Consider the following 57671-nt stretch of genomic DNA (forward strand, 5'->3'; position numbering starts at 1 on the left):
CGGCTCCAGCTCCTGGAGAGCCTGCAGGTCCTCAACGTCGAAGGACATGGTCTTCACCTCCTGTGGTCGGCGGAACCGCCTCTGATACGGCCCGCTCTTCTTTCGTCGCCGTCCCGTCGCGAACGGCGAGCCTGGGGGCGTCGTCGGGCATCCACAGCCGGGGATGCCCGTGACGCAGCCGGAGGAGGAAGGCGACGACGCCCGCCGTACCTCCGAGGAAGGTGGGTGAGAAGCCCGCCTGGGCGTCGGGCACGAGCAGCCGGCCGGAACGGCCGACCGCCCTGAACTCCAGGCAGGCGGCCAGGTCCCGGGCCCACCGGTGGTAGCGGTCGTCGCCGGTGAGGCCGGCCATGTCGAGCAGGAACTCGCCGTCGCCGGGGAGCCCGTGGCACGGCACCGGCCCCGACTGCCATCGGGTGCGGTGCACGGCCGCCGCCGCCCCGCGCGCGAGGTCCAGTGCCTTCGGGTCGCCGGTGGCGTGCCAGTACCTCACCAGGAAGGAGCCGATTCCGGAGGATCCGCTGCACCAGTACGGCCTGCGGGGACGCACCGTCCCCGGGTCGCCGCGGAGGGTCGGCCACCAGGCGGTGTCCCCGTCGACGTCCGCGTGCGCGTAGAGGGCGCGGGCGACCTCGTGCACGGTCGCCGTCCAGTCCGGCCGGTCGAGGACCCGGCCCGCGTGGAGCAGCGCGGTCCCGATCCCGGCGATGCCGTGCGCGAAGCCGAAGTGGTTGGCTCCGGCGAGGCCGGAGTCGAACGTCCGCGGTGTCGGCCACTGCGGGTGGCCGTCCAGGTACGACCGCGCGTCGTGCAGGTTCTGGAACGCCGTGGCGGCGCGTTCCCGAAGCGCCGGATCGCCCGACCGCAGCGCGACGCGCAGGACCGCCATGCCGCATCCGGCCAGCCCGTGCGTCACGTCCGGGCTGGGGTGATCCGTCGGCAGCAGGCTCGCCGCCCGCACCGCGTACCGAGCCAGCCCGGCGTCGTCCAGGGCCGTCGCCGCGTCGTACAGCGCCCACACCGCTCCGGAGCGGCCGAAGTGGAGGCCGGGCCGCCAGGCGTCCTCCTCCGCCAGCCGCAGCCGCAGCCGGTGGGAGAGCGCGGCGACCGCGCCGGCCGCCTCCGGTGCGGGCATGGCCAGCGTCAGGACGCCGAGGACGCCCGCCGCACCGGCGTGCACCGAGCACGGATCCGCTTCGGGCCCGCCGGAGGCGTCGGACCACGCAGCCAGGCCGCCGTCGCCCGGATCCGCCGCCTCCACCAGGTGCGCGATCCCGCCGTCGATCAGCCGATCGATCCGGTGGGAAAGCCGGGCCTCGCCGCCGGACCGCCCGGTCCCGGACCCGCCGGCGGCCGGCTCGGGTGTGAGCCCGGCGGCACTCCGGCGGGTGGGTTCCGCGGCGCCCGGCCCGGAGGCGACCTCGCCGGAGGTGAACCCGACGACATTCGGCCTGGGGGTGAGTTCGGCGAGGAAGCGCTCGCATCGCTCCAGGGGCCAGCGGCGTTCCGGCTCCGCCGCCAGCAGGCCCTCCGCCAGTGGCCGCAGCAGGGCCAGCGTGGGGTTGGCGGTGGCCACCGCCGCGACCCGGCCGGAGCCCGGCAGGTCCAGGTCGGGGTCCGGCGGGTCCAAGTGGGCGCCGACGGCGAGGAAGTACGCCATCGCGCCGAGGCTGTAGAGGTCGGCGCCGCCGTCCGGGGCGGGCCGGGGCTCCCCGACGTGCTCCACCAGCTCCGGCGCCAGGTAGCCCGGGGTCCCGCCCACCATGACGGTGTCACCCGGTACGGCCGCGTGCTCCAGGTCGATGAGCCGGAGCTCGCCGCCGGGGAGCAGCATCACGTTGTTCGGCGAGAGGTCGCCGAACACGTGTCCCCGGCCGTGCACCGCCTTAAGCAGCCCGACCAGCCGGCCGAGGACGGGCAGGACCTCCGCCGCCCCGTTGCCGAAACCGGTCTCGCCCAGCGGACCGGCGTTCCCGTCCGACCAGCGTTGCAGCGTGATCCCCGGCACGCGCTCCTCGACGAGGAAGGCGTGCCCGCCCTGCTCGAAGAAGTCCACCACGGCCGGCACCGCCCCGGTCGCCGCGAGATCCTCAAGGCGGGAGCGCTCCGTCGCCACCCGGTCCCGCGCGTCCCTGCCGCTCAGATCGGCGCACGCGTGCGGGCGGCCCTCCTTGACGACCACCTCGCGCCCCGTCCTGGTGTCCTCGGCGAGATACACCCCGCCCCGGTTCGCGTGCCGTACGGCTTCGCGGACGACGAACCGGCCGTTCAGCATGACCGCGGCCGCTCCGGGCCGGCGGCCCGCCGCCGGAGCCTCGAACGGGCAGACCGCGAACGGCGGCGGGGAGAAGCGCGGCTCCCGCGCGTCGTGGACGAGGTGGCCCTCCGGTGAGCGCAGCCGGATCTCGTAGAACCCGTCGTTGCCGAGCGTCCGGTGGCCGCGGAAGGCGCCGTAGCGGTAGTGCACGATCCCGCCCGCTCGGTAGGGGCGGTCGGAGAGGATCACGGGTCCGGGAAGGCCCCGGGTGACCTCGTCCAGCAGGGCGGCCAGGCGGACCGACTCCGCGTCGTCGCGCGGGTAGACGGTGATGAACTTCCCGGCCTGCGCGCGGCTGCAGTGCGGTTCGAGGAATTTCCAGTAGTCGTCCAGCCGGGCGGGGAACTTGAAGGCGCACCCGGCTCCGGCCAGCACCCGTGAGACGCGGGAGAGCACCACGGGAGCGGAGAGCATCGTCGCGGAGACGTGCAGCTTCCACCCCTGGTCGGGGATCGCGTACGTGTCCGGAGCGACCTTGCACCAGAGTCCGTCGTCAGTGATCGACCACTTCCGGGCGCTCGCGCGCCCGAGCTCGGCGGTCACGATGTCGCAGAGGATGGCGGGATCTCCCGAACGCGTCCTCACGTGGACCCCTCCCGGTCGCCGGGGTTGTTTCTCGCAGGACCCGAGATTGACGGAGAACACTTGCCAATGACTGGAATTTCAATTGCCTGCGAGGTGAGAGGGGGTTTATCCGGTGAGAAAAAAATCTTCACCGAATTGGTCACGCCACTATTCGCATTTATGGCCACGCCTGCTTCGGGCGCCAGCGGAAACGGCTGTACGCGGCACGGCCGACCGAGGAAGAAAATTATCATTCACTTATAAAGTAATGTCAATTATTTACATTTGTCATGAATTCACCTTACTGTGCGGCCATAACCGATATCAGGTGAGACAGGGATGTCCAGGCCCCCGAGGAGGCCCCGTGCAGAACACCCGGGCGCACACGCCACACCGATTAGCCGTGGTCCTGACCGCGACCATGACCATCCTTCTGGGGGTGCTCGCCCAGGGGGCGAGCGCCGCTCCGGCCGCCCCCCTGGCCCGGGCCTTCGCCCGCGCGGCCACCGCCCACGACGTCCCCCGCGACCTGCTCGTCGCCCTCGCCTACGCCGAGACCCACCTCGACGGGCACAACGGCGCGCCGAGCGCGAGTGGCGGGTACGGGATCATGCACCTGGTCGCCAACCCCACCACCCACACCCTGGAGAAAGCCGCCGAGCTCACCGGACTGCCGGTCGCGACCCTGCAGAAGGACGACGCGGCCAACATCATCGGTGGCGCCGCCCTCCTGCGCTCCCACGCCGACGCGCTCGGACTCGACGCCGCCGCCAGGAAGGACGCCGGCCGCTGGTATCCGGCCGTGGCCGCCTACGCCAACGCCTCCACCCCCGAGGTGGCCCGGCTGTACGCCGACACCGTCTACGAGCTGCTCGGCAGGGGCCTGCGGGCCCCCGCGCGCGACGGTGAGACCATCACCGTCGCCCCCCGGGAGGTCGAGGCCGAGCGCGGCGCCTACGCCCGCGCCCGCGACCTCAACGCCCAGTTCGCCGCCCCCGACTACCCCAACGCCGGCTGGGTGGCCGCCAGCTCCGCCAACTACACCGCCTCCAGTCGCCCCTCCGCCTACGCCATCGACCGCATCGTCATCCACGTCACCCAGGGCTCCTACGCCGGCACCATCTCCTGGTTCCAGAACCCCAGCGCGAGCGTGTCGGCCCACTACGTCGTGCGCTCCTCCGACGGCGCCGTCACCCAGATGGTCCGCGACAAGGACGTCGCCTGGCACGCCGGCAACTGGAGCTACAACACCCGCTCCGTCGGCATCGAGCACGAGGGCTACGTCAGCGACGCCTCCTGGTTCACCGACGCGATGTACCGCGCCTCGGCCGCGCTGACCCGCCACATCGCCGACCGCTACGGCATCCCCAAGGACCGCGCCCACATCATCGGGCACAACCAGGTGCCGGGCGCCACGCACACCGACCCGGGCCCGAACTGGGACTGGACCAGGTACATGCAGTACGTCACCGGCGGGAGCGGCCCCGCCCCCGGCAAGTACTGGGTCGACACGCATTCCGCGGCGCCGGGCCACTCCTCTCCGGGAGGGACGCGTACGGGGAGCCTGAACCAGGGGACCAACTACGTCTACTGCCGCACCTGGGGCCCGAACGTCCAGGTCGGCGGCGACTACAACCACTGGTGGCTGAAGACCGACCTCGACTCGGGCAGCCCGTGGCAGAACCAGTGGGTGTCGGCGTACTACCTCGCGCGGTGGGGCAACGACGTGGCCAAGGACAACAGCGGCAACGACATCCCCAACTGCTGACGGACCGTACCCGCGCGCACGGACCGCCGACGGCGGCGGTCCGTGCGCGCGTCCGCCGCCAGGGGCGCCGCCCGCGATGCCGCCAGGCCACCGGGCGACAAAGCCACCGAGTCGTCGGACCACCAAGCCACCGGGTCGCCGGGTCGCCGGGTCGCCGGGAATAATCCTCTCACCACGACGTTAGGGGTAGTTGAAAGTTCAATGGTATTGAGGAAGGTGAGCACGATGCAGTTCGGGATCTTCACCGTGGGCGACGTCACCACAGACCCCACCACGGGCAGGACACCGAGTGAGCACGAGCGGATCAAGGCGATGGTCGCCATCGCGCTCAAGGCGGAAGAGGTCGGCCTCGACGTCTTCGCCACCGGCGAGCACCACAACCCGCCCTTCGTGCCATCGTCGCCGACGACCATGCTCGGCTACATCGCCGCGCGGACCGAGCGGCTCATCCTCTCCACCTCCACGACCCTGATCACCACCAACGACCCGGTCAAGATCGCCGAGGACTTCGCGATGCTGCAGCACCTGGCCGGCGGGCGCGTCGACCTGATGCTGGGCCGCGGCAACACCGGGCCGGTCTACCCCTGGTTCGGCAAGGACATCCGGCAGGGCATCCCGCTGGCCATCGAGAACTACGCGCTGCTGCACGAGCTGTGGCGCAAGGACGTGGTGGACTGGGAGGGCCGCTTCCGCACTCCCCTGCAGTCCTTCACCTCGACGCCGCGGCCGCTCGACGGCGTGCCGCCGTTCGTCTGGCACGGCTCGATCCGCAGCCCGGAGATCGCCGAGCAGGCCGCCTACTACGGCGACGGCTTCTTCGCCAACAACATCTTCTGGCCCAAGGAGCACTTCGTCCGCCTGATCGAGCTGTACCGGCAGCGCTTCGCCCACTATGGGCACGGCACTCCGGAACAGGCCGTCGTCGGGCTCGGCGGTCAGGTGTTCATGCGGAAGAACTCGCAGGACGCCGTGCGGGAGTTCCGCCCCTACTTCGACAACGCGCCCGTGTACGGCCACGGCCCGTCGCTGGAGGAGTTCACCGATCAGACGCCGCTCACCGTGGGCAGCCCACAGGAGGTCATCGACAAGACCCTGACCTTCCGGGACTCCTTCGGCGACTACCAGCGCCAGCTGTTCCTGATGGACCACGCCGGCCTGCCGCTGAAGACCGTGCTGGAGCAGCTCGACATCCTCGGCGAGGAGGTCGTTCCCGTGCTCCGCAGGGAGTTCGCCGCCGGACGGCCGAGCGAGGTGCCGGACGGGCCCACTCACGGAGCCCTGGTCGCCCGCCGCGACGCCGAGGCGGGCGAGGGATCCCCCGTCCCCGCCGGCTCCCCGGCCTGACCGCTCCGCGCCCGCACCCCGGAGCGCTTCCCCGAAGCGCCCCGTCACCCCTGAGGCGCTCCCCCAGAAGCGCCCGCTCACCCGTGAAAGAGGAAAGATGAAGCCCCTGAAGCTCGTGGCCGTCTCGGCGGGCCTCAGCCAGCCCTCGTCGACCCGGCTGCTGGCCGACCGCCTGGCCGAGGCGGCCAGGCGGCACCTGGCGGAGGAGCGCGCGACCGAGGTGCGCGTGGTCGAACTGCGCGACCTGGCCACCGACATCGCCAACACCATGGTGACCGGCTTCCCCGGCGCCGCGCTACGTGAGGCGATCGAGGCGGTGACGGAGGCGGACGGAGTCATCGCCGTGACGCCGATCTTCACCGCCTCCTACAGCGGCCTGTTCAAGTCGTTCTTCGATGTGATCGACAACACCGCGCTCGCCGGAAAGCCCGTGCTCATCGCGGCGACCGGCGGCACGGCCCGGCACTCGCTCGCCCTTGAGCACGCCCTGCGCCCGCTGTTCGCCTACCTGCGCGCGATCGTCGTGCCCACCGCCGTCTACGCCGCGTCCGAGGACTGGGGCACGGGCGGGGACGACCGTACCGAGGGCCTCGCCGTCCGCATCTCCCGCGCGGCGGAGGAGCTGGCCGATCTGGTGCTGCGCAGGCCGGCCGCCGCCGAGCCGATCGACGCCGTCATCCCGTTCGCGCAGCAGCTCGCGGCGCTGCGCCCCTGACCGGGGAGGGGACGGGTGCGAGCCGGGCACCCGGACTGTCACAGCCGCCCGCTAGTGTCCTGCGGTGAGATGCCGCACATGATCCCGGGGAGCGTACGGTGACCGTGCTCGCGAAGCCGTACCTGACGGACGTGGACGCCTCCGTCGAGCAGCTGGTGTACGTCCGCGAAGACGAATACACCGTCGCGCGGATGAGCTCCGAGGGCCTGGCCGGGTTCGTCGCCTCGGGCCGCGCGCTGGCCGGGGTTCAGCCCGGGGAGACGCTGCGGCTGGCCGGGGAGTGGGAGGAGCACCCGCGCCACGGCAGCCGTCTGGTGGTCCGGCGGTGCGAGCGGGTGGTCCCCTCCACGGTGCGCGCGATCACGCTCTACCTCGGCTCGGGCCTGATCCGCGGGATCGGGCCGCGGCTCGCCCACGCCATCGTCAGCCACTTCGGCGAGCGGACGCTCACGGTCATCGACACCGAGCCGGGGCGCCTCACCGAAGTCGTCAACATCGGCGCCGCGCGGCAGGCCCAGATCGTCCAGGCGTGGGCGGAGCAGAAAGAGGTCGCCGCACTGATGGTCGTCCTGCAGGGCTTCGGGATCAGCCCGCTGCTCGCGACCAAGATCTACCAGGTGTACGGCAACGACTCGCGCGACGTCCTCACCCGCGACCCGTACCGGCTGATCGGCCAGGTCAGGGGGATCGCCTTCCACACCGCCGACCGGATCGCACTGCGTTCGGGGGTGCCGGAGCACAGCCCGCAGCGGATCAAGGCGGCGGTCCTGGACAGGCTGGAGACGGCGGCCGCCCGCGACGGGCACTGCTTCCTGCCGCTGCCCGCCCTGCTCGCGGCGGCGGCCGGCCTGGTCGAGCAGGAGGAGGAGCTGATCCGCCGGGCGGTCGACGCGCTGCTCGCCGAGCGCCGGGTGGTCGTCGAGACGGCGCCGGCCGGCCCTGGCCAGGTGGTGTACGCCAAGGAGCAGCACGGCCGCGAGGTGGCGCTGGCGGCGCACCTGGCCAGGCTCCTGCGGGCCCGCTCGACACTGCCGCTGCGCGCGTTCGAGGAGCACGAGGGGCTGGACGAGGACCAGCGGGCGGCCGTGAACCTGGCGCTGACCAGCACCGTGTCCGTCCTGACCGGTGGTCCCGGCTGCGGCAAGAGCCACACGGTGCGGGTCATCGCGGCGACCGTGCGGGCGATGGGCGGCACGGTGACCCTGACCGCGCCGACGGGCAAGGCGGCCAAGCGCCTGTCGGAGCTCACCCGCCTGCCCGCCATGACCGTGCACCGGCTGCTCGCCCGGCAGCCGGAGCGGGAGGAGGGCACGCTGTTCCAGCAGTCCCCCGCGGAGGCGGACCTGATCGTGGTGGACGAGGCGTCGATGCTGGATTTGCAGCTGGCCACCCGGCTGACGGCGGCGATCCCGGCGGGCAGCCATCTTCTGCTGGTCGGCGACAGCGACCAGCTTCCCAGCATCGGGCCCGGCAGCGTGCTGGCCGACCTGCTGCGTGTGGAGGAGGTCCCGCGCATCCGGCTGACCCGCGTCTTCCGGCAGGCGCAGGACAGCGGGATCGTCCGGGCCGCCCACCGGATCCGGGCGGGCGAGCTGCCCGAGCTGCCCGGCAGGGGCGGTTTCTGGTTCGAGGAGCTCGACGATCCGGACCAGGTGGCCGACCGGGTGGTCCACCTGGCGACGGAGGCGATCCCCCGCAAGCAGGACGTCGGCCGGGACCAGGTCCAGGTGCTGTGCCCGATGCGCAAGGGCGCGACGGGCACGGCGGAGCTCGGCCGCAGGCTGCAGGAGCGGCTGAACCCGGCGCGCGAGGGCGCGGCCGAGCACTGGTCGGGCCCGTCGGTCTTCAGGGTGGGCGACCGTGTCATGCCGATCCGCAACAACTACGACAAGGGTGTGTTCAACGGGGAGACCGCCACGGTCACGGCGGTGAACCCGCAGGACCGGCTGGTGGAGATCCGCACCGACGACGGCGAGAGCGTGGCCTACACCTTCGACGAGCTGGATGAGCTGACCCACTCCTACGCGATCAGCGTGCACCGCTCCCAGGGCAGCGAATACCCGTTCGTGGTGGCGCCGATCGTCGCCGAGGCCGGGGGCGTGATGCTGCGCCGCAGGCTGCTGTACACCCTGGTCACCAGGGCGAAGGCGTGGGTGGTCCTCGTCGGCCAGCGCGAGGCGCTGGAACTGGCCGTGCACCGGCTCGGCTACCGCAGGAACACCGGCCTGGCCCTCCGGCTCGCCCTGAGCCTGGAGAGCTGACGACACCTCCCGGAGCGCCTCACCGCCTCATGCGACGCCGAGGCGTTCCTCCTCCCCGGCGCCGTATGCCTCCCCGGCTCCCCTGCCCCAGCACCATGCGCCTCCACGGCTCCCCGCGTCCGCTCCCCTGCCCCAGCGCCGTGCGCCTCGGCGGCTACCCGCGTCCGGTCCTCCGCGCTACAGCGCCTTCAGGAACCTCGCGGCGATCGGCGCCGCCACCGCGCCGCCGGCGCCGCCGTTCTGGACGAAGACCGCGAAGGCCAGCGGGCCCCGGTAGCCGATGAACCAGGCATGGGACTTCGCGCCGCCGACCTCGGCGGTGCCGGTCTTGCCGGCGGTGTCCGGGGGGAGACCGGCCTGGGCGGCCGTCCCCTGGGTGACCACGGCGCTCATCATCGTGCGCAGGCCGGCGGCCACGCCGTCGTCCAGCGGCACCGGGGGCGGTGAGTCGGCGGGGGGTTCGGCGGTCATGATCGCGGGTTTCCAGACGCCGCTCGCGACCGCCGCGGCGACCTCGGCCATGCAGAGCGGGCTGGCCTGCGCCGAGTTCTGGCCGATGGCGTCGGAGCCCAGCTCGTTCAGGTCCGCGGACGGCCGGATCCGGCAGGAGCTCAGGCCGGGCTTCTCCCGGAACCCGAACCGGTCGGCGGCCTCGGCGCGCAGCCGGTCGTCGCGCAGCCGCTCATAGGCGTGCTGGACGAAGGTGGTGTTGCAGGAGAGTGCGAAAGCCGTGGTGAGGGTGACGGTGCCGTGGTCGGCGCCGTCGGCGTCGGTGAAGCTCCGGGCGTTCGGGATGGTGTAGGCCGCCGGGCACGCGACCGGCGACTCCGGGGTCAGGCCGGTGCGGAGCAGCGCGGCGGCGGTCACCACCTTGAACGTCGAGCCGGGCGGGTAGAGGCCGTTGAACGCCTGCTTGGCGCCCAGCGTGTCGGCCACCGCGCGCACCTGGCGGGTCTCGACGTCGACGGCCACGATCGCGGCGGGCTGCCCGAGACCGTCCAGTGCCCGGGCCGCGGCGGCCTGCACGGACCGGGAGATCGTGGTGCGCGTCCCCGTCCCCGTGGCCGGCGGGGGCGGGGAGGTCAGCAGCACCCGGCCCGAAGACGCTTCCTCCAGCGACAGGAGCACCGCCGTCCCGCCCAGCCCGGTGAGATAGTCGCCCGCCCTGCTGTCACGGGGGAAGGGAAGTCCCTCGCGGGTGAGCGTGGTCGGCCTGCGGACCTGGGTCTCCCTGAGCCGCAGGCTCCCGCCGTCCTTGAGCGAGGGGTGCAGCGTCTCGGGCGCCCAGAGCACCTTCCAGGCGCCGGCCCGCAGCCCCAGGCGCAGGACGGAGGAGAACGTCCACCGCCCCAGCCCCGTCACCTCCCGCACCCCCTGGAAGGAGACCTCGGCCGTCTCCTCGCCCTGACGGCGCAGCTCGCCGGGGTTGAGGGACAGCGACGAGACCCGCAGCTCGGCGTCGAACCGCCGGTGCCGCTCGGCGAAATCAGCCGGCGGATCGGCGACGAGGCCGTTCATGGCGGAGAGGTCACCGCTCTGCCAGGCGGCGAAGTATCTCGAAGTGGTGAGTTCCGGGCCGGCCGTCGGGGTCGGCTCGGAAGTGGGCTCCGAAGTGGGCTCGAACGTCAGGGTGAGCGGCGCTTTCCCGGTCGTCTCGCCGGAGGCACCCGGCCGCGGTGACGGCGAGGTCATCACGGCGCCCGGGGCGGTCGCCAGCCCGTACACGCCGACGGCGACGATCGCGACCGCCGTGGCGATCAACGCGAGGAGCCATCGACTGCGCATACCGTTCCCCCCTGAGTCCCCACGGGTGTATATCACCGGCAGGCCGGAGCGGGCCAGGCCCGGATCCGATCAGGAGGCCACGGACCGCCGTGTCTCCGTCGTGGGAGCGGTCCGGCCCATCCGGCCGTCGAGATGTGGTGACGGCGGGCGTCCCGAGGGGGGTGGGTGCCCCAGCGGGCCGTGCGGTCATCGGGAAGGCTTGTGCCAGACGAAGACCTCGGTGCTCGGCTGACGCTCGGAGAACCGGCCCGAAGGCGCGACCTCCCGCAGCAGCCGTCCGAGGTCCGCCTCGAAGTCACCGCGTCGCGTGCCGAAAAGGTGCGGCGTGGAGGAGGACAGTGACAGCACCCATGCGAGGACGTCACCACAGGTGCGTTCCAGCGCCTGTCCCCCGGGCACGACATACCGCCTCGGTCCCGAGAAGCCCGCCCGGCTGAGCACGGTGGCCTCACCGCCCGGCGTTCCGTGCGGCAGCACCCCGCGGCCGGCCCGCCGGACCGGCCCCAGGTATCGCCCGACCAGATCGTTGACGGCCGCGTAGGGCACCCCCGGATGCGGAAGACCGTCGACGGATCGCGTCTCCGTCTTCAGGTCCGAGATGTGCACCAGTGCGCCGTCCGGCCGGAGCATGTCCTTGACGGTCGCCGCCACCAGATCGCGATCCATCCAGTGGAAGGACTGGCCGAAGGTCGCGACGGTGAACGTCCCGAGACCCGCGGGCAGCTCCTCGGCGCGGGCCTGGACCCATCGCGCCTTGCCGGTTACGCCTGCCTCGGCGGCCCGGCGCCCGGCCTCCGCGATCATCCCGCTGTCCGGGTCCACGCCGACGATCTCACCGAACAGGTGCGCGAAGCTCAGCGCGAGGGTGCCGGGCCCGCAGCCCACATCGACGAGACGTCCCCGGCCGTCGAGCGTCAGAGCCTCGGCGAGCGTGTCCGCGAGCCCGGGGGCATACGGGAGCCGCCCGCGCTGGTAGTGGGGAGCCGCTCCCAGGAACAGCGTGTCGTCCCACTCCCAACCCTCAGGCATGTCCGCCCCTTGCTTTCCGCTCGCAGTTCTCCGCCACCGCAGGATGTGATCATGCCATTTCTCCGGTACGGCCGGAGCCCGCTCTCCGGACAGGGTCACCGGCACCCCCTCCGGCTCGGGGCCGCGTCCCGGAGGCCGGAAACTGTCGGTGCCGGGCGCGATGATGGGATCATGACCGAAGCACCCCCCAGCACCCTTTTCGCCGACCAGAGCGCCTATGCCGAAGCCGTTCAGCTCGCCCTGGACGCCGCCGCGGCATATTACGGAGACGGCACGTCCACGCTGGACGACGACGCCTACGACCGGTTGGTCCGGGGCATCCAGGCGTATGAGACCGAGCATCCCGGCGAGGTGCTGCCGGCCTCGCCGACGGGCAAGGTGGCCGGTGGCGCGGTGGTCGGCGACGTGCCGCACACGGTGCCGATGCTGAGCCTGGACAACGTCTTCGGCGCCGGGCAGCTGACCGACTGGGCCGCGTCGCTGGAGCGCAGGCTGGGCCGGCCGGTCACGGAGTGGAGCGTGGAGCCGAAGCTCGACGGGCTGGCGATCGCCGCGCGTTACCGCGGCGGACGGCTGGCGCAGCTGGTCACCCGGGGCGACGGCACCGCGGGTGAGGACGTGAGCCACGCGATCGGCACCATCGTGGGGCTGCCCACCAGGCTGGCCGAGCCCGTCACGGTGGAGCTGCGCGGTGAGGTGATGATGACCGCGTCGCAGTTCGAGGACGCGTGCGCCAAGCGCCAGGCGCACGACGGCACCACGTTCGCCAACCCGCGCAGCGCCGCCGCCGGCACGCTGCGCGCCCAGGACCGGCCCTACGTGTGCGAGCTGACGTTCTTCGGCTACGGCGCGCTGCCATACCCCGACGACACCTCCGAGCTCGCCGTACGGCTGCGCGAGCTGCCGCACAGCGAGGTCATGACGTGGGTCGCCGGCCAGGGCGTGCAGACCCCCGCGGTCACCGACGTCGGCGGGATCGTCGCCACCACCCTGGAGCAGATCCAGGAGCGGGTCGAGCAGATCGCCGCCAAGCGGGCCGAGCTGCCCTTCGGCATCGACGGCATCGTGATCAAGTGCGATCTCGCCGCCGACCAGGCGCAGGCCGGCTTCAGCTCGCGCGCGCCCCGCTGGGCGATCGCCTACAAGCTGCCCGCCACCGAGAAGATCACCAAGCTTGTCGGCGTCGAGTGGAACACCGGCCGCAGCGGCATCATCGCCCCGCGCGCCGTGCTGGAGCCGGTCGAGCTCGACGGCAGCATCGTCACCTACGCCACCTTGCACAATGTCGCCGACATCACCCGCAGGGGCCTGATGCTCGGCGACAGCGTCGTCGTCTACAAGGCCGGCGACGTGATCCCCCGCGTCGAGGCCCCGGTCGTGCACCTGCGCACCGGCGACGAGCGGCCGATCGCGATCCCGCAGGTCTGCCCGACCTGCGGCGACGCGATCGACGCCTCCCAGGAGCGGTGGCGGTGCGTCCGCGGGCGCGCCTGCCGGGTGATCGCCTCCATCGGCTACGCCGCCGGCCGCGACCAGCTCGACATCGAGGGCCTGGCCGAGAGCCGCATCCAGCAGATGCTGGACGCCGGGCTGATCGCCGACTTCGCCGACCTGTTCTATCTGACCCGCGAGCAGGTGCTGGGCCTGGAGCGGATGGGCGAGACCAGCACCGACAACCTGCTGGCCGCCATCGAGCGGGCCAAGGCGCAGCCGCTCAGCAGGGTGTTCTGCGCGCTGGGCGTGCGCGGCACCGGCCGTTCCATGAGCCGCCGCATCGCCCGGCACTTCGGCAGCATGGACGCCATCCGCGCGGCCGACGCCGAGGCCATCGAGGCGGTGGAGGGTATCGGCCCGAAGAAGGCGCCGGGGGTGGTGGCCGAGCTGGTCGAGCTCGCCGACCTCATCGACAAGCTGGTCAAGGCCGGGGTGACCATGACCGAGCCGGGCTGGACGCCACCCGCCGAGCCCGGCGCCGACGCGCAGGCGGACCCGGAGGCGGGCGGCACGTCCGGGCTGCCGCTGGCCGGGATGTCCGTCGTGGTGACCGGCGCGATGAGCGGAGCGCTGGAGGCGCTGACCCGCAACGAGATGAACGAGCTGATCGAGCGCGCCGGAGGCAAGGCGTCCTCCAGCGTCTCGGCGAAGACGTCGCTGCTGGTGGCCGGGGAGAAGGCGGGTTCCAAGCGGGCCAAGGCCGAGACCCTGGGCGTGCGGATCGTCGGCCCGGAGGAGTTCGCCGACCTCGTCGGCCCGTTCATCTGATCAGGGCCGGAGTCATCTCATCTGATCGACGAGCTCGAATCAGCCATGTAGCAATCACCTCGTAGAGACCTGTACGAGGTGATTGAACCGATCACCGCATCGGCCTGGACGCGGCGACGGTTCGACAGCCATCACCGGCCCGCCCATCACCGGCCGGATCCACCTCTGACAGGAACCATCGGCATGCACCTCTCCCCCCTCGCGCAGCGCCTGCACAATTTGATCACTGGGACCGCGAATGACCCCACATACTGGCCCGAGGCCTCCCAGTTGAGCGCCGGGCTGGGCGCGGCGGTCCGGACCGTCGACGGCAGCTTGATATCGGCGCCGTACGCGGTCGACGGGCAGCGGCTGGCCGTGGCGGCCCGCGAGCTGGTCGGATACCTGCTGGACGAACACCAACTGTACGAACCCTTCTCCGTGCTGGCGGCGGCGGGGCTGGCGGGCATGGACGCCGAAGTGAGCGCCCAGTTCGCGGAGAAGCGTGGGCCGATCGCGGTCGCCGAGATGGAGGTGGTGTTCGGCTGGGACGTGGAGCTGCGGGCGCTGCTCGCCGAGGCGATGGCCAAGGCGATGCGAGAACGGCCGGACCACGCCGCCCCGCTGCCCGCCGTCATCGAATGGCTCAGCAGTCAACCCGGCTACCTGGACTTCGCCCGGACGGCTCTGGAGGCGGCCGAGGCCCGCGTCACGGCGATCCACGCCGGCGAGATTCCCTACCGAGCGGAGAAGGCGTTCGACGACGGAGAGAAGAGGACCATCGGCCGGGCCGTACGGCTGGCGCTCCTGCGGGACGAGCCCTGGCTGCCCGAGCTGCTGGACAGGCTGCTGCGCGGGATCGCGGTGGCTCCGACCCAGGCCAAGACCCTGCCGTCGCAGGGGCTGCTGTTCGAGATCGCCCGCGCGGTGGAAGAGCACCCGACGCCCGAGGCGATCTCCGCGCTGCGCGCCGCCCGCCAGGCCACCCGGCATGCCGGGGTGCCCAAGCAACTGGACCGCATGTTCAAGCGCATCGAGGCCGCCCTGGCCAACCGGCTGGAGGTGGCGTTCCGGATACCCGACGGGCGGCTGCGGCAGGCCGTCGGCGAGCACACGGCGGTGATCTCGACCGACGGCAAGGTCGAGCTGTCGTGGTGGCACGGGGACAAGAAGCTGAAGGCGGTCCCGGCGGCGGTCAGACGGGAGCACCCCGAGGAGGTCAAGCGGCTGCGCGAGCTGGCCAAGCAGACCGCGCAGCAGCAGGCCACCCTGGTCAGGGCGCTGGAGGCCGGATGCGCCGGCGAGACGGCTCCGCCGTACCGGCAGTTGGAGGGTCACCCGGTCACCGATCGGCTGATCTGGGAGTTCGAGGTCTCGCCCGGTGTGTGGCGCGCCGAGCTGGGGTTGACGGTGCCGGACGTGCCGGTGCGGCTGTGGCATCCGGCCCGCGCGTCCCTGGAGGAGGTGCGCGCCTGGCGGGAGGTGGTGCAGGGCAAGGAGCTGCGCCAGCCGTACAAGCAGGCCTTCCGCGAGGTCTACCTGCTCACCCCCGCCGAGGAGGAGACGCGCGACCACTCGCGTCGGTTCTCCGACCACATGCTCCGGTACGGCCAGGCCAAGGCGCTGCTCACCGATCGCGGCTGGACGGGCATGTCGCTGGGCCACTGGGATCCGGCCGGAGGGTCCGACGAGTGCACCGCCGCCAAAAAGCTGCCCGGCGGCCTGACCGCCACCTGGGACTTCCACCTGGACGAGCACTCCTACGAACGCGACGGCTACGGCATCACCGCCTCCATCTGCGTCAGCGGCGACATCCGTTTCCTCGCCGGCGTCTCGCCGATCCCGCTGGCCGAGGTTCCTCCGCTCATCCTGTCGGAGGCACTGCGAGACGCCGACCTGGCCGTCGGCGTCACCTCCACCGGTCTGGACCCCAACGGCCAGGGGGACTACTGGCAGTCCTACGGCTTCGGCGCCCTGGCCGAGAGCGCCCAGGTCCGGCGTGACGCCCTGTCCCGATTGATCGGGCGTACGACCATCGCGGACCGATGCACCATGACCGACCGCTTCCTGGTGGTTCGGGGCGATCTACGCACCTACAAGATCCACCTGGGGTCGGCGAACATCTTGATGGAACCCAACGACGCCTACCTGTGCATCGTCTCCGGACGCGACCCCCATGCCGGACTGTTCCTTCCCTTCGAGGAGGACGGCCGGTTGGCGCTCATCCTCAGCAAGGCTTTCCTGCTGGCGAACGACACCGCCATCACCGACCCCTCCATCACCCGCCAGATCCGGGCTTGATCCACGTCCTCACCCCCGGCCCTTTCGACGGATCTTGATGTCGCGCATGTCCGTCACCGCGGTGCGAAGGATCCGGTACCGCTGGCCGTACGCGTCCAGTGCCGCGATCGCCCGTCCCGTGGCCTCGTTCTCGCCGTCGCCGGGGCTCGCGGGGAGCTGGCAGCGGAAGGTGAACGCCGAGAGGCTCCCGTCATGGGTGAACGTGCCCGCCTCGGTGAACGCGGCGCCGCCCGCCGCGAGGATCGCGTCGCGGCCGGAGTCGGTCAGCGCGTCGAACTTGCCGGAGATGATCACTCTGAACACTGCTGGTCCTTTCGTACGGCATAGGTGAGGACGCGTTCGCCGAGCAGGCTCTCGACGGCGTCGAGGAGCTCCAGCACCGCCTCGGCGATCACGTCGGGGCTCTCCCCCGCCGCGGTGCGCCTGCCGATCTCGGCGTACACCAGCGAGTGCACGCAGCCGAGCTGCCAGGCCACCACGCGGGGAAGCGGATCGTCCGGCGCCGCCCCGGTCTCCTCGGCGAGCGCGTCGGCGAGCGCGTCGGTCATCTGCCCGCCGAGGTCAGCCAGCCGGGCGGTGAGCGTGGGTGCGGCCTGCATCATCTCCAGAACCCGGCCGAACCCCTCGGTCAGCCCCACCTTGCGGTCGCGGCGCCGTACCTCGTCACGTAGCCGGGCCAGCACGGCCTGTACGGCGGACTCACCGGGAGCCCGGCCCCGCACGATATCGGCGAGCCGCTGCGGCGACGCCTCCTCCGGCGGCAGGACGAGGTCCTCCTTGGTCGCGAAGTAGTTGTAGACGGTGTTCACCGACACCTCCGCCGCCGCGGCGACCTCGGCGATCGTGACGTGCTCGAAGCCCCGCTCCACGAACAGGCCGGTGGCCACCCGGGAGATGCGCTGCCGCGTCTGCCGCTTCTTCCGCTCTCGCAGCCCTTCGGTCATGGCCGGAAGCCTAACTCAACCCCAAATATGAAGTCGACTCCATTTTTAGAGCGCAGTACGCTTTTATCCGCGGCATGCCCCCACCAGCCATCCGCCTCATTGCCGCACTAGCCGTATCCGCCGCCATGACCTCCGCCTGCGGCACCGGAGGATCCCCGCAGGCGTCGGCCGCGATCAACACTCGGACGGCCAGGTCAGTGCAGGGCATGGACACGTCAGTGCTCCGGACAGCGCAATTCGACTACGACCACAAGGGAGCCGCCCGTCACTGAGGAAGGCGGGCGGCGGCGACGAAGTCCCTGATGAGCCCGGCGTCCTTCACCCCGGGAGCGACCTCCACGCCGCTGGACACGTCGACCCCCCACGGCCGGGCGGCGGTGATCGCCTCGGCCACGTTCGACGGGTCCAGGCCTCCCGCCAGCATCCAGCGGCCCGCCGGGCGTCCTCGCACCGCCGCCCAGTCCCACGGCTCCCCCGAACCGGGTCTGGGCGCGTCGACGATGAGCAGGTCCTCGTCGAAGGCGCCGCAACGCAGGTCGGCGTCCGCGGCTCCGGCGCGGACCAGCGTGACGCCGAGGTCCTTCAGCGCGGTGAAGTCCCCGTGCGGGTGGTCGCCGTGCAGCTGGACGGCGCGCACCCCGGCCTCCAGGGCGGCCGTCCGGACCTCCTCGGTGCTCTCGCCGGCGAACACCGCCACGGTCAGCACGTGCGGGGGCACCGCCGCGGCCAGCTCCCGCGCCCGCGCGGGGGTGACCCGCCGGGGGCTCCTGGTGAGGACGTAGCCGATCGCGTCGGCGCCCGCCTCGACGGCGGCCGCCACATGCTCGGGCTCACGCAGCCCGCAGATCTTCACATACACCCCTCGCACACTAGCGGCGGAGGGGCGGAGGGGCATACGCCGTCCGGCTACGGGTGGGACAGCCGGTGCGCGGAGACCGGGAGCAGGCGGGCGGCCGGATCCCCTTCGGAGACCCGGCCGGGTTCAGGCCGGCCGGCGGCTCATGGCCGGTCCGCCTCGGTCATCCGGCGGCGTCCCGGCGCAGCCCGTCGAAGAGGTCGTCCTCGCGGTCGGCGGCGGTGACGCGGCTGAGGTGGCGGGTGAAGGCCTCGTGGGCGAGCGCCCGGTGCTGCGCTTCGGCGGGCATGCGCAGCAGGAAGATGTTCTCCCCCTGGCTCGCGTGCGCCTCCAGCGCCTTGAGCTTGCGCTCGACGTAGGGGGCCACGTCGACCACGGCGGTGATCTGCTCGTCCGGGGTGCCGAAGTCCGGGGGGAGCTCCAGGTCCTCGGGGGCGGCGCCGGTCGAGCGGAGGTAGGCGAACAGCTCGGCGACCCGCTCGCGGGGCACCGCGGTGTAGTAGAGCTTGCTGGGGACGCCGCAGGCCTCGACCGCGGCGAGGGTGATCCGGTGCGCCTGGATGTGGTCGGGGTGGCCGTAGCCGCCGTTCTCGTCATAGGTGACGACGACCTGCGGCCGGTAGCGCTCCATCAACGCGGCGAGCCGCCCGGCGGCCTGGTCGACGGGGACGTTGGCGAAGGCCCCCGGCGCCTCGTTGGCCGCCCAGCCGACCATGCCGGAGTCGCGGTAGCCGAGCAGCTCCAGGTGGTCGATCCCGAGATGGGCCACGGATTCGCGGAGCTCCTCCAGCCGCTGCGCGCTCACCGCGTCCTCGTCGTGGCCCGGCTCCCCCGGCTTCACCCCACCGGGACCGTCACCCTGCTCGCCGTTCGTGCAGGTGACCAGGACGGTGCGGATGCCCTCGTCGGCGCACCGGGCGAAGAGACCGCCCGTCCCGAGCACCTCGTCGTCGGGGTGGGCGTGGACGGCCATCAGCGTCAGCTCGTCGTTCATGGATATAGCGACCCCTCCGTAGCAGAGGGCCATACGGCCCCGCTCACTCTACGGCGACCGGAGGGCGGCCGGAATCGGCGGGTGCGGCACCTGCCGGGCCCGCGCACGACCACCGTTCCGGACCCGCGCACGACCACCGCCCCGAGGCGGCGGCCGCGCTCCGGTGCCGGTCGCGACCGGCGGGGCGGACGGCCCGGCACGGGTAGAATGCCGCCGTGAGCAGGCCGTTGTACCAACTGAAGGCCGAGTTCTTCAAGACACTCGGGCATCCGTCGCGCATCCGGGTGCTGGAGCTGCTCAGCGAACGGGAGCGCTCGGTCGCGCAGATGCTTCCCGAGGTGGGCATCGAGCCGGCGCACCTGTCGCAGCAGCTCGCTGTGCTACGGCGGGCCAACCTGGTGGTCTCCCGCAAGGAGGGCTCCAGCGTCTACTACTCGCTCGCCAGTCCCGACATAGCCGAGCTGCTGACCACGGCCCGGTCGATCCTCACCGGCGTGCTCTCGGGGCAGGCCGAACTCCTGGAGGACCTCAGGGGCTCGGCCCGCAACGGCGGGTGACCCCCGGCCCGAGGCGGCCGTACGGCGGGCGCCGGCACCCGGGCGTGTCCGGCGGGGGCCGGATCCCGAAGCCGGCGTCGAGGCCGCCGCCGCGGGGCCGGAGCCCCTCGGGAGCGCGTTCGTGAAGCGGGACGCGTTCGTGAAGCGGGACGCGTTCGGCCCGGCCGGGGAACGGCCGGGCCGAACGCGCCGCGGGCTGGTCAGCGCGGGTTGTCGAAGGCCATCCGGTAGGACTGGCCGCCGAACGTCACGGTGAAGTTGGACGGGCCGGCGATGGGCAGGTCGTAGCGGAGCTGGACCTCCTTGGACTGCCCGGGGGCGATGCTCTCCCAGGTCGGGACCGTCAGCCGGACCCGGTGGAAGTCGCCCTTGAGGCCGCCGGCGTTCGGCCCGGTATGGCCGGTGGACACGGTGGAGAGCGTCCAGCCGGTCTGCTGGGTCATGGTCGCCGGCGCGGAGGTGCCGTAGTCGAACTCGATCGTGGCGCCGCCGGGGACGGTGGTCGTGGAGTTGTTGGTGAACTTGAGCTTGGGCGAGATCGGATAGTTGGCGTCTCCGACCGCGAAGCCGTACAGCTCGGCCTGGACGTTCAGGGTCTGGGCGGGCATCGTCCTGGTGCCGGCCTTCAGGTTCCCGTACGGCGCGGCCGTCCTGAAGGTGTTGTAGATCTTCGTGGTGAGCGTGTCGCCGATGAAGTACTCGCCCCTGCCGCCGTCACGCTCGGGACGGTAGGCGTAGTCGCCGGCCAGCTCCCAGATCATGATGCCGCCGAGGCCCTTGGCGGCCACGTAGTCGGCCTTGGCCTGGACGGACTGGTCGTCCTCGGTGGACAGGTAGACCTTCTTGTCGTTGTTCCACAGCCAGGGGGCGACCATGGAGGAGGAGTACTTGCGGGCGTAGGTGCCGGAGAGGCGGTCGGCCGGGTCGGTGTCGGGGGTGAGCCCGTACTGGGTGATGTAGCTGCCCTGCCTGCCCTCCTGCAGGTTCTTGAAGTGCCAGACCGGGTTGACGCCCGCCGGCACCTCCTTGCCTGTCTTGTCCAGGTCGTGCCAGAGGTTGTCGATGCCGATCGCGCCGTCGCCGCACGGCACCGTGGAGCCGATCTTGCCTCCGGTGCCCTCCGGGCAGTCGTTCTGGTTGGGCAGCGCCGAGGTCCCCCAGAGCCCGTCGGTACCGCCGGTGACGCCCTTCCAGCCGCGGCTGTAGTAGCCGAGGCCCAGGTTGATCCGGCCGGACTGGATCGCGCCGCGCAGGTGGTGGTAGGCCCAGTCGCCGTTCAGGTAGCCGATGCCGCTGTAGGTGCCGTACACGTTCCAGTGCTTCATCTCGGCGTCGGTGCCGTCGTCGTACAGCGCCTGCAGCGGGCCGACGAACTGGTTCCACGCCCCGTGCAGGTCGTAGGTCATCATGTTGGCGTAGTCGAGGTAGGGGGTGACCTGGTAGCTCTCGCTGCCGCGCAGGATCCAGCCGGACGCGCTGGTGGCGGCGGTCAGCAGGTAGTACTTGCCGTCGGCCGCGGCGGCCGCGTCCAGCTTCTGGCGCAGCGTCCTCATCAGGTTGACGTAGCCGGCCATCAGCGTGGCGCGGCGCGGGTTGGAGAAGGCGAAGTCGTCCGGGTTGCCGGCGCTCGGGGCGGACGTCGCGTACTCGTAGTCGATGTCCACGCCGTCGAAGCCGTAGTCCTTGATGAACTTCACGGCCGAGTCGGCGAAGGTGTTGATGCCCGCCTGCGAGCTCGCCATCGTGTAGAAGCCGCCGGTGGCCTGCCGGACTCCGTTGTCGTCGAGGTAGCCGCCGGTCTCGGCCCAGCCGCCGATCGACAGGATCGTCTTGACACCGGGGTGCTGCTTCTTGAACTTGTTGAGCAGGTTGAAGTGGCCCTTGTAGGAGTACGACGGGTCCATCTCGGCTCCGGCGACGCCCGGCCACTGCATGCCGAGGGCGGGGTTGTCCGGTCCCGGGGTGCCGACGGAGACCTTGCCCTGGCCGTCGATGTGCGCGAAGGCGTAGTTGATGTGGGTGATCTTGTCCCACGGGATGTCGTTCGCCAGGTAGGCCGGGGCGCCGTTCCGGCCGGTCCGCCAGCTCGTGAAGTATCCGATCACCCGGCGCGGGTGGTCGGCGCCCATCTTCTCGCGCCCGTCGGTGTCGTAGACGGAGCAGTAGGGGACCCCGGTCACGCCGGGCGACCGGTAGAGCCCGTCGGGCCGGCAGGCCGACTGGTCCGTGGGCTGCCTGTCGGTCCGGACGGTGACCGTCCCGGAGAAGGCCGACCGGTTGCCCGCTCCGTCCCCGGCGCGGACCTTGAAGGTGTACTCGGTGTCCTCGGTGAGGCCGCCGACCGTCGTGGTGGTGCCCGGCGGGGTCCCGGTCACCGTGGCGGCGAGCGTGTCGCCGTTGTACACCTCGTAGGAGGTGACGGCCCGGTTGTCGGTCGAGGCGCCCCACTGCAGCGTCACGCCGGTGGCCGTCTTGCCGGTGGCGGTCGGCGTGCCCGGCGTGGTCGGCGCCTCGGTGTCCGGGGTCGGGTCCTTGAGCGTGCGCACGGTCGTCGCCGGGGAGGGCGCCGACTCCTGGTTCGCGCTGTCCCTCGCCTTCACGGTGAAGGTGTACTCGGTGTCGGCCGCGAGGCCGTCCACCGTGGCGGAGTTGGTCGTGACCGACCTGACCTTGGCGCTGCCCTGGTAGACGTCGTACCCGGTGACCTGCTTGTCGTCGGTGGAGGCGGTCCAGGTCAGGGCCACGCTGGTGGTGTCCGGGGTCGCGACGGGCCTGCCCGGCGCGGTCGGCGGGCTGTCCGGCGGAGGCCCGCCCTCGCAGGGGTTACCGTTGATCTTGCAGTTGGCGGGCGGGGTGCTCGGCCCCGTCCCGACGAACCCGAAGCTGTTGCCGCCGGTGGTGCCGCCCGCGGGCACGTTGGCGTTGGTGCTCGACGGCCGCACGGTCACGTGAGCGCCGCTCACGGTCGGCGTGCCGTTCCACCAGTTGCCGATGGACTGGCCGGTGTTGAGGTCGAATTCGAGGGTCCAGGTGGTGGCGGCGGTGTCGCCCGCGTTCTTCACCTCGTAACCGCCCTGCCACCACGTGCCGCGGTCGGCGGCGGTGAACTTGGCGGACAGCGACGCCGCGGCATGCGCGACCGGCGCGCCGACCGCGGCCATGCCCGCTGTGGCGACCGGCGTGCCGACCGCGGCCATGCCCACCGTGGCGGCCGCGTAGACGACCGCCACGGCGACTGCTCTCCACGAACGGAGACGGGACATCGTGTTTCCTCTCTCTAGAGGATCAAATGAGGCGTGGGGTCCCCCGGTGATCTGTACGGGTGCGCGACCTTCCTCGGAAACGGTCAAAGCCGCCCGTCAAGGAAGCAACAAACAAGAAACTTTCTTATTTAATTCGGGAAGTTACGCCCGCCGACATGGGTCGTCAACCCTTGGTTTCCGATTTGTTTCGCCGCTCCGCCCGGAGCCCGCGGTGACCGGCACGCCGAAGGCGGCTCAGCGCGTCATCCGCACACCTCGAAGCGCTGGATCTCGGGGAGGTGCAGCCGCCATTCCCGCGGGGTCATGGTCCGGCCCGTTCTGGCGCAGACGGCCACCATGACCCGCCCCTCGTCAAGGAGGTGCCGTCGCATGACGCCCTCCGCTGTCACGCTGTACAACGTCCCGCCGTCCGCGCTGAACGCCATCGAGGCGCTCCTTGGGAAGCCGGGCTCCGCCAGGCCGTCGAACACGACGCCGAGGAGTTGCCTGCTCGGCACGTCCCACAGCCGGATCCGGTCACCGGACTCGTACGAGGCGAGCGTGCGCCCGTCGGGCGACCAGGCGAGGAAGGTGCTTTCGCCCACGGCGGGAAGGTCCCCGACGGCGGACGTGAGAGCGGGGTTCCACAGGGAGATCCGGCCGGATCCGCTGAAGGCGACGAGCCCGCCGTCGGGGCGGAAGGCGTAGGGGCCCGAGAGGCTGCCGAGGCCTTCCGGCCGCGGGCGCCGGGAGCCGTCGGCCGGGTCGACGAGTTCGGGGACGGAGCCGGCCACGAGGAGCCCGCCGTCGGGGCGGAAGGCCATGGAACCGCCGGCGGCCACGTCGGTGCGGGTGACCGCACCGGTCTTCAGGTTCCGCAGTTCCAAGGGAAGGATGCCGTCCCGCCCGCTGACCGCGACCGCCAGCGTGCCGCCGTCCGGGCTGAACGCCAGGCCGTCGACGCCTGTGGCCCGCCTGGTCGCGACCTCGAAGACGGTGAGCGGCCTGCCCGAGCTCATCTCGACGACCCGCACCCGCCTGCCCGTCCTGTCGCCGATCGCCACACGCCCGCCGTCGGGACTGAAGGCGAACACATTGGCCCGCCCGGCGAGGGGCGCTCCGACCTGCCGGGCGTCACGGACGTCCCACAGCCGCGTCTCGTCGCCCGTGCCGATCGCGAGGGTCCGCCCACCCGGTCCCAGGAGTGCGCCGCCGTAGGACGACACCCCCGCGGCCACGGGGCTGTCGAACATCGGTGAGATGTCGAGCGTGTCGATCCTCCCTCTTCCCGTCGCCACGCGCAGCACCCGGTCGGCTTCGTCGATGCGGAGGGGGTCCGGCGCCTCGGGCAGCCGTCGCTCCATGACGATGTGCCTGTCGCCGCTCCGGTGTACGGCCAGCTCTCCGAGCAGGCTCCAGTGCGCCGTGAACCGGGCGCTGGACGCGATCCGCCTTCCGGCGACTCCAGCGAGGTAGTCCGTCACGAGGTCGCCCGACGGGAGGCGCCTCACCTGCACCTTTCTCTCCGACGGACGGTTCACGACGAACGCGAGGGTGCGGCCGTCCTCGCCGAACTCGACGTCGTCGAGACGGTGTTTCAAAGGCAGCCAGGGGGCGGGGACGCGCCTGCCCTTGCGCAGGTCCCACAGCTCGGCCCGGCCTCCGCCGGTGGAGGACACCACGCCGAGGCTGCGGTCGGCGTTCACGGCGTCCAGGGGCGCCCCCGATCCCGCGCGGAGCCGTGTGCGGCCGGTCACGTCCCACCATCGGGCCGCGTAGTCGCCTTCGGGCACGGCCAGCAGCCGCCCGGTGCGGTCGAAGGTCATCTCGCCCGGCTGGAACTCCCCGACCCCCGCCGCGAATCCGCCGCCGGCGGGCCTGCCCGTGGTGACGTCCCACAGCCGCACGTTCCGATCGTCCTGGAGGGCGAGCGTCCTGCCGTCGGGGCTGAGCGCGGCCTTCCTGATCGTCGTCCCCACGCCGGAGAAGGCGCGGGTCTGGCGGTGTTCCCGCACGTCCCAAAGTCGCACCTGGCCGCCGAGGACGGCTGCGAGCGCGCGGCCGTCGCGGGTGAGGGCGTAGACCGTGTCGGGGCTCGCGTGCGGGTCGGTGAAGGAATCGATCATGAGCTGGGACAGCGACTCGTAGAGCGCTCCGCGTGACTCGGGCCGTGCGGGAGCCAGCCGCCAGGCCGCCACGCTCAGCAGCATCGCGAGCCCGGGGTCGCTCTCCCGCAGGCCGGCGGCGCGCAGCGCGAGCGATCTGGCCGTCGCCTCGTCCCGTTGCCGGTCGGAGACGCCCCGGCGGTACTCGGCCAGGCCGAGCCCGCCGAGCGCGGCCACCAGCAGGACGGCGAGCGTGGCCGCGAGCAGGCCGCGGCGCCTGGACTGCCGCCTGGACTGTCCCGCCGCGGCGTCGAGGAACTCGCGCTCCAGCTCCAGCAGCGTGATGTCCCTGCGCTCGGTGGCCGCCCACCGCAGGGTCCTGTCGAGGTTGGAGCCGTGCAGCAGGTCGCCGGGCTTGCGGCCGTGGCCGTCCCAGAACCGGGCGGCTTCGGTCAGCCGCCGGTGGACGGGCAGGCCCTCGCGGTTGTCGGCCACCCACTGCCGCAGCCGCGGCCACGCCTGGATCAGGGCGGGTCTGGCCAGCGTGTAGGCGGACGCCACTGCGGCCTCCGCTTCGGAATCCGCTTCGGAATCCGCTTCGGAATCCGCTTCGGAATCCGCTTCGGCGATCAGCCCGGCGGCGCCGTAGAGGGCCAGCAGCGCGTCGACGTCGGCGGAGTCCAGGAGCTCCGAACGGGAGACCCGCCTGATCGTGCCGTCGCCGTCGACCATCCGCAGGAAGACCTCGGGCGCGACGGCCCTCTCGCGTTCGGAGAGCTCATCGAAGAGCTCCTCGGCGATCGTGCCCAGGTCCGGATCCGCCGGGCCCTTCAGCGAGGCGGCCTCGGCGCCGCCCTCGGTCAGCAGGTCATCGCCGTCCGGGCCGCCGAGCAGGCCGAGCAGGCCGAGCAGGATGCCCCTGGCCGAGGGCCGCCGGGCGGGATCACGTGAGAGCGCCGCGGCCACCAGCCCGCTGAGAGGTTCCGCCAGGCCGTGCAGATCGGGCCGGAAGCCGAGCACGCCGCCGATGGCCGTCATCGGGTCCTGGCTCTGTACGGCGTCGCGCCCCGACGCGGAGAAGAGCACCACCAGCGCCCAGGCCCAGACATCAGCGGCGGCCGTGGCGCCGCGCCCCGTCAGGACCTCCGGCGCCATGTAGCCGGGTGTGCCCATGATCGGACCCGTCGTGGTCGGCCCCACCTGCCGGGCCACGCCGAAGTCGATCACTCGCGGCCCGTCGGGGCCCAGGATGATGTTGTCGGGTTTAAGGTCGCGGTGGACCACCCCGGCCTGGTGGATGGCGGCCAGCGCGGTGGCGACGCCGACGGCCAGACGCCGCAGCGCGTCCCCCTCGTACGGGCCCGTCGCCCCGATCACCTGGCGCAGGTTGGGGCCGGGGACGAACTCGCTGACGATGTAGGGCTCGGCCACGTCGAGGCGGGCCTCGACGACCCGGGCGGTGCAGAACGAGGCCACCCGCTGCGCGGCCGCGGCTTCGGCGGCCAGCCGGGACCGGGAGGCCGGGTCGTCGACCCTGGGCACCTTGACCGCGACCCGCTCGCCGCCCTCGCCGTAGGCCTCGTAGACCACTCCCTGCCCGCCGGCCCCCAGCCGCCCCGCCAGCCAGTAGCGGCCCAGCCGCTGCGGGTCGGAAGGAGCGAGAGGAACCATCAATATGGAATTCTGAGCACTAATTGATCATCTGTCCGTCGCATTGAGGAAATTCATATGGAATTTCGCATCATGGGTGCGCTGGAGGTGCGTGACGGCGCGGAGGACCGGACCCCGACCGCCCCCAAACACAGGGATCTGCTGGCGATGTTCGTGCTGAACGCGCGACGGCCGCTGACGGTCGGGCGGTTGCGCGCGCTGCTGTGGCCCCGCGAGGACGGGGAGCGCTCGGACTCGCTCGTACGGGGGTACGTCGGCCAGCTCCGGCGGCTGATCGGCAAAGACGTGATCACCACTGTGTCGGGAACCTACACGCTGGCCATCGAGGAGGACCAGCTCGACGTCGACCGCTTCAGGCGGCTCGTGGCGCGGGGGTCGCGCGAGGATCTCCAGGAGGCGCTCGCCCTGTGGCGGGGGCCGGTGCTGGAGGACGTCGACCCCGACGCCGCGCGCTGGGTGGAGACCGGGCTGCTACGTGAGGAGCTGCAGGAGCTCCGCCTGCTGGCGCTCGAACGCCGCGTCGGCTACGAACTCGACGCGGGCGGCCACCGTGAGGTCCTCGCGGAGCTGCGGCGGCTGGTCGCGCGGCATCCCCTCTGGCAGGGTTTCCGCGGCCAGTACATGCTCGCGCTCTATCGCAGTGGCCGCCGCGTGGACGCGCTGAACGCCTACTCCGCACTGCGCGACGAGCTCGACGACGGGCACGCCATCGAGCCCGACGCGGAGCTTCAGCTGCTCTACCACCGGATGCTCCACGACGATGTCTCACTGCACGTCTCGGCCGGCCCGCCCGTGCTCCTGCCGCGCGACGTGGCCGACTTCACCGGCAGGCGGGATCTGGTCGACCGGGTGATCGGCGACCTGGTCGTCGTGCACGGCCAGGCGGGCGTGGGCAAGTCCGCGCTGGCCGTGCACGCCGCGTGGCGGCACAGGGAGCGCTTCCCCGAGGGGATCCTCTACGCCGACCTGCGCGAGACGACCGCTCCCGCCGCGGTGCTAGAGGACTTCCTGCGCTGGCTGGGCTGCCCCGCCCAGGCGGTCCCCGCCACCCTTGAGCGGCGCGAGCGTCTGCTCCGCACGTACGCGGCCAACCGGCGGCTGCTCGTGCTGCTCGACAACGCCGCCGACGAGAGCCAGGTCCGGCCGTTGCTGACGTCGTGCCCGACTGTCGTCACCAGCCGCTCCACGCTCGGCGGGCTCACCGACGCGACCCGCGTGCCCGTCGGCGTGCTCGGGGATGACGACGCCTGCGACCTCGTCTCCAGGCTCATCGGGCCGCGGCGGGCGGACCGGGCCGCGACGGCACGGCTCGTGCGCCTGTGCGGCGGCCTGCCCATCGCGCTGCGCGTCGCCGGGTCCCAGCTCGCCGCCCGCCCCGCCTGGACGGTCGACCACCTGGTGGGCCTGCTGGAGGACGAACACGGGCGGCTCGACCGGCTGCGTGTGGGTGACCAGGCCGTCCGAGGGGTGTTCCGCCTCGGTTATGACGGCCTTCCCGAGCCGGCCAGACGCGCGCTGCGCCGGCTCGGCGCGCCGTCGGCGCCCGACTTCGCCGACTGGGTGGCCGTGGTCCTCGGCGACCACGCGGAGGCGCTGGTGGAGGCGGGCCTGCTGGAGACGCACATGATCGATGTCGCCGGCCAGGTCCGTTACCGGCTGCACGACCTCACCCGGCTCTTCGCGCGGGAACAGCTGGACGCCGAGGCCGTCCGGGAGGCGCTGTCGGACCTCGTGACGGTCGCGATGGCCAGGGTTCAGGCCTCGCGATTCACCCTGGTCTCCGGCGAGCCGGCCTCCTCGCCCACCGCGACGACGGACATCAGGCAGTCGGTGGAGTGGCTCCACGCCGAGCGGGTGTTCCTGGTGAACCTCGTCGGCGACCTGCACGACGCCGGGCTGTGGGACGGCGGCTGGCGGCTGGCGCACCTGCTCGCCCCCTTCCTCGAACGGCAGCGCTTCCTGCACGACTGGCGGCGGATCTGCGAAACCGGTCTCGAAGCCGCCCGCCGCGCGGGCAGCGCCCGCGGCGTCGCCCTGATCCTGCGCGACCAGGGCGACCTGCACCGCGCCGAACGGCAGTGGGATCTGGCGCATGATCGGCTCAGACTGGCGCTGGGGGCCTTCCTGCGCGAGGGCGCCGCGCGGGATGCGGCCCGCACCCGGCGCAGGCTGGGCCAGGTCTATCTGGAGCAGGGCAAACTCGACGAGGCCGAGCGCAGCCTCGTCAAGTGCCTGGCTGTGGCCGAGAACACGAAGGACACCGCGGAGGCGATCTGCGCGCTGGGCTCGGTGGCACACCGGGCGGGCCGCCTCACGGAGGCGGCCGAACGGCTCGCGGACGCGGCCTCGCGCCTGGCCGATCTGGGCGACCGCCACCGGCACGCGGACGCGCTGCTGGAGCTGACCTCGGTACGGCTGGCGCAGGGCCTGGTCGCCGACGCCAGGCAGGCGGCGCAGCGGGCGAGGGGCATCGCCGTACGCCTCGGCGACCGGCTGCTCGACGCGCACGGGCTGCTGATGCTGGCGCGCGTCAACCTCGCGGAGGGCGCCGCGAGCCGCGCGCGCGACCTGGCCGAGGAAGCGCTGAAGATCTTCGACGGAGCCGGCGACGACCAAGGCAGGGGTGAGGCGCTCGACGTGCTCCACCGGACCTGACAGATCCTCGACATCTCCCCAGCACGCCCCGGCCTGCCTTCCTCTTCACCCCGCACGACTTCCACAGCCCGTGACGCCCCCTTCCGGATGCGGGGATCGGGGCGTCAGCCGATTCATCCCGGCCGATCGGGTCAGCCCCTGACCGTACGGCGCAGCTGGGCCGACAGCACGGCGGGGGCCTCGACGAGCGAGGGGCCGTACCACGTCAGGAAGCGCCCGTCGAGCAGGGCCGCGTCGACGCCGGGAAAGCTCTCGGGGCCGTCCTCCGCGGTGAAGCGGTACGGCTCGTCCGGCAGCACCACGAGCTCCGGCCCGGCCTCCCTCAGGCGGTCGATCGGGATCTTCGGGTACCGCTCGGGATGGCCGGCGTAGAGGTTCTCGACGCCCAGCCGGGCCAGCACGTCACCGGTGAAGGTCTCCCCGCCGACGACCATCCACGGCCGGCGCCACACCGGGACGACCGCCCGGCACCACCGCTCGCGGGTCTCCTGCCGCCACGCGGCCTCCGCCTCGTCCAGCCAGACCGGACGGGGCAGGCGGCAGGCCCCGGTGAGAACGCGGTCCAGCGACACCAGCGCTTCCCGCACGGTACGGATCACCGTCACCCAGACCGGGAGGCCGCGGGCCCGGAGCGCGTCGAGGTCGGCGGCGCGGTTCTCCTCGAAGTTGGCCAGCACGACGTCGGGGCGGAGCGATCCGATCCGCTCCAGGTCCGGGTTCTTGGTGCCCCGGACCCTGGTGACGTCGAGGCCGGCGGGACGGCTGCACCAGTCGGTGGCTCCCACCAGCAGCCCGGGTGAGGTCGCCGCGACGGTCTCGGTGAGCGAGGGGACGAGGGAGACGACGCGGCGCACCCTCGCGGGGACCGGCACCGTGGCGCCGGTGTCGTCCCTCATACGTTGCGGCGGTACTGGCCGCCGGCCTCGAACAGCGCCTCGGTGATCTGGCCGAGGGAGCAGACGCGGGCGGCGTCCATCAGCACCGCGAAGGCGTTCTCGTCCGACATCGCCGCCCGGCGGAGCCGCTGCAGCGCCTGCGGGGCCTGCTCCGCGTGCGTCTCCTGGAAGCCGCGCAGCCGGTCGAGCTGGGACCGCTTCTCCTCCTCGGTGCCGCGGGCCAGCTCCAGCGGGCCGTGCTGGGAGTCGCCGCGCGGGTTGCGGAAGGTGTTGACGCCGATGATCGGCAGGGAGCCGTCGTGCTTGCGGGTCTCGTACAGCATCGACTCGTCCTGGATGCGCCCGCGCTGGTAGCCGGTCTCCATCGCGCCCAGCACGCCGCCCCGGTCGGAGATGCGCTCGAACTCCCTGAGCACGGCCTCCTCGACCAGGTCGGTGAGCTCGTCGACGATGAACGAGCCCTGCAGCGGGTTCTCGTTCACGGCCAGGCCCCACTCGCGGTTGATGATGAGCTGGATGGCCATCGCCCGCCGTACCGAGTCGGGGGACGGGGTGGTGACGGCCTCATCGAAGGCGTTGGTGTGCAGGCTGTTGCAGTTGTCGTAGATCGCGGTCAGCGCCTGCAGCGTGGTGCGGATGTCGTTGAAGTCCATCTCCTGGGCGTGCAGCGACCGGCCGGAGGTCTGGATGTGGTACTTCAGCTTCTGCGCCCGCTCGGCGGCGCCGTACCGCTCCTTCAGCGCCACCGCCCAGATGCGGCGGGCCACCCGGCCGAGCACGCTGTACTCGGGGTCCATGCCGTTGGAGAAGAAGAACGACAGGTTCGGCGCGAAGTCGTCGATCTTCATGCCGCGGGCCAGGTATGCCTCGACGTAGGTGAAGCCGTTGGCCAGGGTGAAGGCGAGCTGGCTGATCGGGTTGGCCCCGGCCTCGGCGATGTGGTAGCCGGAGATCGACACCGAGTAGAAGTTGCGCACCCCGTTGGCGATGAACCACTCCTGGATGTCGGCCATCATCCGCAGCGAGAACTCGGTGGAGAAGATGCAGGTGTTCTGGCCCTGGTCCTCCTTGAGGATGTCGGCCTGCACGGTGCCGCGCACGGTGGCCAGGGTCCGGGCGCGCAGCAGCGCGGCCTCGTCGGGCGCGGGCTCGCGGCCGTGCTCGTCGCGGAACCGGACGAGCGCCTGGTCGAGGGCGGCGTTGAGGAAGAAGGCCAGGATGGTGGGCGCGGGGCCGTTGATGGTCATGGAGACCGAGGTGTTCGGCGCGGAGAGGTCGAACCCGTCGTACAGCGTCTTCATGTCGTCGAGCGTCGCGATCGACACTCCTGAGGTGCCGACCTTGCCGTAGATGTCGGGCCGGAGCGCGGGGTCGTTGCCGTAGAGCGTGACCGAGTCGAACGCGGTGGACAGCCGGGTCGCCGGCTGGCCCTCCGACAGCAGCTTGAAGCGCCGGTTGGTGCGGAACGGGTCGCCCTCTCCGGCGAACATCCTGGTCGGGTCCTCGTCGTCCCGCTTGAAGGGGAACACCCCCGCGGTGAACGGGTAGGAGCCCGGCAGGTTCTCCGCGCGCAGGAAGCGCAGCAGGTCGCCGTGGTCGGACAGGCGCGGCAGCGCGACGCGCGGAATCCGGTTGCCCGACAGCGTCCGGCGCCACAGCGGGGTCCGCAGTTCCCTGTCGCGGACCTTCACCACCAGCTCGTCGGCCTGGTAGGCGTCCGCGGTGGCGCTCCACCCCTCCAGAAGCGCCCGGCTGTCCGGATCGACCTCGGCGTCGGCGCGGTCGAGGAGCAGGTCCACGGCAGCGGTGTCCGCGCCTTCGGCGGCGAGGAGCTCGCGGACGGCGGCCAGTCTCTGGCGGCGGCGCGCCGCCTCCGCCTGCGCGCCGGTGTGGGCGTGGTAGCCGCGTACGGTGTCGGCGATCTCGGCCAGGTAGCGGGACCGGGCCGGCGGCACGATGCCGGCGGTGACCTCCGAGGTGCTGCCGTGCACCTCGGGGAGCAGGCGCGGGGTCGCGGGCAGCCCGTGCTCGCCGAGCAGGTCCCTGAGCCGCTGGTAGAGCGCGGTCACGCCCGCGTCGTTGAACCGCGAGGCGATCGTGCCGTAGACGGGCATCTCCTCGGGCGGGACCCCGAACGCCTCCCGGTTGCGCACCATCTGGCGGCGCACGTCGCGCAGCGCGTCCTCCGCGCCCCGGCGCTCGTACTTGTTGATCGCCACCACGTCCGCGAAGTCGAGCATGTCGATCTTCTCAAGCTGGGACGCCGCGCCGAACTCCGGCGTCATGACGTACAGCGACACGTCGGCGAACGGCACGATCGCCGCGTCGCCCTGCCCGATGCCCGGGGTCTCCACGATCACCAGGTCGTGGCCCGCCACCTGGCAGGCCGCGATCACGTCACCGAGGTGCGCGGGCAGCTCCTGCGCCCCCCGGGTGGCCAGGGACCGGAAATAGACGCCGCCTCCGGCCAGGCTGTTCATCCTGATCCGGTCGCCCAGCAGCGCGCCCCCTCCCCTGCGCCGGGTCGGGTCGACCGCGACGACGGCCACGCGCAGCTTGTCCTCGGAGTCGATCCTGATCCGGCGCAGCAGCTCGTCGGTGAGCGAGGACTTGCCCGAGCCGCCCGTGCCGGTGATGCCCAGCACCGGGACCGCGCGCCCGGCCGCCGCGCTCCGCAGCGCCTGCAGCCACGCGGCGTCCGCGGCGCCGGACTCCACCGTCGTGATCGCGCGGGACAGCGCCCGGTGCTCTCCCGTGACCACCTCGGCGAGCGGGGGCGGCCCGCCCGCGGCCAGGTCCACGTCGCACGCCTCGACGACCTTGTTGATCATCCCGGCCAGCCCGAGCCGCTGCCCGTCCTCCGGGGAGAAGACCCCGGCGACGCCGTGGGCGTGCAGGGCGTCGATCTCCTCCCGCACGATCACCCCGCCGCCCCCGCCGTAGACCTTGACGTGACCGGCGCCGCGTTCGCGCAGCAGGTCCACCAGGTAGGTGAAGAACTCGACGTGGCCGCCCTGGTAGGAGCTGATCGCCACGCCCTGCACGTCCTCCTGGATCGCGGCGGTGACGATCTCCTCGACGGAGCGGTTGTGGCCCAGGTGGATGACCTCGGCCCCCTGGGCCTGCAGGATCCGCCGCATGATGTTGATGGCCGCGTCGTGTCCGTCGAACAGCGCCGCCGCCGTGACGACGCGGACCGGATGGGCGGGAACGTGCACGGGGACTCCTTCGACCGACAGCCGAGTACGCCTCGCAAAATTACTAGGAAGCCCTAACAAATACTAGGACATCCTACTATTTTCCCGCCGGCGGCCCCGGCGGCGCGTTCACTTGAGGTCCAGCGCCATGACGATGGCCAGGCCGACAAGGTGGATCAGCACGACGGTCACGATGAGGAAGACGAACACGAACTTCGCCGGTCCGTGCTCGAACTGCCTGCCCTCCTTCAGCGCGGGCCGCTCCGCCTGACGGTCGGCGATCCGTTCCTCAAGGGTCTTCCTCCTCCGAGGGGCCGCGGCGGCCTCCAGGTCGGACGTACGGCCGGCCTCGTCCCGGTGCGGCACGCCGCCGGTGGCCGCGCTCACCCGCGGGCCTCCGCCCGCAGCTCGGCCAGCAACTCGCCCTGACCGGCCAGCAGCTCGGCCAGGATCCGGCGAGCGGCGACCATCAGATCGGCCACGTCGGCGGTGGACAGGGCGTAAACGACGGTGGGGCCCTCCCGGGTGGCGGTCACGATCCCCGTGCGGCGCAGCACCGCCAGCTGCTGGGACAGGCTGGACGCCTCGACGTCGATCGCGGACAGAAGGTCGCGGACGGGCAGGGGGCCGTCCTGCAGCAGTTCGAGCACCCGGATGCGGACCGGATGGCCGAGCGTGCGGAAGAACTCGGCCTTGGCCTGGTACAGGGGCACCGTCACCGTCACCCTGTTCCGCCGGCGGGCCCGCCGCCCGCGTACCGCACGTCGATGCCGTGCCGGTCGGCGATCCGCAGCAGGTTCTCCAGCCGACCGCCCAGAACCTCGACGGCGTGGTGGTCGAAGGCCTGCCGCATGACCCGCAGCTCGGCGTCGACCTCGTCGACGCGCGCCCGTAGCTCCGCCGCGAACTCGCTCATGCCCCCACTCCCGGTAGATCAGACCAATCCCGGCACCTGGACAGTGAGCGCATGACACTCATGATGTGGCAAGTTGCATAATTGTTCAAATCATAAGGTTTCTAGGTACGATGCGGGCAGTGATATCTTCTCGGACGTCACCCGGCCGACTCGGATCCCGGGCCAGACCAGGCCGGCGCGGAGCGGGGATGCGCCGGGTGCGACGAGCAAGAGCTGGCCTAGGATGTCAAGCTGCGTCAGTCGGTAATGCGACAGTGACGAAAGGTCGAGCGCGACCTGCGTGCGTAGAGGGAGTACAGCCATGGGGCGGGGTCGAGCCAAGGCGAAGCAGACGAAGGTGGCTCGCGAGCTGAAGTACGGCACTCACGACATCGATCTTGAGCGGCTGCGTCGGGAGCTCGGCTCCGGTGATGAGCCCGCGCCGGAGGTCGAGGCCGACGACCCCGCCGACGGCCCGGCCGGCCGGTAGGCCCGGAAACCGGCGGGCACGGCCCGCCGGCACGGGCCACGATCACTCCTCCACGGCGTGATCACGCCGGAGCAGACCGGCACAGCTCACCACCCGGGGCCGCGGCCCGGCCCGGCTACCCGTGGTGTCTCGTCGGCGCCGGCTGGGCCTGGGCGGCCGGTGCGGCCCCGCCGGCCGACGCGGCCGCGTGGCAGGCGCCGCGGCCGTCGGCTCGGGCGACGATCCGGCCCGCCTCGACGCGGACGGCGACCTCGGTCCCGTCGCTGACGGCGGGCACACCGGCCGCCGCGGCGAGGGTGCCGGACTCGTCGTACACCACCTGCAGGCGCGGCCAGGCCGACGGCGGGAAGGCCTGGCGCAGGCAGTTGCAGAGGTCGGCGACGGCCAGCCGCGCCAGCGGCGCCAGCTCGCCGGGGTCACCGGTGACCAGGACGGCGGTGACCGTGGCCCCGGGCGCCGCGGCCCGTACCGCCTCCTCGGCGGCCTCAAGCCGGTGCAGCCCGAGGATCGCCACCACGCCGTCGCCCGCGAGCCGCGCCGGGCCGCCACGGACGACGTCCACGGCGGGCGGCGGGGACCACGGCTCGTCGGCGGGCCGGGCCTGCGGGATGTACGGGATGTGCGGGGGCTGCCACACGTCGCCCAGATCGAGGTCCGCGAGCCGCTCGCAGACGCCGACGACGTTGAAGGGCTCGATGAAGCCGGGGGCGGCGGCGGCCATCTGGCTCGCGCCGTGCAGGGTCGTGAGCGCGGCCTCGGCCACGCACACCATGCGGCCGGCGGACGTCGCCGGCGGGCGCAGCCGCTCCAGGGCCAGTCCGAGCAGGATCGCGTCGAGCTTCATCAGCTGCGTGAACGGCCGCCGGGTCCGTTCGTCCACGATGACCTCGGACATCAGGTCCATGCCGAGCCAGGCCGGGCCGGGCCGCTCGTCGGTGGCGAGGGGGAGCCGGGCGACCCAGGCGCGGGCGAACGCGCTGAGCGCCTCGCGGGCGGTACGGCCCGGCTCCGGGTGCGGCGGCTCGGGTGCGCGCTCGGCGAGGTCGGCCAGGACGGCGAAGTAGAGAGCCCGCTTGCCGGGGAAGTTGGAGTAGACCGCGCCGCGGGTGAGCTCGGCGCGCTCGGCGATGCCGTCGATCTTGGCGTCGCGGAAGCCGCGTTCGGTGAACTCCTCCCTGGCCGCGGCGAGCACCTTGGCGCGGTTGCGTTCCTGCAGCTCCGCCCGGTTGAGCCGGTTCATCGTCCTCCTCGTCGCGGCATTGCCCGTCCGTCCGATCCACGATACTCGGACCGGTACATATGATGAGACCATCTGATTAGATCATTCGAAATCTGGAGCATTCATGACCGCCGTCAGAGCGGATGCGAGCGGCGTTCCCGAGATCGACCGCCCGCGCCGGCGGGAGTACGGCGCCGCCGTAGCGGTCGGCTGGGGCCAGGTGTTCGCCGCCGCCATCGTCTCCGCCAACCGCGACCCGCGCGTGTTCGCCGCCCCCGAACGGCTGGACATCAGCCGCGAGGCAGGAGCGCCGGGACATCTCGGATATGCTCACGGGCCACACTTCTGTCTCGGGGCCGCGCCGGCCCGGGTGCAGACCGAGGTCGCGCTCGCCGCACTGCTGCGCCGCTTCCCCGGCCTGGCGCTCGCCGGCGCCCCGGGGCGCGTCCCCGACCCGGGCACGTGGCGCCTGGCGGCACTGCCCGTCACCCTCTGACCCGGGCCTGACCCGGCCCTTCCGCGTTCCGGTCCGCACAACCGTTGAGAAGAGGTTTCCGAGTGGCACGCATCGGTAAAGGCGACCCGCTGACGTGTTCTTTCTGCGGGAAGAGCCAGAAGCAGGTCCGCAAGCTCATCGCGGGCCCAGCCGGCGTCTACATCTGCGATGAGTGCGTGGAGCTCTGCAACGAGCTCATCGAGGAGGAGCTCAACGGAACCCTTGAGGACGGACCGCGGGATCTGCCGAAGCCGCGGGAGATCCACGCGTTCCTGGAGCAGTACGTCGTCGGGCAGGAAAGCGCCAAGAAGACACTCTCGGTGGCGGTCTACAACCACTACAAACGCATTCGGCCGGGAGCCGCCGGGAACGGCCGCCACCCCGCGGAGAAAGAGCCGGTCGAGCTCGGCAAGTCCAACATCCTGCTGATCGGCCCGACCGGCTGCGGCAAGACCTACCTCGCCCAGACGCTCGCCCGGATGCTCGACGTCCCGTTCGCGATCGCCGACGCCACCGCGCTCACCGAGGCCGGCTACGTCGGGGAGGACGTCGAGAACATCCTGCTCAAGCTGCTCCAGGCCGCGGACTACGACGTCAAGAAGGCCGAGACCGGCATCGTCTACATCGACGAGATCGACAAGGTGGCCCGCAAGAGCGAGAACCCGTCGATCACCCGCGACGTCTCCGGTGAGGGCGTCCAGCAGGCGCTGCTGAAGATGTTGGAGGGCACGGTCGCGAGCGTGCCGCCGCAGGGCGGCCGCAAGCACCCGCAGCAGGATTTCATCCAGATCGACACGGGCAACGTGCTGTTCATCGTCGGCGGCGCGTTCGCCGGTCTGGAGCAGATCATCGAGCAGCGGGTCGGCCGCAGGGGCGCCGGGTTCGGCGCCGCGATCCCCGCCCGGGAGGAGCAGGAGAACCGGGACGCCTTCGCCGAGGTCATGCCCGAGGACCTGCTGAAGTTCGGACTGATCCCGGAACTGGTCGGCCGGCTCCCGGTGCTGTCGACCTTCCAGCCGCTGGACCGGACGGCGCTGATGCGGATCCTCACCGAGCCGCGCAACGCGCTGATCAAGCAGTACCAGAAGCTCTTCGAGATCGACGGCGTCGAGCTGGAGTTCGCCGAGGGCGCCGTCGGCGCGATCGCCGAACAGGCGCTGCTCCGCCGTACCGGCGCCCGAGCGACCCGCGCGGTCCTCGAGGAGGTCCTGCTCAACGTGATGTACGAGGTGCCGAGCCGGGACGACGTGGCCCGCGTGGTGGTCAGCCGCGACACCGTGCTCGACAACGTCAACCCGACCCTGGTCCCGCGCGAGCAGCCCAACCGCGGATGGGAGCGCCCCGAGAAGTCCGCCTGAGGCGTCCCTCGGCCGGCGTCGCGGGATCGTCGGCCCCGGCACCTCGGCCGCCAGGCCCTCCATGGTGATGCCCGGCTTCACGGGGGAGCCGCCGCGACCGGGCAGGTCGTGTCCCGCCGCCCGGCCGGAGTCCGCATGGGATGAGCATCCCCGGCGCGCACGGCGCAGGTGTAGCCTTCGCTCCCACTGGGTGGAAGGAGTGAGCGGATGGCCGGCGGCTCGCGCGATCCGGGACGGTCGGTGACCTCCCGCGTCCTGGCCATCCTCGGCGCCTTCGACACCGGGCACCCGCGCCTCACCCTGACCGACATCGCCCGGCGCAGCGGGCTGGCTCTGAGCACCGTCCACCGGCTGGTCGCCGAGCTCGAGGACTGGCAGGCGCTCAGCCGCACCCCGGACGGCCGCTTCCACGTCGGCCTGCGGCTGTGGGAGCTCGGCCAGCTCGCCGCCAACCGGCTGCAGGAGGTGGCCCATCCCTGGCTGCAGGAGCTGTTCGCCGGCACCGGCGAGAACGTCCATCTGGCCATCCGCGACGGCCTCGAGGTCCTCTACGTCGACAAGGTGTACGGCCGGCGGGCCGTGCCCATCCTCTCCCGCACCGGCAGCCGACTGCCCATGCACCCCACCGGCGTCGGCAAGGCGCTCCTCGCCTCCGAGGCCGACTGGTTCATCACCTCCTACCTGTCCCGCACCCTGGAGCGGCCCACCCCGCACACCATCACCGAGCCCGGCAGGCTGGCCCGCGAGCTCAGGCAGGTCCACGCCCGGGGGTATGCGACCACCCACGAGGAGATGACGCTGGGCTCCTGCTCGGCGGCCGCGCCCGTCGTCGTGGACGGCCGCGCCGTCGCGGCGCTGGGGATCGTCGTCTCCTCCCACCGCGTCCGGGAGCTGCGACACCTGGTCGACCCGCTCATGGCCGTGGCCGCCCAGATCTCCCACGCGTACAAGGCCGAGACCGTCCGGGATTGACCCGGCCGCCGAGGAGTGACGGCGGCCAGGCGGTGAGGGCCACCCGTCCATGGCGTACGGCATAGCGCAACAAACTTCCGTATCACTCCCTATATGGCTTAAGTTAGGGACTGATGAGGGAAGAAATGTACTCGGTCGAGCAGGTGGCCGACCGGCTCGGCCTGCATGTGCGCACCGTGCGCGGCTACATCCGCGCCGGCCGCCTCAAGGCGGTACGGATCGGCAAGCAGTACCGGATCGCCCATGCCGACCTTGAGGCGCTGACCGGACGGCCGCAGCCCGCACCGGCCCGATCCGGTGTCGCGCGGGTGGAGGTGTCGAGCATCGTGCAGATCGACGGCATCGACCGGGCCTCGGCCGACCGGCTGGGCACGCTCGTCATGGCCGGGGCGAACACCTCCCACGACCCCGCGCACCCGATGCGCGTCCAGACCGTCCACGACGAGGACCGTGACCGCATGAAGATCGTGATATTGGGCGGCGCCGCCGCCACCGCCGAGGTGCTGCGTCTTCTCGAAGCCATACTCGACGGCGGCAACGGCCTGCTCACCCGGGAGGCCGGCGGTGCCTGACGTGGAAGCGGGCCGGGGTGCCGGTGCCGAGGTGCGGCCCGGCCGCCGCGCAGGACGCGATGGACCTGAACCGGCGCCTCGGACGATCGCCGAACGCATGATCGGGATCCCCGCCGGGGAGATCGTCCTGCGGGACGAGGGCACGGCGACGGACTGGAAGGTCGAGGTCGGGGCCTTCCGGCTGGCGCCGTATCCCGTGACCCGCGAGCTGTACCGCGCCGTTCTGGGCGAGGCGCCCGCGAGCCCGGCGGGGCCGCGGACGCCGGTGACCGAGATCTCCTGGAAGGAGGCCGTCCGGTTCTGCAACCTGATCTCGCAGGCGGCGGGGCTCGAACCCTGCTACTCGACGGGCGAGGACCCCGACGGGCAGGACGTGGCCTGCGACTGGGGGGCCGACGGCTATCGTCTCCCGTCCGAGGCGGAGTGGGAGTACGCGTGCAGGGCCGGGACCTCCGGCGTCCGCTACGGAGAGCTGGACGAGATCGCCTGGTACCGCGGGAACTCCGGTGGCGAGGTGCACGACGTCGCGACCAGGGCGCCGAACGCGTGGGGCCTCCACGACATGATCGGCAACGTGTGGGAGTGGTGCTGGGATGTCTATGACCCCGGGGTCTACGGCCCGTACCGCGTGTTCCGCGGCGGTGGCGCGTACGATCACCCCCGCGGATGCCGGGCGTCGTGCCGCCGCAAGAGCCATCCGACTTTTCGCGTCGACGACCTCGGGTTCCGGCTCGCCCGGTCGCGGTGAGCCTGATGGCCGGCGAGCCGAGCCGTAAGGGCGTCGTGGACCGGCACGACGACGCCGACCGCCGCCGCACCATCGTGAGCATCGCCGAGGCCAACCGGGCCTCGGCCGACGCCTGGCTCGCCCGAGGGGCCCAGGCGTGGCGGACGGCCCTCGAACCGCTGACCCACGAGCAGCGGGAGACGTCCGTCGAGACCCTCCGGGCGTACGAACGCGAGGCCGCCGCCGAGCACGGCGACGCCTGAGCGGCGCGACCCGGTCCGCGCCCGGTGGCAGGAAGCTGCCACCGGAGGGGAACTTGCTGACTCCGATCCGCCTGTTCCACGGACCCCGGAAGGCGCAGAGTTGGTTGTACCGGAAGAGAACAACCACTCAGGAAAAGAGAAAAGAAATGAAGAACTCCACCGCCTCCCCCGCCAATTTAAACGTCGCCGCCAAGATCTCGGCCGCGATTGTCTCGACCGCCATCGGATTCACCGCCCTCATCGGCGGCCAGGCCGTCTCGACCGTGGCCGGCACCACCTGGGACTCGGCCTCGTCGGTCGTGGCGGGCACCACCTGGGACTCCACCGACGGCACCACCTGGGACTCGGCCTCGCTGCTCGCGGAGGGCACCACCTGGGACTCCGCGAGCACCGACGGCACCACCTGGGACTCCACGGACGGCACCACCTGGGACTCCGCGGCCGCCACCACGTCGCTCTGAGAAACCCCGGAGAACCGGCCCGGAAGCAAATAAGATAATCAACGTAATACGGCCGAAGAAACAGAGCGGAAAACCTCACAGGAACCGCCCGGACCACCGGCCCGAAGATTCACCGACAATCCCCCTCCCGCCGGACGACGGCGAAGAAAGCTCGGAGCGACCGACGGACACCTCGGCACCCGGGCGACCGCCGGCAAGGACACGACCGGCACCCCGAACCGCGTGAAGACGACCGCGGCTCCCCCTCCGGAGACCAGCCGCCGAACCGGCGCTGCACGGCACCGCGGCCGACGGCAACCGGCGCTCCCACGACACCACCGACGGCAACCGGCGCCCCGCGCCGCCACCGGCCGGACAGCGGGCGGATCGCCGTCGAGCTCCCCCTGAACCCCGCGCGAGCGGTCCAGCCGCCACGCCGCCGGAGCCGCCGGGGGACGGCGAGTCCTTCGTCCGGAAGACGCGGATCCAGTTGCCTCCCGGGTCGACGACGGTGAACCCCATGGCATCGCCGGTGTTCTTCCGCTTCCGCGGCCGTGTGATCCGCGGGACGCCGGAGAGCACGGCCCGGATGAGCACTGGCCGGCGTGCGCGGTGCCGGGCCTGGCGGCGGCCCCGTCGGCGGCGGAGTGGCCCGAGCCACCCGGCCGGGAGGCGATCCCGGACCTCCTCGGCGGCGGTCCCGCCAGGTGATCTTTCCGGCCATCGTGGACGGCCCCTGAAGTGCGAAAGACCTTTTTTTGGGAAAAGGGTGATGAATCCGGACGAAACAACAGGCTTCTGAGGTGGTCAAATGGCGGGTCTCGCGGGACCGATCGCGGTAGGCGTCGAAGAGGAGTTCCACGTCGTCGACGTCGACACCCGGCGCCTCGTCCCCCGGGCCGGCGTGCTGCTGGACCAGTTACCGGCGGATCGGTTCACCCACGAGCTGCAGCGTTCGGTGGTGGAGGCCAACAGCAGGCCCTTCATCCGGCTGGAGGACCTCGGGCACGACCTGACCGCGCTGCGGCGCACGGTGATCCAGGCGGCGGACGGGCTGGGCCTGGGGATCGTGGCGGCCGGAAGCGTGCCGCTGGTGGACCTGGAGGCGCTGAAGATCTCCCCGGACCCGCGCTACGAGCAGATGCTCGCCGACTATCAGCTGCTCACCCGCGAGCAGCTGATCTGCGGGACCCAGGTGCACGCCGAGGTCGACAACCGCGACCTGGCCGTCGCCGTCGCCCACCGCCTGGCTCCCTGGCTGCCTCCGCTGCTCGCCCTGAGCTCCAGCTCGCCGTACTGGCTGGGGTCCGACACCGGATACGCCAGCTACCGCCCGCTCATCTGGCAGCGCTGGCCGACCGCCGGGCCCGTCGCGAGGTTCGAGTCGGCCGCGGAGTACGACCAGGTGGTCGGCGATCTCGTGCGGTCGGGCGTGATCACCGACCCCGGCATGATCTACTTCGACATCCGGCCCTCGGCGCACGTCCCCACCGTCGAGCTGCGGATCTGCGACGCCTGCCCCCGCGTGAGCGACATCGTGCTGATAGCCGGGCTGTTCCGGGCCCTGGTGGCCCGGGAGCTGGAAGCGGTCCAGCGCGGGCCCGACCGCTCGGTCCGGCTGGAGATGGTACGCGCCGCGACCTGGCGGGCGGCGCGTTCCGGGCTGGAGGGCGACCTCGTCGACCCGGTCGAGGGCGTGCCGGGCCCGGCCGCCGAGGTGATCGGGCGGATGGTGGACGGCCTGCGGCCGCAGCTGGAGGAGTCCGGCGACTGGGAGCTCGTCACCTCCCTGGCCCGGCAGGCACTGGGACGGGGAAGCTCCTCGGCCCGCCAGCGGAGGGCGTTCGTCCGCGGCGGCCGGCTGGCGGACGTGGTCGACCTCGTCATCGCCGAGACGCGCTCCGAGGAGTGGGAGGCCGCCTTCGGCGGGCCGACGCCGCGGATGCGCACCAGCCTGCTCGACGGCTACGACGCCCCCGGCGACGAGGCGATCATCGAGGGCACGGTGCGTGAGCCCTACCAGCCGGTCCTGCGGACCCTCGACCGCCTGGGCCCCGACGGCCTGCGCGACAGGGAGCAGCGGCGCGACCGCTACCAGCGCCGCAACGACATGACCTTCCAGGTGGAGGGCGAGGACGAGAGCCGGATCTTCCCCTTCGACCTGGTCCCGCGGCTGGTCCCGCCCGGCGAGTGGGCCGAGATCCAGCGGGCGCTGCCCCAGCGGGTACGCGCGCTGGAGGCGTTCCTGCACGATGTGTACGGCGGGCGCCAGATCATCGAGGACGGCGTGCTCCCCGCCTGGGTGGTCGACGAGTCGCCCGGCTACCGGGGGTCCGGGCGGCGGATACCGCCCGGCACCGTACGCTGCGCCGTGGCCGGGCTGGACCTGGTCCGCGACGACGTCGGCCGGTGGGCGGTGCTGGAGGACAACCTCCGGGTGCCCTCCGGCATCGGGTACGCCGTGGCCAACCGGCGCCTGATGGCCGAGGTGCTGCCCGAGCTCGTCCCCGGCCCGGGGTTCGCCGACCCGCAGGAGGGCCTGCGGGTGCTGCGGGAGGCCCTGCTGGCGGCGGCGGGTACGGGCGACCCGCGGACCATCGCCGTGGTCTCCGGGGGGCCGGACGACTCCGCCCACTACGAGCACCGGATGCTCGCCGAGGAGATGGGGGCGGTCCTGGCCGGTCCGGCCGACCTGACCGTCAGGAACGGGCACGTCGAGGCCGCCGGCCGCCGGATCGACGTGATCTACCGCCGGATCGACGAGAACGACCTGCTCGCGGGCCCGGCCGGGCAGGAGATCCTGGAGGCCGCCGAACGCTCCGCGGTCGTCCTGGCCAACGCGCCGGGCAACGGGGTCGCCGACGACAAATGCCTGTACCGGTACGTGCCCCGCCTCATCGAGTACTACCTGGGCGAGCGGCCGCTCATCGACAACGTCACCACCTACCTGTGCCGGGACGACGGCGACCGCGAGCAGGTGCTGGACCGGCTGGCCGAGCTGGTCGTCAAGCCGGTGGACGGATTCGGCGGGCAGGGGGTGGTCGTCGGCCCCGACGCCTCCCCCGGGGAGCTCCGCGAGGCCCGGGACAGGATCCTCGCCTCGCCCGACCGGTGGGTCGCCCAGGAGACGGTCCGGCTGTCGACCCATCCGGCCTTCGACGGGCGGCGGCTGAGCCCGCGCGTCGTCGACCTGCGGGCATTCGTCTGCCTGGGAGAGACGGCGGTGGTGCCCGCCGCGGCGCTGACCCGCGTCGCGCCGGCCGACAGCATGATCGTCAATTCCTCCCAGGGTGGGGGTTCCAAGGACACGTGGCTTCCGAGGGGATAACCGATGTGCGGACTGAGTGGTGAGATCCGGTTCGACGGGCGCGCGGCCGACGTCGGCGCCGTGGGCCGGATGACCGACGCGATGCACGACCGAGGTCCGGACGGATCGGGCCTGTGGTCGCTGGGGCCGGTCGCCCTGGGCCACCGGCGCCTGAAGATCATCGACCTGTCCGACAGGGCCGCCCAGCCGATGGTGGACAGCGCCCTCGGCCTGACGGGGGTGTTCAACGGCTGCCTGTACAACTACCGGGAGCTGCGCGAGGAACTGCGGGGCGAGGGGTACCGCTTCTTCTCCACCTCCGACACCGAGGTGCTGGTGAAGGCCTTCCACCGCTGGGGGCCGGAGTGCGTCGAGCACTTCACGGGCATGTTCGCCTTCGCGGTCTTCGAGCGGGACACCGGCCGGTTGACGCTCGGCCGGGACCGGCTGGGCATCAAGCCGATGTACGTCGCCCAGGACGCCGCGCGGCTCCGTTTCGCCTCGTCACTGCCCGCGCTGCTCGCGGGCGGAGGGGTGGGCACCGACATCGACCGGGTGGCCCTGCACCACTACATGACCTTCCACTCGGTGGTGCCGGCCGAACGGACGATCCTCACCGGCGTGCGGAAGCTCCCCCCGGCGACCGTACGCACCGTCGAGGCCGGCGGCACGGTCACCGACCACTGCTACTGGCGGCCGCCCCACACCCGGTCGGCCCTGCCCGAGTACGCCGGGCTGACCTCCGACGAGTGGAACGAGGCCGTGCTCGACCGGCTGCGCGTGGCCGTACGCAGGCGCATGGTCGCGGACGTGCCGGTGGGCGTGCTGCTCTCCGGCGGCCTGGACTCCAGCATGATCGTCGCGTTGCTGGCCGAGGAGGGACAGGAGGGGCTGTCGACCTTCAGCATCGGCTTCCACGCCGCGGGCGGCGAGTCGGGGGACGAGTTCGCCTACTCCGACCTGGTCGCCAGGCATTTCGGCACCGACCACCACCGCATCCTCGTCGACGACACGCGCCTGCTGCCCGCCCTGGAGCGGGCGGTGGGGGCGATGAGCGAGCCGATGGTGAGCCATGACTGCGTCGCCTTCCACCTGCTGTCGGAGGAGGTCTCCCGGCACGTCAAGGTCGTGCAGTCCGGCCAGGGCGCCGACGAGGTGTTCGCCGGCTACAGCTGGTACCCGCCGATGGCCGGCCTGCCGCGCGAGGAGGCCGCCGGCACGTACGCCAGGGAGTTCTTCGACCGGCCGCACGGGGCGCTGGCCGAGGTCCTGGCGCCGGACTACCTGACGGACGAGGACGTCAGCGGCGAGTTCGTCCGGCGCCACCTCGCGATGCCCGGCGCCGACACCGCGCTCGACGCGGTGCTCCGCCTGGACACCTCCGTCATGCTCGTCGACGATCCGGTCAAGCGCGTGGACAACATGACGATGGCCTACGGGCTGGAGGCCCGGACCCCGTTCCTCGACCACGAGCTGGTCGAGCTGGCGGCCGCCTGCCCTCCCGAGCTCAAGCTCGCCTCGGGCGGCAAGGGCGTGCTGAAGGACGCCTCCCGCAAGCTGCTGCCCGCCGAGGTCATCGACCGGCCCAAGGGCTACTTCCCGGTCCCCGCCATCCGGCACATCCACGGGCCGTTCCTGGAGCTCGTCCGCGACGCGCTGACCGGACAGGCAGCGCGGTCCCGCGGCCTGTTCAACCGGCCGTACGTGGACAGGCTCCTCGCCGCGCCCGACGAGCACCGGACGACCCTGGGGGCCAACGCGCTGTGGCAGCTCGGACTCCTGGAGCTGTGGCTGCAGGCCCAGGGAGTCCGATGACGGAGATCCTCGGCGCCCGTCCCCACCCCGCGGTCGATCCGGGCCTCGCCGCCTGGAGTTGCTGGACGCCCGCCCTGGCGCCCGACGCGGGCGCCGTCGCCTTCGTCTGCGACCGGGACGGCTCGCCGCGCGTCTGGATCCAGCCCCTCGGGCGGGAGGCGGAGGCGTGGCCGGTCGACACCGGCCCGGAGCCCGTCGCCGACGTGAGCTGGTCTCCCGACGCCGGGCGGCTGGCCGTACTCCTCGTGCCGGGCGGCGGAGAGCACACGCAGGTCTGGACGGTCCGGCCCGACGGCGGCGACCTGCGCCCGCTGGCCTCCCCCGCGGGCGGGTCGGCCTCGTTCGTGCGCTGGACCGGGCGGGGCGCGGTCCTCCTGGTCGCCGAGGTCTCCGCGGCGGGCCGGACGGAGGCGGTGCTGATCGACGCGGACACCGGCGGCCGGGAGGTCGTGGCGGCGGGGTCGCTGACGCACCCGGTGGCGATGAGCCGCGACCAGGGACGGCTGCTGCTGCGGCGCGGCCCGCGCGGCGTCCGGCGGATGTACGTGGCGGACCTCCCCACGGGCCCTCCCGCCGGTCTTCGAGGCGGGGCCGGGAACGGCCTGCCGGGCGGCGGGGAGCGGCCGCTGCTGGCGGGGCTGCCCGGCTCCACCGACCACGGCGCGCTCTCCCCCGACGGGATGACCGCCTATTTGCTGTCCGACGCCGGCCGCGACCGGGCCGCGCTGATCGCGGTGGGCATGGACGGCGAGGCGGTCGTGCTGGCCGAGCGCCCGGACGCCGAGCTGGACCGGTTCGCGCTGAGCGCCGACGGCCGCCGCGCCGTCCTGCTCTGGAACGTCCGCGGCCGCTCCGAGCTGGAGGTGCTGGAGACCGGCACCGGCGCGGTGCGCCCGCTCCCCCCTCCTCCGGCCGAGGTGGTGTCCTCGATCAGGATGTCCCTGGACGGCGGCCGGGCCGTGCTGGCGGCCGAGGGGCCCGGCCACCCCTCCCACGTGCTGCTGTGCGATCTGGCGACCGGCGGCTACCGGCGGGTCGCGGGGGCCGGCCCGCTCGGCGCGCCGGCCGGGGCGGAGCCGGTGCGCTTGCGGGCGCGTGACGGCCTGGAGCTGACCGGCTGGCTCTACCGGGTCCCGGGCGTCCAGGCCCCGGCGCCCTTCGTCGTCTACCTGCACGGCGGGCCGGAGAGCCAGGCGCGTCCCACCTTCACCCCGCTGTTCCAGGACCTGCTGGCCGCCGGGATCGGGGTGTTCGCACCGAACGTGCGCGGGTCGAGCGGGTTCGGGCGGGCCTTCCGCGACGCCGACAACCACGCGCTCCGCTTCCGCGCGATCGACGACGTCGCCGACTGCGCCTCGGAGCTGGTGCGGCTGGGGGCCGCCGATCCGGCCCGGATCGCCTGCATGGGACGGTCGTACGGCGGTTACCTGACACTCGCCGCCCTCGTCACCCACCCGGACCTCTTCCGGGCCGGGGTGGACGTCTGCGGGATGGCCGACTTCGCGACCTTCTACGCGCGGACCGAGCCGTGGATCGCCGCGGCGGCCGTCAGCGAGTACGGCCATCCCACCGCCGACCGGGACCTGCTGCGGGCCCTGTCGCCCCTGCACTCCTTCGACCGGCTGACCGCGCCGCTGCTGGTCGTGCACGGCGCCCAGGACACCAACGTGCCGGTATACGAGGCCGAACAGGTGCTCCAGGCGGCGCGGGCCCGCGAGGTGCCCTGCGACTTCCTGCTGTTCGACGACGAGGGGCACGAGATCCGGCGGAGCGCCAACCGGGTGTCCTTCGTCAGGAACGTCGTCGGGTGGCTCGGACGGCACCTGACCGCCCCCGCCCCGCCGCGTCGATCCGCCTGACCGGCGGGAACGGTGCGGCCTCCGTGCTCACACCGCCGTTTCCGAATCGGTGAGGTCAATGGTTTTCCCGGCTGAACGCGCTCCCGGCTTTTCCCTGGAGAAGAAACCGGGGAAACACCCTGTCAGGTATGCGCATCGATATTCGGACACCGGGCAACCGGCTCCGCCTTTTGAACGGCAAGAAACAGGCCGAAATATCGAATACGACATGTTCCGCCGGACGGCGCCGGCACTTCGAATTACGGAGCCATCCCATTCGGAACCCCTGGACCTTGATATGTTGACGAAATCATAAAAGGCCTGGAAGCTTGAACGACGGACACGTCAGACCACCCGTTCGGGAAAAACGCGATGCCGCCGTTCCGCTCCTACGCCGGCGCGACCTCACCGGAGGTGACATGCGGGCGTCGGAGCTGACGGTGGGCGTGGAGGAGGAGTTCCTCCTGGCCGACGTCACCACCCGGCACGCGGTCCTGCGGGCGGAGACGGTGCTGGAGGGCACGGCACCCGTCTCCGGAGGCGGGCGGATGGAGCCGGAGCTGGCACGCGCGCAGGTCGAGAGCGTGAGCGCGGTGTGCCGGGACATCGGGTCGCTGCGCGAGGAGCTGCTGCGGCTGCGACGGAGCGTGGCCGCCTCGGCCGAGTCGAACGGCTGCCGCCTGGTGGCGAGCGGCACGGTGCCGCTGGGCGACCCCGGGCCTCCGCCGGTCTCCGACCGCCCTCGCTACCACCGGATCGCCGAGCGGTTCGGGCCGCTGCTGGACCAGCAGAGCGCGTGCGCCTGCCATGTCCACGTGGGCGTCCCCGACCCCGAGGAGGCGGTTCAGGTGGTCAACCACCTGCGGGTATGGCTGCCTGTCCTGCTGGTGCTCTCGTCCAACTCCCCTTTCTGGCGGGGGCGGGACACCGGATACGCCAGCTGGCGCACCCCCCTGTTCGCCCGATGGCCCACGGCGGGGCCGCCGCCGTACCTGTCCAGCCGGGAGGAGTACGAGGAAACCGTCGAGGGCCTGCGCGAGACCGGGGCGATCCTGGACGGGGGCATGCTGTTCTGGTACGCGCGCCCGTCCCGTCACGTGCCGACGGTGGAGGTGCGCGTCGCGGACGTGATGCCGACCGTGGACGACACCGTGCTCTTCGCGGCCCTGGTCCGGGCCCTGGTCGCGACCGTGCTGACCGACCTGCGCAGGGGCCGCGCCGCCCCCGCGGTCGGCGACCACCTGCTGCGCGCCGCCTGCTGGCGGGCGGCGCGGTACGGCCTGCGCGGCGACGGCGTCGACGTGAGCGGCCGCGTCGACGAGCGGCTGATCCCGGCGAGCGGGCAGATCAAACAGCTCATGGAGTACGTGTCACCCGCGCTGGAGTCCTCCGGCGAGGACGGCGCCGTCCGCGCGGGCCTGCGGGCTCTGCGGCTGCGCGGCACGGGCGCCGACCGGCAGCGTGCCGCCTACCGGCGCCGCAACCGCTTCGAGGACGTCGTGGACCTCCTGGCCGACCGGGCCCTCACCTGAGCGGCGCCCGCCGGATCCCCGTCATCGTGATCGTTCTTTCAGCAGTTCGGTGACCGGCCGCCGGACGCCCTCGCTGTCGTCGGAGGTGTAGCCCAGACGCATGATCATCTGAGGGTACCGGCCCGACAGCAGTTCCTGCCGCAGGAACTCCCGCAGGTGGACCATCTCCAGCGCCTGGGTGTGGAAGGCCGCGTGGACGTCGTAGGCGGAAGCGTGCAGCAGGACCCGCTGCAGCGCCTGACCCGCCGTGATCCAGTCCTCACGGGTGTCGGCCGGCGTGGTCAGCACCGCCACCGTCCCGGTGGAGGCGGAGAAGAACTGATCGGTGTCACTGCCCCACGGGTGGCCGTGGGCGTAGTCGCGCTGGGCGAAGTGCGGATGGGTCCGCCGGGGCTCGCGGGGGTAGCCCCCCGCCGGGACCCCGTCCCCGCGGGAGCTGCCCGGCGGCTGGCCCCAACTGATCATCTCCAGGGTCAGCAGCCGGTCCTGGGACTGCACGTCCTGGGCGGCGCAGGTGAGCGCGGCGAGCACCCGGACGGCGGCCTCGGAGCGGACCGGCGTCAGCCGTGCCCCCTCGGCCTCCGCCTGGGCCACCAGCGCCTCGATCAGACGGTCCGGCACGGGCAGGTCGGTGAATCCGGCACGGTGGGTGCGGCGGCGTTCGATCTCGGCGTGCAGCAGCCGGGTGTGCTCGTCGGCGGCGACGGCCTCCCCCGCCCGTACGGTCGCCAGCAGGGCGGGGCGGTCGGGGTCGGGCAGCACGCGCACCCGCGGCTCGCAGCCGAGCGCGCTCAGCGTGAGCCGCAGGTTCATCAGGGCGGCGCCGCAGCTGATCAGCATCTCCCGGCCCATGGCGTCGCTGAGCCGCAGTTTCCTGTCGCTGTCGGCCCGCAGCGCGATCTCCTCGCCGTCGACGGCGAAGGACCAGGGCTGGGTGTTGTGCACCGACGGCGCCCACCCGGCGGCCTGGACCGCCGCGCGGATCGCCGAGGTGATCTCCTCTGTGGTGCGAGCGCTCATGACTTCAACTCCGTCACAGTCGCAGGTGGATCCGTCGCAGTCACGGGTGGACGGACGGACGCGCGTCACTCCTCCTGATCCCGGGGCAGGACCGGGACCAGGCGGAACATCCCCGTCATCAGCTCCGGAGAGTCCTGCCTCCCGGTGATCCGGCCGGCCACGGCCCGCAGCACGTCGGTGGCCGTCACCATCCCCACCAGCCTGTTCGACTCCCCCAGCACCGGGATCGCGTCGACCCCGGCACCGATCATGGACTCCGCGGCGTCGGCCAGCCGCGCGTCGAGCGTGGTGTGCGGGCAGCGGCGCTCGGCCAGCAGCGGGTGGACCCGCGCGCGCGACTGCTCGGCCGGGCCACCGGACCAGCGGCCGGTGAGGTCCTCCCGGGTCAGCACGCCCCGCAGGCAGCCGCGCCTGTCGACGACCGGCAGGTGGTGGACACCGGCGCGGCGCATGATCTCCCACGCCATCAGCGGGGACTCGTCGGGTTCGACGGCGACCAGCGTCCTGCTCATCACCTGCGCCACCGTGAGCTCGCGTACGTCCATCACGCCTCCTCCCGGGCCCGCACGACCGCGACGGGGCAGCGGGCGTAATGCAGGACCCCGTGGCCGACCGACCCCAGTACGGCCGAGCCGACCCGGCCCAGTCCCCGCGAGCCGACGACGGCCAGGTCCGCGGCCTCCGCGGCCTCGCAGACGGCGGCGACGGGGTGCCCGCAGACGGCCGTCTCCTCGACCTCCACCTGCGGGTACTTCTCCCGCCAGGGACCGAGCGTGTCCGCCGCGACCCGCTCCTCGTTGGCGAAGATCTCCTCCACCAGCGGCGCGTAAAGGGTGGCCCCCTGCCCCAGGACGGGCATCTGCCAGGCGTGGATCGCGTGCAGCCGGGCGCCGCGCCGGGCGGCCTCCTCGAAGGCGTACTCCAGGGCCGCCGCCGCGTGGGCCGAGCCGTCGAACCCGACCACGACCACGCCGTGGGTGCGCTCCTGCGATCCTCTGACGACCACGACCGGCGCGGCCACGTGCCCGGCCAGGGCCAGGGAGACCGAGCCGAGCAGCAGCCCGGTGAATCCGCCCCGGCCCCGGCTGCCCAGCACGACCTGTTCGGCGTCCACGGCCTCACGCCGCAGGATCTCGACCGGGTGGCCCGTCTCCAGCGCGGCGTCCACCTCGATCCCCGGAGCGCGCTCGCGCGCCAGGCGGGCCGCGCTCTCCAGCACGCCCTGGCAGGACTCGATCACCGAGTCGCGAAAACCCGGTGGGGTCTGCAGCGGAATGTCGTATACCCACGGCTCGCACACATGGACGATCCGCAGAGCACATCCACGCCGCACGGCGTCGTCGGCGGCCCACTCCACCGCGGCCCGCGAAGAAGGTGAGCCGTCCACGCCCACCACTACATGCGCTGTCATGTCGTCCTCCTCGGGTTCTCCCTTACATTTCCATCCGACCGTCCCCCGGCGTTTTCCACAGCGGCCGAAAGACCCGGCCGTCAGGGACTTCCGACCCCTGTCACCCACCGGGGACCCCCGGGCGAGGCCGCGGGGACCTTGGTCCCTACCTTCGACGCCGCGGGGGCACTAGCGTTCAGACTATGATTCGCGTGTTCTTGCTGGACGATCATGAAGTGGTACGGCGGGGCGTGGCCGCGCTGCTGGAGTCCGAGGGCGACATCGAGGTCATCGGCGAGGCCGGGACCGCGGCGTCGGCGGTGGCCCGCATCCCGGCGCTCCGGCCGGACGTCGCGGTCCTGGACGTGCGCCTGCCCGACGGCAGTGGCGTGGACGTGTGCCGGGAGGTGCGCTCGGCCATGCCGGAGCTGGCCTGCCTGATGCTGACCTCCTTCGCCGACGACGACGCCCTGTTCAACGCGGTGATGGCGGGTGCGTCCGGTTACGTGCTCAAGCAGATCCACGGCTCGGACCTGGTCGGCGCCGTGCGGACGGTGGCCGCCGGCCAGTCGCTGCTGGACCCGCAGACCACCGCCTCCATGCTGGCGCGCCTGCGTGAGCAGGCCGTCCGGAAGGACCCGCTGGCCGCCCTGTCGGATCAGGAACGCCACATCCTGGAGCTGATCGGCGAGGGGATGACCAACCGGCAGATCGGCGAACGGCTCTACCTGGCCGAGAAGACCGTCAAGAACTACGTCTCGAACCTGCTGGCCAAGCTGAGCATGCAGCGCCGTACCCAGGCGGCCGCCCTGGCGGCACGGCTGAAGGCCGACCGCCCGGGGGGATAGCACCCTCCCGCCGTGACGTGAGCCGGGCTGCCCCCGGGCCGCCGTGACACGGACCGGGCGGTTTCCCGGCCGCCGTGACACGGACCGGGCGGGACCCGGGCCGTCGCGACGCGTACCGGGCGGGACCGGGGCCGTCGCGTCCGGCGTCACCCTAGGGGAACACTCCACACCAGCCGGGTGCCGCCCCCCTCCGGCGACTCGGCCGTGAAGGAGCCGCCGAGCCGTTCGGCGCGCTCCTGGAGGTTGCGCAGCCCGCTGCGCCGGCCGTCCTCGGCCATGCCGACCCCGTCGTCGGACACGACGAGGACGAGCCGGCCGTCGGCCACCTCGACGCTCACCTCGGCCCTGGCGGCCCTGGCATGTCGCACGATGTTGGACAGCGCCTCCCGGACCACGGCCAGCAGATGCTCGGCCACCGGCCCCGGCACCCTGCCGTCCAGCTGCCCCTCCATGCTCAGACCCGGCATGAAGCCCAGATGCGCGCGGGCCCCCTCCACCAGCTCCACGATCTGCGAGCGCACCCCGAAGTCGGCGCCCCGCTCGGAGGTCTGCAGAGCGAAGATCGTCGAGCGGATCTGCCGGATGGTGCCGTCCAGCTCGTCGATGGAGTTCTGCAGCCGCCCCGAGGCCTCCGGTCTGTCGACCAGCCGCACCGTGCTCATCAGCGTCATCGCCACGGCGAACAACCGCTGGATCACCACATCGTGCAGGTCCCTGGCGATCCGGTCACGCTCCTCCAGCAGCCCCAGCCGCTCGGCGTCCATCCGGCTCTCCGCCAGCTCCAGCGCGACCGCGGCCTGCCCGGCGAAGGCGTGCAGGGTGCGCAGCTCGGTCTGGCTGAAGGGGGCGCGGCCCAAGCGCTTGCCCAGCGACAGCACCCCGCGCGTGCCTCCCGCCGCGCCGATCGGCACGGCGGCCACCGGGCCGAGCGAGGCGTAGCCGGCGATCGCGATCGGGCTGTGCGCCTCGGCGGGATCGGCGACCATGAGCGGCTCGCCGCTGGTGAACGCCCGGCCCGCCAGGGAGTCCGCGACGGGTGCCTCCCCGTGGGCCACCTGGTCGCCGGCCGGCCCCTCCGCGAGGATCACCCGCAGCACCTGCCCGGTCTCGTCCGGCAGCAGCACCGCCACGATGTCGGCGCCGGCCATCTGCCGCGCCCGGCGCGCGATCAGAGTGAGCACCTCCTGCGGTTCGGCTCCCGACAGCAGGCTGGTGGTCACCTCCGCCGAAGCCTGCAACCACACCTCGCGCCGCCGGCTGTCCTCATACAGCCGGGCGTTCTCGATGGCCACTCCGGCGGCGGTGGCCAGGGCGTTGACGATCGCCTCGTCCTCGGCGTCGAACGCCCCTCCGCCGCGCTTCTCGGTGAGGTAGAGGTTGCCGAACACCTCCTCGCGCACCCGGATCGGCACGCCCAGGAACGACCCCATCGGCGGATGGCCCGGCGGGAACCCGTAGGACTCCGGATGGTCGGAGATGTGGGCCAGCCGCAGCGGGCGCGGTTCCTTGATCAGCAGGCCCAGCAGTCCCAGCCCGTGCGGCCAGTGCTCGATCCTGGCGATCTCCTCCTCGGTCAGCCCCACCGGGATGAACTGCACCAGGGTGTTCTGATCGCCGATCGCGCCCAGCGCGCCGTAGGTGGCGTCGACCAGGGTGGTGGCGGTCTCCACGATCCTGCGCAGCACGGTCTCCAGGTCCAGGTCGCTGCCCACGGACACGACCGCGTTCAGCAGCGCGTGCACCCGGTCACGGGTGGCCAGCACCGCCTCCAGCCGGACATGCAGCTCCGAGAGCAGCTCGTCCAATCGCATGTGGGGTATCAACGCACCGGGCTCGATCTCTGCCATGCCTATGAGTCTGGCATCAGAAAGAAGGGACGCCCGCCCCGGTGCGGGGTGGGCGTCCGTGTCCGCGGCCGTCATCGTCTACTTCAGGATCGGGTGGCGGCGCACCAGCGGGGTCCGTCCCCACCAGGCTCCGGCGCCGAGGGTGTCGCCGGCACCCGCCAGCGCCAGGCCGGCCAGCACGACGGCGTAGACGAGGTGGTCGTCCATGAACGGGTTGGTGTCCAGCGGGAGCGCGGCGGCCCACATGAGCACCAGCAGCAGGCCCCCGGTGACGGCGGCGACGCGCATGCCCACACCCAGCATGAGCGCCGCGCCGATGCCGAGCAGGCCGAGCATGAACAGCCAGTCGACCCAGACCTGCCCCGCCAGGCTGCTGAAGAGACCGCCGAGCGCGTTCTCGCCGGTCCCCTTGAGGAAGCCGGTGGTCGGGCTGCCTCCGTTGATCCAGGCGCGCTCCGCCGGGGTCGCGAAGCCCCAGCCGAAGAGCTTGTCCAGGAAAGCCCACAGGAAGGTCCAGCCGAGGAAGATCCGGGCGATCGCCCAGACGTAGTCGACGGGACGGGCGGCAGCGACGGGTTCGACGGCATCCGCACGGCCGGCCCGGTGGCCGCCTTCGGTGATCGCCATGACTGGTCTCCTCGAGTTCTGACGGGCTCTGGTTGCTGTGCCTCAATTACCTCGTTTTCCGGGGCCGTACGGCAGTGCCGTACGGCTCGCCCGTCCGGCCCCGAAGTCCCTGTTCCACGGGACTTTCGGCCCTCGATCGGTTCGGCGCGTCCGGCCGCGGGCGCCAGGACACGGCGGAGCGGAGGGGCCCACCTGGGGTGGGGCCCTCCGCCCTCGTCTCCGTCGCGGTCCGCCCTGGGGCGGCCGTCAGGCCGTCAGGCCCGGACCGCTACGGCGACGTCAGTAGTCGACCTGGACCGCGGCCCCGGCGAAGGCCTGTGCCGCGTGGAGGCTGATGTAGTGGTAGCCGGTCGGGGGGTTGGTGACGGTCAGGGTCTCGCCGTTGCCCGCGTTGGTCGACCGCTGGGTGTGGGTCGACGTGGTGGCCCAGGTGGTGGGGCTGTAGTAGAGGTCGGCGTTCCCGGTGCCGCCGGAGGAGGTGATGGTCAGCTTGGCGGTGCCGGCCGGGACGTAGAGGTAGAGGTACTTGTAGTCGCCGGCGGCGGCTGACAGGTTGCTGCGCTTGCAGTTCCGGCCGAGCTCGTCGGCCCTGCCGGTGGTGCACTCGGGGGCGGAGGAGCCGCCGGAGGTCACCACGACCTGCTTGCCGGCGGTGGCGGTGACGCCGGCGTTGTCGGTGACGGTCAGCTGCACCGTGTAGGTGCCCGCGGTGGTGTAGGTGTGCGAGGGGTTGGCCGAGGTCGACGAGGTGCCGTCGCCGAAGTTCCACTGACGCGACGCGATCGTCCCGTCCGAGTCGGTCGAGGTGTCGGTGAAGATGGTGGCGAGGCCGTTGACGGTGAAGGTGAAGTTCGCGCTCGGCGCCTGGTTGCCGCCGCCTCCGCCCGCGCAGCCGCCCGACGCGCACGCCGTCAGCCACGTCCGCCAGTCGCTGTCGTAGCGGGTGCCGATCGTCGAGGTCAGGAAGTTACGGGCGGAGTTCCAGCCACCGGTCCGGTAGTGGCCGAGGACGGTGGCGACGTCAGCGGGGTGCTTCTCGAACATGTACCGCGCCGCCAGGTAGCCCCAGCGGTAGATGCGGGTCGTGTCGTTGTCGTAGGTGGTGTCCCACAGCGTGCTGAGCGCGTAGGTCTGCTTGGCCGCCTCGGTGATCGCGGCGTCGTAGGTCTCCTTGCGGTAGGAGTAGGAGACGTACTCGGCGAAGCCCTCGATCCACCAGATGGTCGGGGTGCTGATGCCGGCCTCGAAGTCGCCGTACATGTTGAACCGGCCGTCGAGGTAGTGGGTGTATTCGTGGTTCAGGTTCCAGACCTGGAAGGCGGGCCGGACCCATTCTGCCTCGTAGGCGATGAAGCGCGGCTGGTTGCCCGCGGCGGCCGGGTTGCCCTCCAGGTACATCCCGCCGTTGTTGGTGTCGATGCCGAACATCGCGCCGGCGTAGGTCTGGTAGTCGGTGCTCGAGTCGAAGACGCAGACTTCGATCGTGGTGTTGTTGTCGTCGGCGACCGGACGGTTGCCGTCCTTGGCCAGGTTGTGGAAGTACGCGTCCTGGTTGATGAGGCTGGTGCAGCTGGCGGCGAGCTGCGCGGAGGTCATCTCCTGGGCGCGGATCTTGATGCTGGGGCTGCAGGTGTGGTTGACCGGCAGGATGGCCTGCGCGAGGACCTGCTGGAGGTTGCAGGTGTCGAAGTAGGAGCAGTTGGCCTTGTCGTAGGCGTCGGTCATCTCGGCCACGCCGACCCACAGCCGGGCGGTCGTCCCGGTGATGTTGCTGCGGGTGAGCAGGTCCTTGGCCATCGGCCGGACCTTGGTCCGCAGCGTGGAGTGCTGGAGGAAGCGCCCGAGCTCCCGGCCGGCGTTGGCGGTCAGGTAGTCGCGGTCGGTGCCGAGCAGGTTGAGGTGGTTCAGCGCGAAGCCGTTGAGGGTGTCGATGACGCTCGGGTCGGCCTTGACCAGGGTGACGAACGCCGGAACCTCGTGGCCGCGGAAGAGCACCGTGTAGACGTTGTTGACCGCGTTGAGCATCCACCAGCTGGCGTCGTAGGAGCTGTTGTAGCCGTTGAGCAGCCGCTTGACGACGTGGAGGTAGCGGTCGTTCTCCTGGGCGCTGTCGATCAGGGTGACGGCCTCGGCGAGGATCTCGCCGTTGGCGTCGCTGACGGTCGAGGACCGGGAGTTGCCGAAGAACCCGTCGAGTCCGGACTGGATGGCGGTCTTCAGGGAGGGCCCGTAGGCGCCCACGGTGGAGGGGTGGTACCACTGCACGTAGTAGCCGGCGCGCAGGTAGAGCACGAGCTGGGCGGTGCTCGTGCTGTTGTCTCCCTGGTAGGAGGCGGCGTTGTCGCGCAGCGCGTAGGCGACGCTGGTCATCTGCGACTCGCGGAACGCGTAGTAGGCGTCACCGCCGGTCAGGTTGAACAGGGTGTTGACGCAGTCGGTGGTCGAGGCCTTGATCTGCTGGACGAGGGCGCTTCCGGAGCGGCTGGTGAAGTCACTCGCGCTGCACGCCGCCGCGGCGGCGGTCGTCTTGGCGGACTTGCTCGTCTTCGCCGAGGGCCTCGGGTGTTCCGGCG

Annotated in this window: 42 protein-coding genes (1 of these 42 running past the window's edge); 21 read left to right on the forward strand and 21 right to left on the reverse strand. The window is 72.1% G+C overall.

What is annotated here, in order from left to right:
- Nucleotides 1-31: 31 nt before the first annotated feature.
- Nucleotides 32-2902, reverse strand: coding sequence for a class IV lanthionine synthetase LanL (gene lanL / locus BM085_RS07510; protein ID WP_093886276.1), 2871 nt, complete (start codon nt 2900-2902; stop codon nt 32-34).
- Nucleotides 2903-3245: 343 nt separating this feature from the next.
- Here lanL and BM085_RS07515 point away from each other — a divergent pair, with 343 nt between their 5' ends.
- From BM085_RS07515 to recD2, 4 genes are all read left to right on the forward strand, one after another.
- Nucleotides 3246-4649, forward strand: a complete 1404-nt coding sequence (locus BM085_RS07515) for an N-acetylmuramoyl-L-alanine amidase (protein WP_093886277.1) — start codon at nt 3246-3248, stop codon at nt 4647-4649.
- 225 nt (nt 4650-4874) lie between these two features.
- On the forward strand, nt 4875-5993 hold the full coding sequence (locus BM085_RS07520) for an LLM class flavin-dependent oxidoreductase (RefSeq protein WP_093886278.1): 1119 nt from the start codon (nt 4875-4877) through the stop codon (nt 5991-5993).
- Nucleotides 5994-6090: 97 nt separating this feature from the next.
- Nucleotides 6091-6708 (forward strand): FMN reductase, encoded by a 618-nt coding sequence (locus BM085_RS07525; RefSeq protein WP_093886279.1) that lies wholly within the window; start codon nt 6091-6093, stop codon nt 6706-6708.
- A 98-nt stretch (nt 6709-6806) separates the two neighbouring features.
- Entirely contained in the window at nt 6807-8969 is a 2163-nt protein-coding gene (recD2, locus tag BM085_RS07530; protein ID WP_093886280.1) for an SF1B family DNA helicase RecD2, read from the forward strand.
- Nucleotides 8970-9146: 177 nt separating this feature from the next.
- On the opposite strand, the gene BM085_RS07535 is transcribed toward recD2, so the two are convergent.
- Together BM085_RS07535 and BM085_RS07540 are read right to left on the reverse strand one after the other, a co-directional pair.
- Nucleotides 9147-10754: a penicillin-binding transpeptidase domain-containing protein gene (locus BM085_RS07535; RefSeq protein WP_093886281.1), complete on the reverse strand. Its 1608-nt coding sequence runs from the start codon at nt 10752-10754 to the stop codon at nt 9147-9149.
- Between the two features lie 186 nt (nt 10755-10940).
- On the reverse strand, nt 10941-11783 hold the full coding sequence (locus tag BM085_RS07540) for a class I SAM-dependent methyltransferase (RefSeq protein WP_093886282.1): 843 nt from the start codon (nt 11781-11783) through the stop codon (nt 10941-10943).
- A gap of 171 nt (nt 11784-11954) precedes the next feature.
- Between BM085_RS07540 and ligA the strand changes: the two genes are divergently transcribed.
- A complete protein-coding gene (gene ligA, locus BM085_RS07545) occupies nt 11955-14045 on the forward strand; it encodes an NAD-dependent DNA ligase LigA (RefSeq protein ID WP_093886283.1) in 2091 nt (696 codons plus the stop codon).
- A gap of 183 nt (nt 14046-14228) precedes the next feature.
- Nucleotides 14229-16325 (forward strand): DUF4132 domain-containing protein, encoded by a 2097-nt coding sequence (locus tag BM085_RS07550; protein WP_093886284.1) that lies wholly within the window; start codon nt 14229-14231, stop codon nt 16323-16325.
- Between the two features lie 9 nt (nt 16326-16334).
- On the opposite strand, the gene BM085_RS07555 is transcribed toward BM085_RS07550, so the two are convergent.
- The 4 genes from BM085_RS07555 to BM085_RS07570 form a co-directional block, all read right to left on the reverse strand.
- Complete coding sequence (locus BM085_RS07555; protein WP_093886285.1) at nt 16335-16628, reverse strand: DUF6204 family protein; 294 nt, start codon at nt 16626-16628, stop codon at nt 16335-16337.
- Nucleotides 16616-17269 (reverse strand): TetR/AcrR family transcriptional regulator, encoded by a 654-nt coding sequence (locus BM085_RS07560; protein ID WP_093886286.1) that lies wholly within the window; start codon nt 17267-17269, stop codon nt 16616-16618. Before BM085_RS07560 ends, BM085_RS07555 begins: the two co-directional genes overlap by 13 nt.
- A 265-nt stretch (nt 17270-17534) precedes the next feature.
- On the reverse strand, nt 17535-18128 hold the full coding sequence (locus tag BM085_RS07565) for a phosphoribosylanthranilate isomerase (RefSeq protein ID WP_093886287.1): 594 nt from the start codon (nt 18126-18128) through the stop codon (nt 17535-17537).
- A 160-nt stretch (nt 18129-18288) separates the two neighbouring features.
- Nucleotides 18289-19119 (reverse strand): PIG-L family deacetylase, encoded by an 831-nt coding sequence (locus BM085_RS07570; RefSeq protein ID WP_093886288.1) that lies wholly within the window; start codon nt 19117-19119, stop codon nt 18289-18291.
- Nucleotides 19120-19334: 215 nt separating this feature from the next.
- Between BM085_RS07570 and BM085_RS07575 the strand changes: the two genes are divergently transcribed.
- A complete protein-coding gene (locus BM085_RS07575) occupies nt 19335-19676 on the forward strand; it encodes an ArsR/SmtB family transcription factor (protein ID WP_093886289.1) in 342 nt (113 codons plus the stop codon).
- A 200-nt stretch (nt 19677-19876) separates the two neighbouring features.
- Here the strand turns inward: BM085_RS07575 and BM085_RS07580 are convergent, their stop codons facing one another.
- Nucleotides 19877-22939, reverse strand: a complete 3063-nt coding sequence (locus BM085_RS07580; RefSeq protein WP_245789186.1) for a chitinase C-terminal domain-containing protein — start codon at nt 22937-22939, stop codon at nt 19877-19879.
- A 242-nt stretch (nt 22940-23181) separates the two neighbouring features.
- Nucleotides 23182-26694, reverse strand: coding sequence for a serine/threonine-protein kinase (locus BM085_RS07585; protein ID WP_093886291.1), 3513 nt, complete (start codon nt 26692-26694; stop codon nt 23182-23184).
- Nucleotides 26695-26751: 57 nt separating this feature from the next.
- Here BM085_RS07585 and BM085_RS07590 point away from each other — a divergent pair, with 57 nt between their 5' ends.
- Nucleotides 26752-29349 carry an AfsR/SARP family transcriptional regulator gene (locus BM085_RS07590; RefSeq protein ID WP_093886292.1) on the forward strand — a complete coding sequence of 866 codons (2598 nt, stop codon included), beginning with the start codon at nt 26752-26754 and terminating at the stop codon, nt 29347-29349.
- Between the two features lie 131 nt (nt 29350-29480).
- On the opposite strand, the gene BM085_RS07595 is transcribed toward BM085_RS07590, so the two are convergent.
- From BM085_RS07595 to BM085_RS07615, 5 genes are all read right to left on the reverse strand, one after another.
- The gene (locus BM085_RS07595) at nt 29481-30245 is read right to left on the reverse strand and encodes a helical backbone metal receptor (protein ID WP_093886293.1); all 765 of its coding nucleotides are present in this window, start codon (nt 30243-30245) and stop codon (nt 29481-29483) included.
- Nucleotides 30242-33463, reverse strand: a complete 3222-nt coding sequence (gene icmF / locus BM085_RS07600) for a fused isobutyryl-CoA mutase/GTPase IcmF (protein WP_093886294.1) — start codon at nt 33461-33463, stop codon at nt 30242-30244. Before icmF ends, BM085_RS07595 begins: the two co-directional genes overlap by 4 nt.
- A 108-nt stretch (nt 33464-33571) precedes the next feature.
- Nucleotides 33572-33829 (reverse strand): hypothetical protein, encoded by a 258-nt coding sequence (locus BM085_RS07605; protein ID WP_245789187.1) that lies wholly within the window; start codon nt 33827-33829, stop codon nt 33572-33574.
- The gene (locus BM085_RS07610) at nt 33826-34161 is read right to left on the reverse strand and encodes an ArsR/SmtB family transcription factor (protein WP_043655883.1); all 336 of its coding nucleotides are present in this window, start codon (nt 34159-34161) and stop codon (nt 33826-33828) included. Before BM085_RS07610 ends, BM085_RS07605 begins: the two co-directional genes overlap by 4 nt.
- A gap of 2 nt (nt 34162-34163) precedes the next feature.
- Nucleotides 34164-34358 (reverse strand): hypothetical protein, encoded by a 195-nt coding sequence (locus BM085_RS07615; protein WP_031167606.1) that lies wholly within the window; start codon nt 34356-34358, stop codon nt 34164-34166.
- 301 nt (nt 34359-34659) lie between these two features.
- Between BM085_RS07615 and BM085_RS07620 the strand changes: the two genes are divergently transcribed.
- Nucleotides 34660-34827: a DUF3073 domain-containing protein gene (locus BM085_RS07620; RefSeq protein ID WP_081937642.1), complete on the forward strand. Its 168-nt coding sequence runs from the start codon at nt 34660-34662 to the stop codon at nt 34825-34827.
- Nucleotides 34828-34942: 115 nt separating this feature from the next.
- On the opposite strand, the gene BM085_RS07625 is transcribed toward BM085_RS07620, so the two are convergent.
- Nucleotides 34943-36067: a TetR/AcrR family transcriptional regulator gene (locus BM085_RS07625; RefSeq protein WP_093886295.1), complete on the reverse strand. Its 1125-nt coding sequence runs from the start codon at nt 36065-36067 to the stop codon at nt 34943-34945.
- Nucleotides 36068-36170: 103 nt separating this feature from the next.
- Between BM085_RS07625 and BM085_RS07630 the strand changes: the two genes are divergently transcribed.
- The 11 genes from BM085_RS07630 (at nt 36171) to BM085_RS07685 (ending at nt 49366) form a co-directional block, all read left to right on the forward strand.
- Nucleotides 36171-36542, forward strand: coding sequence for a cytochrome P450 (locus tag BM085_RS07630; protein ID WP_143120834.1), 372 nt, complete (start codon nt 36171-36173; stop codon nt 36540-36542).
- Nucleotides 36543-36604: 62 nt separating this feature from the next.
- On the forward strand, nt 36605-37900 hold the full coding sequence (gene clpX / locus BM085_RS07635) for an ATP-dependent Clp protease ATP-binding subunit ClpX (protein ID WP_093886296.1): 1296 nt from the start codon (nt 36605-36607) through the stop codon (nt 37898-37900).
- Nucleotides 37901-38107: 207 nt separating this feature from the next.
- Nucleotides 38108-38872 (forward strand): IclR family transcriptional regulator, encoded by a 765-nt coding sequence (locus BM085_RS07640; RefSeq protein WP_093886297.1) that lies wholly within the window; start codon nt 38108-38110, stop codon nt 38870-38872.
- A gap of 113 nt (nt 38873-38985) precedes the next feature.
- The gene (locus BM085_RS07645) at nt 38986-39444 is read left to right on the forward strand and encodes a helix-turn-helix domain-containing protein (RefSeq protein WP_218158643.1); all 459 of its coding nucleotides are present in this window, start codon (nt 38986-38988) and stop codon (nt 39442-39444) included.
- Between the two features lie 97 nt (nt 39445-39541).
- A complete protein-coding gene (locus BM085_RS07650; protein ID WP_093886299.1) occupies nt 39542-40192 on the forward strand; it encodes a formylglycine-generating enzyme family protein in 651 nt (216 codons plus the stop codon).
- A gap of 5 nt (nt 40193-40197) precedes the next feature.
- Nucleotides 40198-40434, forward strand: coding sequence for a hypothetical protein (locus BM085_RS07655; protein ID WP_177244997.1), 237 nt, complete (start codon nt 40198-40200; stop codon nt 40432-40434).
- Between the two features lie 146 nt (nt 40435-40580).
- Nucleotides 40581-40895: a hypothetical protein gene (locus BM085_RS07660; RefSeq protein ID WP_093886300.1), complete on the forward strand. Its 315-nt coding sequence runs from the start codon at nt 40581-40583 to the stop codon at nt 40893-40895.
- Between the two features lie 790 nt (nt 40896-41685).
- Nucleotides 41686-44202, forward strand: coding sequence for a carboxylate--amine ligase/circularly permuted type 2 ATP-grasp protein (locus BM085_RS07670; protein ID WP_093886302.1), 2517 nt, complete (start codon nt 41686-41688; stop codon nt 44200-44202).
- A 3-nt stretch (nt 44203-44205) separates the two neighbouring features.
- The gene (locus BM085_RS07675; protein ID WP_093886303.1) at nt 44206-45996 is read left to right on the forward strand and encodes an N-acetylglutaminylglutamine amidotransferase; all 1791 of its coding nucleotides are present in this window, start codon (nt 44206-44208) and stop codon (nt 45994-45996) included.
- Entirely contained in the window at nt 45993-47855 is a 1863-nt protein-coding gene (locus BM085_RS07680) for a S9 family peptidase (protein WP_093886304.1), read from the forward strand. The genes BM085_RS07675 and BM085_RS07680 overlap by 4 nt, the downstream gene beginning before the upstream one ends.
- Nucleotides 47856-48253: 398 nt before the next feature.
- Nucleotides 48254-49366, forward strand: coding sequence for a carboxylate-amine ligase (locus tag BM085_RS07685; RefSeq protein ID WP_093886305.1), 1113 nt, complete (start codon nt 48254-48256; stop codon nt 49364-49366).
- 21 nt (nt 49367-49387) lie between these two features.
- Here the strand turns inward: BM085_RS07685 and BM085_RS07690 are convergent, their stop codons facing one another.
- From BM085_RS07690 to BM085_RS07700, 3 genes are all read right to left on the reverse strand, one after another.
- Nucleotides 49388-50386: an Acg family FMN-binding oxidoreductase gene (locus BM085_RS07690; RefSeq protein ID WP_093886306.1), complete on the reverse strand. Its 999-nt coding sequence runs from the start codon at nt 50384-50386 to the stop codon at nt 49388-49390.
- 65 nt (nt 50387-50451) lie between these two features.
- Nucleotides 50452-50931 carry a CBS domain-containing protein gene (locus tag BM085_RS07695; RefSeq protein ID WP_093886307.1) on the reverse strand — a complete coding sequence of 160 codons (480 nt, stop codon included), beginning with the start codon at nt 50929-50931 and terminating at the stop codon, nt 50452-50454.
- Nucleotides 50931-51797, reverse strand: coding sequence for a universal stress protein (locus tag BM085_RS07700; protein ID WP_093886308.1), 867 nt, complete (start codon nt 51795-51797; stop codon nt 50931-50933). Before BM085_RS07700 ends, BM085_RS07695 begins: the two co-directional genes overlap by 1 nt.
- Before the next feature lie 182 nt (nt 51798-51979).
- Here BM085_RS07700 and BM085_RS07705 point away from each other — a divergent pair, with 182 nt between their 5' ends.
- Nucleotides 51980-52624: a response regulator gene (locus BM085_RS07705; RefSeq protein ID WP_086573656.1), complete on the forward strand. Its 645-nt coding sequence runs from the start codon at nt 51980-51982 to the stop codon at nt 52622-52624.
- Nucleotides 52625-52770: 146 nt separating this feature from the next.
- Here BM085_RS07705 and BM085_RS07710 read toward each other — a convergent pair whose 3' ends face one another.
- From BM085_RS07710 to BM085_RS07720, 3 genes are all read right to left on the reverse strand, one after another.
- Nucleotides 52771-54471, reverse strand: coding sequence for a sensor histidine kinase (locus tag BM085_RS07710; RefSeq protein WP_093886309.1), 1701 nt, complete (start codon nt 54469-54471; stop codon nt 52771-52773).
- Nucleotides 54472-54549: 78 nt separating this feature from the next.
- Nucleotides 54550-55098, reverse strand: a complete 549-nt coding sequence (locus tag BM085_RS07715; protein ID WP_093886310.1) for a DoxX family membrane protein — start codon at nt 55096-55098, stop codon at nt 54550-54552.
- 279 nt (nt 55099-55377) lie between these two features.
- A protein-coding gene (locus BM085_RS07720; protein WP_093886311.1) for a collagenase crosses the window boundary here: on the reverse strand, nt 55378-57671 show its 3' portion. Its footprint extends 259 nt past the window's final position; 2294 of the gene's 2553 nt are visible here — the last part of the coding sequence; the start codon falls outside the window, past its right edge — the gene reads right to left on this strand; its stop codon occupies nt 55378-55380.

Origin of the sequence: Streptosporangium canum (assembly GCF_900113865.1) — a bacterium.
GTDB lineage: Bacteria > Actinomycetota > Actinomycetes > Streptosporangiales > Streptosporangiaceae > Streptosporangium > Streptosporangium canum.

Bases quoted from the DNA above. Each gene is read 5' to 3' on its own strand.
- BM085_RS07520 (WP_093886278.1), top strand. From the start codon at position 4,875: ATGCAGTTCGGGATCTTCACCGTGGGCGACGTCACCACAGACCCCACC.
- BM085_RS07525 (WP_093886279.1), top strand. From the start codon at position 6,091: ATGAAGCCCCTGAAGCTCGTGGCCGTCTCGGCGGGCCTCAGCCAGCCC.
- BM085_RS07535 (WP_093886281.1), bottom strand. From the start codon at position 10,754: ATGCGCAGTCGATGGCTCCTCGCGTTGATCGCCACGGCGGTCGCGATC.
- BM085_RS07540 (WP_093886282.1), bottom strand. From the start codon at position 11,783: ATGCCTGAGGGTTGGGAGTGGGACGACACGCTGTTCCTGGGAGCGGCT.
- ligA (WP_093886283.1), top strand. From the start codon at position 11,955: ATGACCGAAGCACCCCCCAGCACCCTTTTCGCCGACCAGAGCGCCTAT.
- BM085_RS07550 (WP_093886284.1), top strand. From the start codon at position 14,229: ATGCACCTCTCCCCCCTCGCGCAGCGCCTGCACAATTTGATCACTGGG.
- BM085_RS07560 (WP_093886286.1), bottom strand. From the start codon at position 17,269: ATGACCGAAGGGCTGCGAGAGCGGAAGAAGCGGCAGACGCGGCAGCGC.
- BM085_RS07570 (WP_093886288.1), bottom strand. From the start codon at position 19,119: ATGAACGACGAGCTGACGCTGATGGCCGTCCACGCCCACCCCGACGAC.
- BM085_RS07580 (WP_245789186.1), bottom strand. From the start codon at position 22,939: ATGTCCCGTCTCCGTTCGTGGAGAGCAGTCGCCGTGGCGGTCGTCTAC.
- BM085_RS07585 (WP_093886291.1), bottom strand. From the start codon at position 26,694: ATGGTTCCTCTCGCTCCTTCCGACCCGCAGCGGCTGGGCCGCTACTGG.
- BM085_RS07590 (WP_093886292.1), top strand. From the start codon at position 26,752: ATGGAATTTCGCATCATGGGTGCGCTGGAGGTGCGTGACGGCGCGGAG.
- BM085_RS07595 (WP_093886293.1), bottom strand. From the start codon at position 30,245: ATGAGGGACGACACCGGCGCCACGGTGCCGGTCCCCGCGAGGGTGCGC.
- BM085_RS07615 (WP_031167606.1), bottom strand. From the start codon at position 34,358: ATGAGCGAGTTCGCGGCGGAGCTACGGGCGCGCGTCGACGAGGTCGAC.
- BM085_RS07620 (WP_081937642.1), top strand. From the start codon at position 34,660: ATGGGGCGGGGTCGAGCCAAGGCGAAGCAGACGAAGGTGGCTCGCGAG.
- BM085_RS07625 (WP_093886295.1), bottom strand. From the start codon at position 36,067: ATGAACCGGCTCAACCGGGCGGAGCTGCAGGAACGCAACCGCGCCAAG.
- BM085_RS07630 (WP_143120834.1), top strand. From the start codon at position 36,171: ATGACCGCCGTCAGAGCGGATGCGAGCGGCGTTCCCGAGATCGACCGC.
- BM085_RS07640 (WP_093886297.1), top strand. From the start codon at position 38,108: ATGGCCGGCGGCTCGCGCGATCCGGGACGGTCGGTGACCTCCCGCGTC.
- BM085_RS07645 (WP_218158643.1), top strand. From the start codon at position 38,986: ATGAGGGAAGAAATGTACTCGGTCGAGCAGGTGGCCGACCGGCTCGGC.
- BM085_RS07650 (WP_093886299.1), top strand. From the start codon at position 39,542: ATGATCGGGATCCCCGCCGGGGAGATCGTCCTGCGGGACGAGGGCACG.
- BM085_RS07655 (WP_177244997.1), top strand. From the start codon at position 40,198: ATGGCCGGCGAGCCGAGCCGTAAGGGCGTCGTGGACCGGCACGACGAC.
- BM085_RS07660 (WP_093886300.1), top strand. From the start codon at position 40,581: ATGAAGAACTCCACCGCCTCCCCCGCCAATTTAAACGTCGCCGCCAAG.
- BM085_RS07670 (WP_093886302.1), top strand. From the start codon at position 41,686: ATGGCGGGTCTCGCGGGACCGATCGCGGTAGGCGTCGAAGAGGAGTTC.
- BM085_RS07675 (WP_093886303.1), top strand. From the start codon at position 44,206: ATGTGCGGACTGAGTGGTGAGATCCGGTTCGACGGGCGCGCGGCCGAC.
- BM085_RS07680 (WP_093886304.1), top strand. From the start codon at position 45,993: ATGACGGAGATCCTCGGCGCCCGTCCCCACCCCGCGGTCGATCCGGGC.
- BM085_RS07685 (WP_093886305.1), top strand. From the start codon at position 48,254: ATGCGGGCGTCGGAGCTGACGGTGGGCGTGGAGGAGGAGTTCCTCCTG.
- BM085_RS07690 (WP_093886306.1), bottom strand. From the start codon at position 50,386: ATGAGCGCTCGCACCACAGAGGAGATCACCTCGGCGATCCGCGCGGCG.
- BM085_RS07695 (WP_093886307.1), bottom strand. From the start codon at position 50,931: ATGGACGTACGCGAGCTCACGGTGGCGCAGGTGATGAGCAGGACGCTG.
- BM085_RS07700 (WP_093886308.1), bottom strand. From the start codon at position 51,797: ATGACAGCGCATGTAGTGGTGGGCGTGGACGGCTCACCTTCTTCGCGG.
- BM085_RS07705 (WP_086573656.1), top strand. From the start codon at position 51,980: ATGATTCGCGTGTTCTTGCTGGACGATCATGAAGTGGTACGGCGGGGC.
- BM085_RS07710 (WP_093886309.1), bottom strand. From the start codon at position 54,471: ATGGCAGAGATCGAGCCCGGTGCGTTGATACCCCACATGCGATTGGAC.
- BM085_RS07715 (WP_093886310.1), bottom strand. From the start codon at position 55,098: ATGGCGATCACCGAAGGCGGCCACCGGGCCGGCCGTGCGGATGCCGTC.